The organism is Tolypothrix tenuis PCC 7101, from assembly GCF_963874875.1.
In the GTDB taxonomy this organism is placed as follows: domain Bacteria; phylum Cyanobacteriota; class Cyanobacteriia; order Cyanobacteriales; family Nostocaceae; genus Aulosira; species Aulosira tenue.
Genome location: NZ_CAWNJS010000001.1, coordinates 8367890 through 8425560 on the forward strand (window position 1 = coordinate 8367890; position 57671 = coordinate 8425560).

At 39.0% G+C, this 57671-nt stretch carries 52 protein-coding genes (1 of these 52 cut by a window edge); 21 read left to right on the forward strand and 31 right to left on the reverse strand.

The window, feature by feature from the left end; genetic code table 11:
- On the forward strand, nucleotides 1–1575 hold the 3' portion of the coding sequence (locus AACU25_RS32925) for a ShlB/FhaC/HecB family hemolysin secretion/activation protein (RefSeq protein ID WP_096582915.1). 468 nt of this gene lie to the left of the window's left edge; 1575 of the gene's 2043 nt are visible here — the last part of the coding sequence; the start codon falls outside the window, past its left edge; the stop codon is at nucleotides 1573–1575.
- A gap of 145 nt (nucleotides 1576–1720) precedes the next feature.
- On the opposite strand, the gene AACU25_RS32930 is transcribed toward AACU25_RS32925, so the two are convergent.
- From AACU25_RS32930 to AACU25_RS32945, 4 genes are all read right to left on the reverse strand, one after another.
- A complete protein-coding gene (locus AACU25_RS32930) occupies nucleotides 1721–2086 on the reverse strand; it encodes a type II toxin-antitoxin system RelE family toxin (RefSeq protein WP_096582917.1) in 366 nt (121 codons plus the stop codon).
- The gene (locus tag AACU25_RS32935; RefSeq protein WP_096582919.1) at nucleotides 2079–2318 is read right to left on the reverse strand and encodes a type II toxin-antitoxin system RelN family antitoxin; all 240 of its coding nucleotides are present in this window, start codon (nucleotides 2316–2318) and stop codon (nucleotides 2079–2081) included. The genes AACU25_RS32930 and AACU25_RS32935 overlap by 8 nt, the downstream gene beginning before the upstream one ends.
- Before the next feature lie 104 nt (nucleotides 2319–2422).
- Nucleotides 2423–3073 carry a bifunctional phosphoribosyl-AMP cyclohydrolase/phosphoribosyl-ATP diphosphatase HisIE gene (gene hisIE / locus AACU25_RS32940; RefSeq protein WP_096582921.1) on the reverse strand — a complete coding sequence of 217 codons (651 nt, stop codon included), beginning with the start codon at nucleotides 3071–3073 and terminating at the stop codon, nucleotides 2423–2425.
- 102 nt (nucleotides 3074–3175) lie between these two features.
- Nucleotides 3176–3364 (reverse strand): ChaB family protein, encoded by a 189-nt coding sequence (locus AACU25_RS32945; protein ID WP_096582923.1) that lies wholly within the window; start codon nucleotides 3362–3364, stop codon nucleotides 3176–3178.
- Nucleotides 3365–3472: 108 nt separating this feature from the next.
- Between AACU25_RS32945 and hemL the strand changes: the two genes are divergently transcribed.
- Nucleotides 3473–4771 (forward strand): glutamate-1-semialdehyde 2,1-aminomutase, encoded by a 1299-nt coding sequence (gene hemL, locus AACU25_RS32950; protein ID WP_096582925.1) that lies wholly within the window; start codon nucleotides 3473–3475, stop codon nucleotides 4769–4771.
- Nucleotides 4772–5470: 699 nt separating this feature from the next.
- Here hemL and recA read toward each other — a convergent pair.
- On the reverse strand, nucleotides 5471–6547 hold the full coding sequence (gene recA / locus AACU25_RS32955; RefSeq protein WP_045869991.1) for a recombinase RecA: 1077 nt from the start codon (nucleotides 6545–6547) through the stop codon (nucleotides 5471–5473).
- A 366-nt stretch (nucleotides 6548–6913) separates the two neighbouring features.
- Nucleotides 6914–7339, reverse strand: a complete 426-nt coding sequence (locus tag AACU25_RS32960) for a hypothetical protein (protein ID WP_096582927.1) — start codon at nucleotides 7337–7339, stop codon at nucleotides 6914–6916.
- A gap of 531 nt (nucleotides 7340–7870) precedes the next feature.
- Between AACU25_RS32960 and AACU25_RS32965 the strand changes: the two genes are divergently transcribed.
- Together AACU25_RS32965 and AACU25_RS32970 are read left to right on the forward strand one after the other, a co-directional pair.
- Nucleotides 7871–8569 carry a choice-of-anchor Y domain-containing protein gene (locus AACU25_RS32965; protein WP_096582929.1) on the forward strand — a complete coding sequence of 233 codons (699 nt, stop codon included), beginning with the start codon at nucleotides 7871–7873 and terminating at the stop codon, nucleotides 8567–8569.
- Nucleotides 8570–9371: 802 nt separating this feature from the next.
- Nucleotides 9372–9707 carry a TRADD-N-associated membrane domain-containing protein gene (locus tag AACU25_RS32970; RefSeq protein WP_321206616.1) on the forward strand — a complete coding sequence of 112 codons (336 nt, stop codon included), beginning with the start codon at nucleotides 9372–9374 and terminating at the stop codon, nucleotides 9705–9707.
- Nucleotides 9708–9820: 113 nt separating this feature from the next.
- Here AACU25_RS32970 and AACU25_RS32975 read toward each other — a convergent pair whose 3' ends face one another.
- The 7 genes from AACU25_RS32975 to AACU25_RS33005 all read right to left on the reverse strand — a co-directional run bounded on the left by AACU25_RS32975 (nucleotide 9821) and on the right by AACU25_RS33005 (nucleotide 19092).
- Nucleotides 9821–10504, reverse strand: a complete 684-nt coding sequence (locus AACU25_RS32975; RefSeq protein WP_096582931.1) for a uracil-DNA glycosylase — start codon at nucleotides 10502–10504, stop codon at nucleotides 9821–9823.
- A 272-nt stretch (nucleotides 10505–10776) separates the two neighbouring features.
- The gene (locus AACU25_RS32980) at nucleotides 10777–11865 is read right to left on the reverse strand and encodes a tetratricopeptide repeat protein (RefSeq protein WP_096582933.1); all 1089 of its coding nucleotides are present in this window, start codon (nucleotides 11863–11865) and stop codon (nucleotides 10777–10779) included.
- A gap of 101 nt (nucleotides 11866–11966) precedes the next feature.
- A complete protein-coding gene (locus tag AACU25_RS32985; protein ID WP_096582935.1) occupies nucleotides 11967–12269 on the reverse strand; it encodes a hypothetical protein in 303 nt (100 codons plus the stop codon).
- A 160-nt stretch (nucleotides 12270–12429) separates the two neighbouring features.
- The gene (locus tag AACU25_RS32990; RefSeq protein ID WP_096582937.1) at nucleotides 12430–12876 is read right to left on the reverse strand and encodes an NADAR family protein; all 447 of its coding nucleotides are present in this window, start codon (nucleotides 12874–12876) and stop codon (nucleotides 12430–12432) included.
- 360 nt (nucleotides 12877–13236) lie between these two features.
- Nucleotides 13237–13797 (reverse strand): chemotaxis protein CheB, encoded by a 561-nt coding sequence (locus AACU25_RS32995; RefSeq protein WP_096582939.1) that lies wholly within the window; start codon nucleotides 13795–13797, stop codon nucleotides 13237–13239.
- Complete coding sequence (locus AACU25_RS33000) at nucleotides 13797–14627, reverse strand: CheR family methyltransferase (protein WP_096582941.1); 831 nt, start codon at nucleotides 14625–14627, stop codon at nucleotides 13797–13799. The genes AACU25_RS32995 and AACU25_RS33000 overlap by 1 nt, the downstream gene beginning before the upstream one ends.
- An 847-nt stretch (nucleotides 14628–15474) precedes the next feature.
- Nucleotides 15475–19092: a response regulator gene (locus tag AACU25_RS33005; protein ID WP_096582943.1), complete on the reverse strand. Its 3618-nt coding sequence runs from the start codon at nucleotides 19090–19092 to the stop codon at nucleotides 15475–15477.
- 359 nt (nucleotides 19093–19451) lie between these two features.
- Between AACU25_RS33005 and AACU25_RS33010 the strand changes: the two genes are divergently transcribed.
- The 3 genes from AACU25_RS33010 (at nucleotide 19452) to psb35 (ending at nucleotide 20943) form a co-directional block, all read left to right on the forward strand.
- Nucleotides 19452–19658, forward strand: a complete 207-nt coding sequence (locus tag AACU25_RS33010) for a hypothetical protein (RefSeq protein WP_096584382.1) — start codon at nucleotides 19452–19454, stop codon at nucleotides 19656–19658.
- Between the two features lie 714 nt (nucleotides 19659–20372).
- The gene (locus AACU25_RS33015; RefSeq protein WP_045868005.1) at nucleotides 20373–20555 is read left to right on the forward strand and encodes a CsbD family protein; all 183 of its coding nucleotides are present in this window, start codon (nucleotides 20373–20375) and stop codon (nucleotides 20553–20555) included.
- Nucleotides 20556–20733: 178 nt separating this feature from the next.
- Nucleotides 20734–20943 carry a photosystem II assembly protein Psb35 gene (gene psb35, locus AACU25_RS33020; protein ID WP_096582945.1) on the forward strand — a complete coding sequence of 70 codons (210 nt, stop codon included), beginning with the start codon at nucleotides 20734–20736 and terminating at the stop codon, nucleotides 20941–20943.
- A gap of 170 nt (nucleotides 20944–21113) precedes the next feature.
- Here psb35 and AACU25_RS33025 read toward each other — a convergent pair whose 3' ends face one another.
- The 3 genes from AACU25_RS33025 to AACU25_RS33035 all read right to left on the reverse strand — a co-directional run bounded on the left by AACU25_RS33025 (nucleotide 21114) and on the right by AACU25_RS33035 (nucleotide 25997).
- On the reverse strand, nucleotides 21114–21932 hold the full coding sequence (locus AACU25_RS33025; protein ID WP_096582947.1) for an FHA domain-containing protein: 819 nt from the start codon (nucleotides 21930–21932) through the stop codon (nucleotides 21114–21116).
- A gap of 1135 nt (nucleotides 21933–23067) precedes the next feature.
- The gene (locus tag AACU25_RS33030; protein WP_096582949.1) at nucleotides 23068–24681 is read right to left on the reverse strand and encodes a serine/threonine-protein kinase; all 1614 of its coding nucleotides are present in this window, start codon (nucleotides 24679–24681) and stop codon (nucleotides 23068–23070) included.
- A gap of 287 nt (nucleotides 24682–24968) precedes the next feature.
- On the reverse strand, nucleotides 24969–25997 hold the full coding sequence (locus AACU25_RS33035; protein WP_096582951.1) for a 1-acyl-sn-glycerol-3-phosphate acyltransferase: 1029 nt from the start codon (nucleotides 25995–25997) through the stop codon (nucleotides 24969–24971).
- Between the two features lie 316 nt (nucleotides 25998–26313).
- On the opposite strand from AACU25_RS33035, the gene AACU25_RS33040 reads away from it, so the two are divergent.
- The 3 genes from AACU25_RS33040 (at nucleotide 26314) to AACU25_RS33050 (ending at nucleotide 28911) form a co-directional block, all read left to right on the forward strand.
- On the forward strand, nucleotides 26314–26733 hold the full coding sequence (locus AACU25_RS33040; protein WP_096582953.1) for a BlaI/MecI/CopY family transcriptional regulator: 420 nt from the start codon (nucleotides 26314–26316) through the stop codon (nucleotides 26731–26733).
- The gene (locus AACU25_RS33045; RefSeq protein ID WP_096584385.1) at nucleotides 26733–27575 is read left to right on the forward strand and encodes a M48 family metalloprotease; all 843 of its coding nucleotides are present in this window, start codon (nucleotides 26733–26735) and stop codon (nucleotides 27573–27575) included. The genes AACU25_RS33040 and AACU25_RS33045 overlap by 1 nt, the downstream gene beginning before the upstream one ends.
- Nucleotides 27576–27951: 376 nt before the next feature.
- Nucleotides 27952–28911, forward strand: a complete 960-nt coding sequence (locus AACU25_RS33050) for a ribonuclease Z (RefSeq protein ID WP_096582955.1) — start codon at nucleotides 27952–27954, stop codon at nucleotides 28909–28911.
- 192 nt (nucleotides 28912–29103) lie between these two features.
- Here the strand turns inward: AACU25_RS33050 and AACU25_RS33055 are convergent, their stop codons facing one another.
- The 5 genes from AACU25_RS33055 to AACU25_RS33075 all read right to left on the reverse strand — a co-directional run bounded on the left by AACU25_RS33055 (nucleotide 29104) and on the right by AACU25_RS33075 (nucleotide 34411).
- On the reverse strand, nucleotides 29104–30198 hold the full coding sequence (locus tag AACU25_RS33055; RefSeq protein ID WP_096582957.1) for a glycosyltransferase family 4 protein: 1095 nt from the start codon (nucleotides 30196–30198) through the stop codon (nucleotides 29104–29106).
- A 7-nt stretch (nucleotides 30199–30205) separates the two neighbouring features.
- Nucleotides 30206–31060, reverse strand: a complete 855-nt coding sequence (locus AACU25_RS33060) for a glycosyltransferase family 2 protein (RefSeq protein WP_321206614.1) — start codon at nucleotides 31058–31060, stop codon at nucleotides 30206–30208.
- Between the two features lie 9 nt (nucleotides 31061–31069).
- Nucleotides 31070–32242 carry a hypothetical protein gene (locus AACU25_RS33065; protein WP_096582959.1) on the reverse strand — a complete coding sequence of 391 codons (1173 nt, stop codon included), beginning with the start codon at nucleotides 32240–32242 and terminating at the stop codon, nucleotides 31070–31072.
- 88 nt (nucleotides 32243–32330) lie between these two features.
- Nucleotides 32331–33587: a glycosyltransferase family 4 protein gene (locus AACU25_RS33070; RefSeq protein ID WP_096582961.1), complete on the reverse strand. Its 1257-nt coding sequence runs from the start codon at nucleotides 33585–33587 to the stop codon at nucleotides 32331–32333.
- A gap of 59 nt (nucleotides 33588–33646) precedes the next feature.
- Nucleotides 33647–34411 carry a class I SAM-dependent methyltransferase gene (locus tag AACU25_RS33075; RefSeq protein WP_096582963.1) on the reverse strand — a complete coding sequence of 255 codons (765 nt, stop codon included), beginning with the start codon at nucleotides 34409–34411 and terminating at the stop codon, nucleotides 33647–33649.
- Nucleotides 34412–35259: 848 nt separating this feature from the next.
- Between AACU25_RS33075 and AACU25_RS33080 the strand changes: the two genes are divergently transcribed.
- The 5 genes from AACU25_RS33080 to AACU25_RS33100 all read left to right on the forward strand — a co-directional run bounded on the left by AACU25_RS33080 (nucleotide 35260) and on the right by AACU25_RS33100 (nucleotide 42887).
- Nucleotides 35260–36183: a glycosyltransferase gene (locus AACU25_RS33080; RefSeq protein WP_096582965.1), complete on the forward strand. Its 924-nt coding sequence runs from the start codon at nucleotides 35260–35262 to the stop codon at nucleotides 36181–36183.
- 80 nt (nucleotides 36184–36263) lie between these two features.
- Complete coding sequence (hepA, locus tag AACU25_RS33085; protein WP_096582967.1) at nucleotides 36264–38111, forward strand: heterocyst formation ABC transporter subunit HepA; 1848 nt, start codon at nucleotides 36264–36266, stop codon at nucleotides 38109–38111.
- Nucleotides 38112–38196: 85 nt separating this feature from the next.
- On the forward strand, nucleotides 38197–39108 hold the full coding sequence (locus AACU25_RS33090; protein ID WP_096582969.1) for a hemolytic protein HlpA-like protein: 912 nt from the start codon (nucleotides 38197–38199) through the stop codon (nucleotides 39106–39108).
- Between the two features lie 171 nt (nucleotides 39109–39279).
- A complete protein-coding gene (locus AACU25_RS33095; protein WP_096582971.1) occupies nucleotides 39280–40209 on the forward strand; it encodes a hemolytic protein HlpA-like protein in 930 nt (309 codons plus the stop codon).
- Nucleotides 40210–40667: 458 nt separating this feature from the next.
- Nucleotides 40668–42887 (forward strand): GumC family protein, encoded by a 2220-nt coding sequence (locus AACU25_RS33100; protein WP_190445667.1) that lies wholly within the window; start codon nucleotides 40668–40670, stop codon nucleotides 42885–42887.
- Between the two features lie 39 nt (nucleotides 42888–42926).
- Here AACU25_RS33100 and AACU25_RS33105 read toward each other — a convergent pair whose 3' ends face one another.
- The 5 genes from AACU25_RS33105 to AACU25_RS33125 all read right to left on the reverse strand — a co-directional run bounded on the left by AACU25_RS33105 (nucleotide 42927) and on the right by AACU25_RS33125 (nucleotide 48060).
- A complete protein-coding gene (locus AACU25_RS33105; protein ID WP_321206613.1) occupies nucleotides 42927–43487 on the reverse strand; it encodes a 5-formyltetrahydrofolate cyclo-ligase in 561 nt (186 codons plus the stop codon).
- Nucleotides 43488–43678: 191 nt separating this feature from the next.
- Nucleotides 43679–44623, reverse strand: a complete 945-nt coding sequence (locus tag AACU25_RS33110; RefSeq protein WP_096582975.1) for a GDP-L-fucose synthase family protein — start codon at nucleotides 44621–44623, stop codon at nucleotides 43679–43681.
- A gap of 26 nt (nucleotides 44624–44649) precedes the next feature.
- Nucleotides 44650–45729, reverse strand: coding sequence for a GDP-mannose 4,6-dehydratase (gmd, locus tag AACU25_RS33115; protein ID WP_096582977.1), 1080 nt, complete (start codon nucleotides 45727–45729; stop codon nucleotides 44650–44652).
- Between the two features lie 317 nt (nucleotides 45730–46046).
- Nucleotides 46047–46805 (reverse strand): undecaprenyl-phosphate galactose phosphotransferase family protein, encoded by a 759-nt coding sequence (locus AACU25_RS33120; RefSeq protein WP_096582979.1) that lies wholly within the window; start codon nucleotides 46803–46805, stop codon nucleotides 46047–46049.
- 112 nt (nucleotides 46806–46917) lie between these two features.
- Nucleotides 46918–48060: a glycosyltransferase gene (locus AACU25_RS33125; protein ID WP_096582980.1), complete on the reverse strand. Its 1143-nt coding sequence runs from the start codon at nucleotides 48058–48060 to the stop codon at nucleotides 46918–46920.
- Between the two features lie 330 nt (nucleotides 48061–48390).
- Here AACU25_RS33125 and AACU25_RS33130 point away from each other — a divergent pair, with 330 nt between their 5' ends.
- The 5 genes from AACU25_RS33130 to rfbD all read left to right on the forward strand — a co-directional run bounded on the left by AACU25_RS33130 (nucleotide 48391) and on the right by rfbD (nucleotide 53185).
- Entirely contained in the window at nucleotides 48391–49329 is a 939-nt protein-coding gene (locus tag AACU25_RS33130) for an NAD-dependent epimerase/dehydratase family protein (protein WP_096582982.1), read from the forward strand.
- Between the two features lie 184 nt (nucleotides 49330–49513).
- On the forward strand, nucleotides 49514–50584 hold the full coding sequence (gene rfbB, locus AACU25_RS33135) for a dTDP-glucose 4,6-dehydratase (RefSeq protein WP_096584394.1): 1071 nt from the start codon (nucleotides 49514–49516) through the stop codon (nucleotides 50582–50584).
- A gap of 164 nt (nucleotides 50585–50748) precedes the next feature.
- Nucleotides 50749–51723 carry a glucose-1-phosphate thymidylyltransferase RfbA gene (gene rfbA, locus AACU25_RS33140; RefSeq protein ID WP_096582984.1) on the forward strand — a complete coding sequence of 325 codons (975 nt, stop codon included), beginning with the start codon at nucleotides 50749–50751 and terminating at the stop codon, nucleotides 51721–51723.
- 14 nt (nucleotides 51724–51737) lie between these two features.
- Entirely contained in the window at nucleotides 51738–52283 is a 546-nt protein-coding gene (rfbC, locus tag AACU25_RS33145; protein WP_096582986.1) for a dTDP-4-dehydrorhamnose 3,5-epimerase, read from the forward strand.
- Nucleotides 52280–53185 carry a dTDP-4-dehydrorhamnose reductase gene (rfbD, locus tag AACU25_RS33150; RefSeq protein ID WP_096582988.1) on the forward strand — a complete coding sequence of 302 codons (906 nt, stop codon included), beginning with the start codon at nucleotides 52280–52282 and terminating at the stop codon, nucleotides 53183–53185. Before rfbC ends, rfbD begins: the two co-directional genes overlap by 4 nt.
- 20 nt (nucleotides 53186–53205) lie before the next feature.
- On the opposite strand, the gene AACU25_RS33155 is transcribed toward rfbD, so the two are convergent.
- Both AACU25_RS33155 and AACU25_RS33160 read right to left on the reverse strand, forming a co-directional pair.
- Entirely contained in the window at nucleotides 53206–53424 is a 219-nt protein-coding gene (locus AACU25_RS33155; RefSeq protein ID WP_045870016.1) for a type II toxin-antitoxin system HicB family antitoxin, read from the reverse strand.
- Nucleotides 53421–53645 (reverse strand): type II toxin-antitoxin system HicA family toxin, encoded by a 225-nt coding sequence (locus AACU25_RS33160; RefSeq protein WP_096582990.1) that lies wholly within the window; start codon nucleotides 53643–53645, stop codon nucleotides 53421–53423. The genes AACU25_RS33155 and AACU25_RS33160 overlap by 4 nt, the downstream gene beginning before the upstream one ends.
- Nucleotides 53646–53811: 166 nt before the next feature.
- On the opposite strand from AACU25_RS33160, the gene AACU25_RS33165 reads away from it, so the two are divergent.
- Nucleotides 53812–54390 (forward strand): YdcF family protein, encoded by a 579-nt coding sequence (locus AACU25_RS33165; RefSeq protein ID WP_096582992.1) that lies wholly within the window; start codon nucleotides 53812–53814, stop codon nucleotides 54388–54390.
- Nucleotides 54391–54490: 100 nt separating this feature from the next.
- Here AACU25_RS33165 and AACU25_RS33170 read toward each other — a convergent pair whose 3' ends face one another.
- The 3 genes from AACU25_RS33170 to hemF all read right to left on the reverse strand — a co-directional run bounded on the left by AACU25_RS33170 (nucleotide 54491) and on the right by hemF (nucleotide 57662).
- Nucleotides 54491–55342, reverse strand: coding sequence for an acyl-CoA desaturase (locus tag AACU25_RS33170; RefSeq protein ID WP_321206612.1), 852 nt, complete (start codon nucleotides 55340–55342; stop codon nucleotides 54491–54493).
- A gap of 158 nt (nucleotides 55343–55500) precedes the next feature.
- Nucleotides 55501–56262, reverse strand: a complete 762-nt coding sequence (locus AACU25_RS33175) for a biliverdin-producing heme oxygenase (RefSeq protein WP_096582996.1) — start codon at nucleotides 56260–56262, stop codon at nucleotides 55501–55503.
- 332 nt (nucleotides 56263–56594) lie between these two features.
- Entirely contained in the window at nucleotides 56595–57662 is a 1068-nt protein-coding gene (gene hemF, locus AACU25_RS33180) for an oxygen-dependent coproporphyrinogen oxidase (RefSeq protein WP_096582998.1), read from the reverse strand.
- Nucleotides 57663–57671 lie beyond the last annotated feature (9 nt).

A 57671-nucleotide genomic window follows, 5' to 3' on the forward strand; every position in this document is an offset into this window, starting at 1 on the left:
GAAACTACCCCACCAGAATTTAGCCCCCCAAACCCACCACCAGCAGTCACACCAACAACTCCTGAGCGATTTTTCGTCCGCAAAATTAATGTTGTAGATAGCACAGTATTTACGGAACAACAACTAAATCAGGTGGTTCAGCCATTTGAAGGGCGGGAATTGACAGTAGAGGATTTGCGGAAAGCTGCTGATGCTGTAACTCAGCTTTACCTGAACAATAACTATATAAATTCGCGGGCGATTCCCGTGACGCAACAGCCTGGAAATACAGATGGTGTGGCGGTAATTCGCATTATTGAAGGGCGAGTATCAGAAATTGAGGTGCAAGGAACCAAGCGCTTAAACCCTGCATATGTGCGCGATCGCATTCAATTAGGTGCCGGAATTCCCTTAAATACAATTAAGCTGGAAGAAAAACTCAAGTTACTGCGACTCGATCCGCTATTTAATAATGTGGAAGCTAGCCTTCGCCCTACAGGAAAAGTTGGTGAAAGTATTCTCATCGTCAGGGTTGATGAAGCCAATCCTTTTGTCAGTAGCTTGAGTATCGATAACTATTCACCGCCTAGTATTGGTTCGGAAAGATTAGGGATTCAATTACTCCACCGCAACCTAACTGGGATAGGAGATGAACTAGCAGGTGCTTATTATCACACCCTGACAGGTGGTTCTGATCGCTTTGATTTTAGCTATCAAATTCCCCTAAATGCGATGGATGGGAAGTTACGCTTGCGAGTTGCACCCAATCGCAACGAAATCACCCAGCCACCTTTTGACCAGTTTGGTATCAAAGGTGACCAAGATGTCTATGAAATTAGTTATCGTCAGCCATTAATGCGATCGCCTAGAGAAGAATTTGCCTTGTCTTTCGGCTTTACTTATGAAGATGGGCAAACTTTTCTCTTCGATCAACTTCCTACCCCCTTTGGTATTGGCCCTGATGCGAATGGCGTTAGCCGTACCAGTGTCTTTAAGTTTAGCCAAGATTATGTCCGACGCGACCCCCGAGGAGCTTGGCTGTTACAATCGCAATTTAGTTTAGGCACGGGTTTATTTGATGCCACAATTAATAGTGACCCCATTCCCGATAGTCGTTTTTTCAGTTGGCTAGGTCAAATCCAGCGCGTACAGCAGCTAAATAATGATCACCTGTTAATTGTCCAAGCAGACTTGCAACTCACACCAGATAGTTTGTTACCTTCCCAGCAATTCGTCATTGGTGGCGGACAGTCTGTGCGTGGATATCGGCAAAATGTTCGTTCTGGCGATAATGGATTCCGTTTCGCAATTGAAGACAGAATTACAGTGCAACGTAATAAAGCCGGATTATCTACCCTACAGGTGATACCGTTTGTTGATTTAGGCGCTGTTTGGAATCAATCAGACAATCCCAATAAGCTACCCAATCAAACTTTTTTAGCCAGTGCTGGTTTAGGGCTATTGTGGAATCAAGCCTTGGGCATTGATAAATTAACCATGCGCCTAGATTACGGCATCCCCTTTGTAGATTTAAGCGATCGCGGTAATAATGCTCAGGATGATGGGTTTTACTTTAGTATCCGCTATCAACCTTAGAAGTCTGGGATAAGCTTTCGGGCTGGCTAAGTAAAAAATACTAAGTTCAACGGATTTTGCGGAGGGGGTCAAAAGCTGAGAATCTCACCTATAATCTTCATTCCCCAAAATTCCGTTGCAATGATTTGTTATACAGTCGCGATTTTTATTCATCATTAGTTATTTGTTGCTCATATTCTGCAATGATGCTTTGAATATCCTTTGCTGCAATATCAACTTGTTCAGATTTGGCATAAATAGTCAGCAGAATGATTCCCGTTGCTGTTTTGACATAATAAATCAGACGATAGCCACCACTTTTACCCTTTTGAGTGTCGCTATTTTGGACTCTCAACTTGAATACTGCGTAACCAACACCAGGTATTTGATCTCCTGGTAACTCTCCCTGCTCAAGTTGTTCGATAATAGGTTGTATATCATTCCGAATACTGCGATATTTCTTAGCAAGAGTACGTAGATTTCGGTTGAACGTTGGCGAAACTTCAACTTGAATGCAAGGCTGATCAGCCATCTTCAAAGCCTTCCCAAAGTTGAGACAAGGGAATTGTTTGCCCAGTCATAGCTTCTTGCCAAGCTTGCCGGAAATCTGCTAAGACTTCTGCCTGAGATATCTGATCTGGGGCTTCATCATCTGGGATTAAAACAATGACTTCTACACGACTATTTTTATCTGTTGTGAGAGGATGATCTAAGGTTAATTGTCCTTCCTCATTGATTGTTGCCATAACTTTAAGTGCTTTCATTGCTACTTAGAGATGTGAAGTGGTCGTGGTTTGCTTGTTTCAAGTTGCTGATTATCCCAACTGTTGCGATCGCTTGTTGATCAGCCTTATCTAACTAGTACTATTCATCTCCGCCGTTCTTGCAACTTCCGATAAACGGCTTTGACATCAACTTTGTGGTGTGCTAAAGCGACCAAAGTATGATATAGCAAATCTGCAACTTCGCCTGCGATCGCATCGGCATCATCATCCTTAAATGCCATGACAACTTCCGCAGTTTCTTCACCTATCTTTTTCAAAATCTTGTTATCACCACCAGCGAATAACTTACAGGTGTAGGAACTCTCAGTAGGATTGTCACGGCGATCGCAGATTACTTGAAATAATTGTGACAATGTATCGCCTGGTGGAGCAACGATTTGCCCATCTATTTGATGAAAACAACTGCGCTCTCCTGTATGGCAAGCAATATCTCCTATCTGTTCTATGCCAATAAGAAGTGCATCACTATCGCAGTCATAACGGATACTTTGCACTTTTTGCAGATGACCAGAAGTCGCCCCTTTATGCCACAACTCTTGACGCGATCGACTCCAAAACCAAGTTTCTCCGGTATCTAAAGTTTTTTGTAAAGACTCCCGATTCATCCACGCCATCATTAAGACGGTGCCATCAAGATAATCTTGGACTATTGCCGGTACTAGACCTTGTTCGTCATAACGAATTTTTTCAACGGGGATGGCGTTGTGTAGTGAATGCGGTTCTTTAGAGAACATACCAGCTAATTTTTTGCGTGAGAACGATTCCTTGATTCACGATACCATTCTCAATAGGTCAACTCGCACGATTTTTTTATATAGTCAGCCAATTATATAATCTTAAACTAGAGCATTCTTATCCATAGCAGATTGCATCTTTACTGCACTCAATGCTACCTTATGCGCTTTTGCGGCTTCACCATACCAGTGAACTGCCGAGTTAAAAGCTGCCCGATAAAGATCCTGGTATGCCTCAGATAATCGCGAGCGAATTTCTAAAGGCAAATCTTGATTCGAGTTGTATAACATATTGTTATTTTTTTGGTTCTGGTAATTTTATAGGATAGAAATTCTGAACAGTTTTTAACCCTATCCTAAGATAGAGCTTTTAATTTGCCCCTCACGTAGGAGAAAACCTTGGTAAATACGTCGATTAAAACCACAAAATCACAAGAGATTTTCGCCGCTGCCCAAAATCTCATGCCCGGGGGAGTGAGTTCCCCAGTCCGTGCCTTCAAATCTGTCGGTGGACAGCCAATTGTGTTTGATCGCGTCAAAGGCGCATACATTTGGGATGTTGATGGTAATCAATACATCGACTATGTAGGTACTTGGGGCCCTGCTATTTGTGGTCATGCTCATCCAGAAGTAATTGCCGCACTACATGAAGCCTTAGAAAAAGGCACGAGTTTCGGTGCGCCTTCTGCACTGGAAAATGTCTTAGCAGAAATGGTCATTGATGCCGTTCCCAGCATCGAAATGGTCAGATTCGTGAATTCTGGAACTGAAGCTTGTATGGCTGTGTTGCGGCTCATGCGGGCGTTTACCAATCGGGAAAAAATCATCAAGTTTGAAGGCTGCTACCACGGACACGCTGATATGTTCTTGGTAAAAGCTGGCTCTGGTGTGGCGACACTCGGCTTACCCGACTCCCCAGGAGTACCAAAATCGGCAACTGCTAGTACTCTCACAGCACCTTTCAATGATTTGGAAGCTGTGAAGGCTTTGTTTGAAGAAAACCGCGATGAAATTGCTGGCGTAATTTTAGAGCCAGTCGTGGGTAATGCTGGGTTTATTACTCCCGATGCGGGATTCTTGGAAGGGTTACGCGAACTTACCCATGAGCATGGCGCATTATTAGTCTTTGACGAAGTCATGACAGGCTTCCGCATTGCTTATGGTGGCGCGCAGCAAAAATTTGGTGTTACCCCCGATTTGACAACATTGGGTAAAGTCATTGGTGGTGGCTTACCTGTGGGAGCTTATGGCGGTCGCCGCGATATTATGTCAATGGTTGCCCCTGCTGGCCCCGTATATCAAGCTGGGACACTTTCTGGTAATCCCCTAGCGATGACAGCAGGGATCAAGACTCTAGAATTGCTGCAAAAACCCGGTACTTATGATTACCTAGAGCGCATTACCAAAAAGCTAGCAGATGGCTTACTACAAATTGCTCAAGAAACTGGTCATGCAGCTTGTGGTGGTCATATCAGCGCTATGTTTGGCTTATTCTTCACCGCAGGCCCAGTGCATAACTATGAAGATGCGAAAAGTGCCGATACAGCTAAATTTGGGCGTTTCCATCGCGGTATGTTAGAGCGTGGTATTTACCTAGCACCATCTCAATTTGAGGCTGGATTTACTTCTTTTGCTCACACCGATGAAGATATTGACCAAACTTTAGCAGTAGCACGGGAAGTACTTTCTAGCCTGTAAAAAGTTCTGAGTGCTAAGTGCTGAGTATCTAATGGATTTCAAGCAAGTAGCGTTACTAAGTTAACTTATTTCTAGTTTTGTTGTGAATAATCACCAACCTCTACTACAAAATAGATGAGGTTGGTGATTTTTTTAACCAGGTAATACCGTTTCACTTTAAGATTGATACAAATAGGCAGCAGGGGGCAGGGGGCAGGGAGCAGGGGGAAAGAATTAGAGATTAATCATTTGTATCAGGCATTTCGTGAAATGGTATAATACAAAATTTGCAGCAGTCAGACTGAAACTGATACCAATTTGAAAAAAGAATGCGACAGATGGGTAGGGGCACGGCACCAATAAGATATTCGATATGCCAAAAGATTGCGGATGCCGTGCCCTTACAAAGAATTTATCTGTCGCAAATATTATTTGAAGTGGTATCAGATCCTGGGAATTTTCCGTAAGATTAGGTTTTTAATAAATTAATTACACAATTAAGGGCGCACATTTGTACGCCCTGACAATTTTTTTCAACAACAGCAGAGATGAAAAGTGCTGATTCTCAGGCTATCGCCAGCAATATCATCTTCTTGGCAGAATAGGTGGGGGAGCAGGGGAAGAGATTTTGAAAATACCTGGCAATTGGCTCCAAATCAACAATAACCTGGTAAGGGGTTCTGTTCTCTAGCCCTGCCCATTTCTGCCCTGTTGAGATGGTTATTCTTCGTCTGAATCGACTTCTTCCTCTTCCTCGTCGTCGCTGACTTTGGTTACAGAGTTAGCAGAAACAACAGCTCCTTTATCTAGCTTCTCACGCACCAACTGCTTAATTTGTGCAGCAAATTCTGGTTTTTCTTCTAAGTATTTGATGGCGTTGTCTCTACCTTGGGAAATATTTTCGCCATTGTAGCTATACCAAGCTCCTTTGCGGAGCAAGATGCCTGTTTCTTCAGCAAGGTCAACAAGACAACCTATAGTGGAAACTCCCTTACCAAAAATAATGTCAAATTCCGCAATTCTAAAGGGTGGTGCTACTTTATTTTTTGCTACCTTGACTTTAACGCGGTTACCAAATTCATCTGTACCTTTTTTCAAAGTTTGAATCCGGCGAATATCTAAGCGTACAGAGGCATAGAATTTTAAGGCGTTACCACCAGTGGTCGTTTCTGGGCTACCGTAGGTGACACCGATTTTTTGCCGTAGTTGGTTAATAAAAATTACTGTGCAACCAGATTTACCAATATTACCAGTAATTTTACGTAAAGCTTGGCTCATGAGTCGAGCTTGAAGACCAACGTGAGCATCACCCATATCGCCTTCTATTTCTGCCCGAGGAACTAATGCGGCGACAGAGTCAATGACTACAATGTCAACAGCAGCAGAGCGCACAAGCTGATCGACAATTTCTAATGCTGCTTCACCTGTGTCGGGTTGGGAAACCAGAAGATTTTCAATATCTACGCCTAAAGCTGCAGCATAGGTGGGATCAAGGGCGTGTTCAGCATCCACAAATGCAGCAATACCACCTTCTCGTTGCACTTCTGCGATCGCATGGAGCGCTACTGTTGTTTTACCGGAACTTTCCGGCCCGTAAATCTCAATTACCCGTCCCTTGGGTAAACCACCACCCAATGCCAGATCTAAGGTGAGTGCACCAGTGGAAATGGTCTCTACTCGCATCCGAGTAGCATCCCCGAGGCGCATGATTGCTCCCTTACCAAAGCTGCGCTCAATCTGGTTGAGTACAATATTCAGCGCTTTTTGCTTGCCAGAAGTATCGGTATTGATAGCCATTCCTGCCTCTAAAATATATGGATTTCAGGATTGTATAAGATTGGAGTTGAGTAGAACAGATATACTATTTTAGCCAGAAAATTCTGGATATGACTTTTTAAACAGGGAAGTGTGACAAGATCGTAACCTGATCTGATACATTCGCGGTGAACATTACCTTCATACTTTATTTTGGCTTTTAGAGGTAAAGTTGGGTGAACTAAGATCATTATCCCTTTCAAGCCGCTACAAATATAGCAGTTCTCAGTTGAATGTAATACAGCTTAGAGGTAGGGTATCGAAAATATTTGGGGTTCAGCAAGCTCTACAATAAAATAATTAACATTGGTTACATTTTATACGTAAATTCAACCAACTGTTTTTTAATCAATAGACGCTGACATGACCATCGTTCAGCAGATAGAGAGAGCGATCGCCTGGGTTACGCTTACCAGGGCGAAGTTCTAAGCGTAATGTCCCAAAGTTAGGTTTAGAAACTACTGCTTGGAGTGGCAATCCCATTTCATGCCAAAAAACGAGAGACATAATTGCTTGTCCATCTTCTTCCTGCATAAATTGCAGTTCTTGTCCTGGTCGTAGGGGAATTGGCTCAGTTCCTTGAATTCTTTCGAGTTTTACGAAACCTGATGTTCTATTTACAACCTCTAATCGGATACTTTGGCCGGGAGTAAATTGAATGGGATGCGGGCCACATTTAGAGGCGCAGGTTCCGGCCAGTGTTGTGCCAGGATGATTAGCGGATGTGATTAAAAAGGCAACGGCGGCTAAAGCGCATGGCAATAGTTTAGACATAAGACCCAGTATGAGTACTTAACTGAAATCCTACTCTAATCAAGTACTAACAAGCCTCAGCAGATTTTCCAGAATTTGTAATTCTCTTACATTAGCTGCTCATACTAACTCAAAAAACTCTCTAGAACATATCAATCATCTGTAAGCGTGAATATGACTTGACTTTAGGGAAATTTAATCTGGGACTTTTTCAAAAAGTCCGGGATCTAGTCAGCAACTTTTGCTTAAGTAAATACTAAAGCCACAACCAGTTAAATTTATACTTGTATAATTTAAACAAGGCTCTCAGGGACAGCACTCAATACTTGTCGCTTAAGAGGAAAAGGGGTAAGAAACAACCTTTAACCCTTACACTTTCACCTTTTCCCCAAACTAAATTCCGATTTGACAATCCTTAACCGAGCAGTATTGGGACAGCACTACAGTATTAATACCTTTATAAGCGTGATTCTAGCTTCTATATGTAGCTTGTATTGCTGAAAAGGTAAATCATCAGAATCTATATTTTCTTATCTCTAGCCTCTAGTCCCTATGATCAAAACTCCTTTAGTCGCTACTTTAAGTGCTGGTTTTGCTTTGCTGATAGGCGCGAATTCTGCCAGTGCTGCTGTTCTATACAACGGCTTATCCATTCCTAGCCAAACACCTGCTCAACAAGGATGGCTATATCTCAACAGTTTTGCCATCCCTGTTCCTTCTGCAATCGCCACTAACCAAGGTACGATTCTCGATAGCAGCGGCACTAACGCCAATTATGCTGGTTATTTCCGCTCATCACCAATTATTTTGGATCGTAGCAAAGGCTACACTCTGACGTTTAGGGTACAAATTAACTCTGAAAGCCACAGTTCTACGAATCGCGCTGGCTTCAGCATCATTGTCATTAGCAACAAGCTGGCTAGTGAATCACAACCCTATGGTTTAGAACTGGGCTTCTGGGAAGATAGTATTTGGGCGCAAAATGTTGGCTTTACCCGTGGGGAAAATGTGTTGTATGACACTAAACCTGCAGCGAAAACATATAAGCTATCCGTCAAAGATGGTAGTTATCAACTATTTGTTGACGGACGTACCACACCAATTCTCAAAGGTAATTTACGACAATATACAGGCTTTACACCACCTCCTGGCTATCCCAATCCTTACACCACACCTAATTTAATTTTTATGGGTGACGACACGACATCAGCTAAGGCAAAAGTCACCATAGTTAGTGTTGAGGTTAATTGAGATGAGCAGCTTAATTTAGATGAAGTACTTGCAATATTTATTAAAAATCACTTTTACAAGTGATTAACTAGAGTTAAAAAATTTTGCAAAATTGCGTAATTTCTCGTAAGTACAGAAATACTATCAGATGGTCGAATTACAGGCAATTTAGCCGAAAACCTTTGTATGAGAAGATTTTTTGGCTACAAGGCAAAGTTTTTATATATTTCATTTTAATTCCTAAACTAGATGATTTTACTGAATATATATTTCATTTTAATTTCTAAACTAGATGATTTTACTGAATAAGCGTGTAAAATGATGACAATATGAGGTTAAAGGAATTGTGAGACGTATGATGTTCTAATTAGAACCTTGGAACAAATGTACTTTTATGGAGGTCAAATCCTTAGCCAAAAATCAGTCCAATTAGCTTAAAAACACATCTACCCAACTCATCAGCAGCATCAGACATCATTTCTACCTAGTATTCAGGGTTTAAGCTATGTCCGTTAAGATATTACGAGTTCCATTTCAAGCCCCGACAAACTCGCCTCACAATGCAATGCATAGTTATTGCCAACAGGTAAAGATTGTACTGTTATCTTAGAAACCACGCTTCATCTAGTTTTTGGTCAATTGATAGCTAACAGTACTCCTCACTTTAAAAGTTGTTCCCTACTTAAAAGTGATATAAGAGTAACCCAGTACTGATTCACGGTCAGTACTGGGTAACACTTGGACTCACTCATATCCGCTTGTACTGATTCACGGTTAGTACTAGCAAATTTTGTCATGAATCTCATTTCAAGGAATTAACACCATGATATCGAACAACAACCAAAAACAATTGTTAAGCAGTACTCAAATTCAAGTTTCTTTGACTAATTCCAACTCCAGCCAGCAAATCAAAACTAAAATGAATGTGACTCAAGAGCGTTTGCGGCAGGCTAGGTGGAGCTTTAACTTAGCCTGGGTGATGAGTGCAATGTGCGGTATTGTGAGCTTAGTTGGTGTGGGATTGTCACTTTCAGGAAATTTGCCAGAGGGATCAATCACAATTATGGAAGGGATTGTCTCTAGTGTGCCTTGGTTACGATTAGCAAAGGATGCTAACGATCGCTTGGATCGTCTGATCAGCGAGGAAGAACAAATTTAAGAGATATCTGCAGAATATTTTCTCAGCTGATCGGCATTTAAGTTGCATCATCAAGGCGGACAAAATGCGATCGCATTCTTGCAAAACTCATGCGATCGCATTACCTCAACTGCCTATTTGTCGCTTACTTTGATTTCATCATATTTAGCACGCACTGCTTGTATATCCTGCCACATCAACCATTTCGGGCCGCCTACTTCCCTAGAAGGGTTTCGCAGTAGATAGGAAGGATGAAAAATCGGCATACACAAACGTCCCTGCCATTCTATCCACTGTCCGCGAATTTTCGTAATGCCTCGCTTATCGTTAGTTAAACCTTTAACCGCAGTTGCACCAGTTAATAAAATGATTTTTGGATCAACTAAACGAATTTGTTCCAATAAGTAAGGTAAGCAAGCTGCCATTTCTTCTGTAGTTGGCACTCGATTTTCCGGCGGGCGACATTTGTTGATATTACAAATGTAGACATCAGTCTCAGTACTCAGATTTACAGATGCCAAGATTTTCTCTAACAACTGCCCTGATTTACCTACAAATGGTAAACCTGTTTCGTCTTCGTTTTGACCTGGTGCTTCCCCCACAACCATAATTGGCGCTTTGAGGTTTCCGCGTCCTACCACAGCATGAGTGCGGTTATTTCCTAATCCACAACGATGGCACTGATTACAGTGTTGTGCCAACTCTGGCATATCAGAATAGGTATTGGCAGGTATGGGAATTTTAGCGTCTGTGGGAATCAGATCTCGCTGATTAAAAGTTGAATCGTCGAATAGGCTCAGTTGGGTTTCGCTGCTCATGACAATCTAGATTTTGGTGAAAATACCACCTGTCTCATCTGAGTGCAACACTAGTGGAATACTTGTGATGTCGAAGATTTTTAGTAAATCAGCTATTGCTGAAATTTTTTATTTACAGAATCTTTATTGTATCAGTTGTATCGGTATCATGAGCAAACCAAAACTATCGTCACGCAGAGAGCGTTGAGAGATGAGGGGGATAAGGGGAAATAACAAACACCAATTACCCAGTCCCCAATCACCAATCACCAATCCCCAGTCCCCAATCCCCTTCACCCCATTGTTTCATATTGCATGACTTTGGCATAATCGCCTAAAGCATAGCAGGCAACTTTCAGGCTGGCAAAAGCTTGTTCTTGACTGCGAATGTCGTTGAGACTAATGGCTAAGAGTAAACGCTGTTCGTGGTATTCAACGGCTTTGGCGTAATCACCCAAGGCTTCACAAGCAACGCCTAAACTCCCTAAAGACTGTTCTTCAGTTCGCTTGTCTTGGAGTTCTCTGGCTAATTGCAAACGCTCTTGATAGTAAATAATGGCTTGATTATAGTTACCTAAGGCATAGCAGGCGTTAGCGAGATTCTTCAGCACATGAATGGCGCTACGAAAGTTTTTCAGCCTGCGTGATATGAGTACACACTTTTCATAATATGCGATCGCTTTTGGGTAATCATCCAGTGCATACCAAGCATTACCCAAGTTCTTTAGTACTTGTTCTTCTCCCCAATGGTCTTTAAGTTCTTGTAAAATTGCTAAACTTTGTTCTTGATAATTAATTGCCTGTGTAAATTTACCCACAGCTTTATACACTAATCCTAAATTATTCAAAGCTGCTACTTCACTTCGCCTTTCTTGTTTTTGCTGGGTAATTGTTAAGGATTGCTCTAAAAACTCGATAGCTTTGTCATATTCGTTGAGGTGTCGGTAAGCATTACCTAAATGAGACAGTACTTGCATTCTCACTGACAAATCTGAACTATCCTCCATCAAGGAGAGACACTGTTGGCAGTAGGAGATAGTTTTTTGGTAATTACCGAGTGTATAAGCTATTAATGCTAGCAAAGAAAGTACTTTTTCTTGTTTAAGCCTATCTCCAATCGCTTGAAACAGTAACAGCGATTGCTCTAAAGAGTTGATTGCATTCGCTAAATCACCAGCTTGCTGCTGTTGTACTCCTTGACGCAATAGCTTGGATGCTTCTAATAGCTGGATGTTCGTTTCTGATGAAACAGGAATTTCTTCTAGGGTAGCTTGGTCAAATTTATGGACAATGGTTTTTTGCTTCCCTAAATTCCGATATGGTGTTGGAAGTTTTGCGGAATCTGCATTTGTGAAATCATTATTCCATCCGCCTGTAGACATCGACCAAGTCCTGGTAAGTTTGCTGATAGTCTTTAGTATTCCCAGAATACTTAAGATATATTCACATCAGCCAGTCCTTGATAAAAATTACATAACTTCAGTCAACGATTCATAGGCCTTTTTGTCTGCCATATTTGTTCAAATTCTGCTTTATTAATAGCAAAATCTTTGACATCCTCTTCATTAAGTTGTTTGTCGCACAATCTGCCATAATCATCTGCAATGTGGCTGGGATCGTAAAACAAGACATTGCCATTTTCGTAAATTTCTATTTGTCTAATTGCATACAAATCATGACCAAGTTCCAATAAGTAAGTGCTAGTACCCCAATTATCATAGTCTCCTCCCAGAGATTCATCCCAAAACCATTTGCAATAGCTTTTGTTGGTTAGTGATAGAGACATAATTGGTTAACTCCTATACAGAGATTGTTCACTTGCTGCTTTTAGATAACATATAGCAATCCGATTTAATTTGCATCAGTTATTTGCGTAGCTAGGTAAAAGTTAAGAAGAAATTAAAGTATACCTAGCTTCGCAAACATCAAATATGAGTCCTATATATTTAGCCGTTATGCTGAGAACGAAGTATTTCTCGTACTTCCATTAAAATTAATCCCAACATATTTTTACCACTACCATCAGATCCGCAACCCCAATAGAAATCAATGGGAGAGTTTTCTACTAGTTGTTCATCACCAGTAGCAAGGAGAATTTCTTTGATATCTGCATGGGTTTGAAATTTACGTAATACTGCTTTTCGCATAATATCGTCTTTAACTTGTTCCCAATCTTGGCGCAGCGGACGACTTCTTTCACGCCCCATTCTAGCAGCATCTTTAGGATTTTTGACTAACCGAATTTGTTCTAAATGTGAGGTACCAACAAATTTTTGGGCTTGAAAATAATGTTCGCTAGTAGACCAATACAAACCATCTAACTCAAAACCATGAGGTGAAAAGTTAGAAAAACAACCATATTGTTCGCGAACTGCATAAAAATAAATTGTCATATGTGTAGTTACTAAAATGAATATAAATATTGATAGGTATCCGTGCAGGAGTTGTGAAATTACTCGTTCAGGTAGGGACAGTAAAGCAGAACTTACAAATCACAAATTAAATAGGAATGCTATTTAAATGTAAGATTAACTATCTGAGATGCAATTTTTATTGTAGCAGCCTGAAGAGAGAGCAATTATCAATACTAGTGATAGTTTTTAGCACTGTCTACTGTAAAAATACGGTTATTAAGATTATTTAACAGCAGATGGCGAGCAAGAGCGATCGCATTCTCTAGGCATCTGTACAGGAATTGCGAAATCACTCGTTAAAATAGGCATAAAAACCTACAAATGTACTTATTTTCTGACTTAATTGCAAAGATAAACTATTTTTTGTGCTATTTCTTCTGGCGATAAAATCCAGTCTACAGCTACAGCATTAATTGCTGCTTTTGGCATTACTGAACATTCAGCAGTAGTAGGTTCTTGAACTATTGCGATTCCCAAACGTGACTTGATCGCTTTTAAACCTTGTACACCATCTTCATTGGCTCCTGTTAAGATTACACCAATCACTTGTTCGCCATAAATATCCGCAGCAGACTCAAACAAGACATCAATTGAAGGTCGAGCATAGGAAATTGGCTCATCAGTAGAAAGAGCAAAATAGCCAGATTCTACTAATAAATGATAATCGGCTGGTGCTAAATAAACATACCCTGGGAGAATTTCGTCTTTGTCTTCTGCTTCCCGCACTTGTAAAGCTGTATGCTTTTGTAGAAACTCGCTCAATGTATTGTAAGATTCTCGATGCCGATGCTGTGCAATTGCTATAGGAGATTTTAAGTTTTGAGGTAGGTTTCTTAATATCTTTTTTAAAGCAGCAAATCCCCCTAAAGATGCACCTATGACTACAATTTTAAACACCACTAATTCAACCTCCGATAGAGCTTTTCGCCTTTGACAAGCTCTTGGTATTGATTATCATGGGGAGTAAAACGAATTGACTCTTGTCGTCCTAATCCGAGAATACCAAAAGGACAAAGGCTATTATAAAAAAGTTCATGTACTTGCTTTTGTAGGGTTTGATTAAAATAAATTAAAACATTACGACAAATGATAATATGAAACTCATTAAAAGAGCTATCTGTTGCTAGGTTATGTTGAGCAAAAACAATATTTTCCCGCAAAGCAGCACGAAAAATTGCACTGTCGTAAGCGGCTGTATAGTATTGCGAAAAAGATTCTTTGCCTCCAGATTTCAGGTAAAGTTGGGTATAATCTTGCATGAGTTTTAACGAAAAAATGCCAGTTCGAGCTTTTTGTAGCACTTTTTCATTAAAGTCAGTAGCATAAATTCGGCAACGTTGATAAAGGTTTTCCTCCTGTAGTAAAATTGCCATTGAGTAAACTTCTTCTCCTGTGGAGCATCCCGCGTGCCAAATGCGAATAAAAGGATAGGTACGCAATAGCGGAATTACCTCTTTTCTTAAAGCTAGATAAAAGCTAGGGTCACGAAACATAGAAGTAACATTTACTGTTAGACTTAGCAAAAATCTTTCTAAACATTTGCTATCATGTAGCACTCGTGCTTGCAATTCTGAAACACTTGTACAGCCTTCTATTTTGATAAAACTGTGGATACGACGTTTGAGAGAAGAAACAGCATAATTCCGGAAGTCGTAACCCCAGTAACGGTAAACTCCTTCAAGTAGCAACTGAATTTCAATATCTTCTAATTTTGCTTTGGGTAAAGTCATAACAGAGGCGAAAGAAGATAAAAAAGTCTTCTTACTGTAAACATTTCAATATAAGCTATTTGCTGTGATTGCTGAAATTACTGGCGTAACAAGAGAACGGGGGAACAGTGACAGCAAAGAAGGAATAAAGTTATACCTAGCTTCGCAATAATCAAATATGCATCCCATATCGCTAATTGCTATTACTTAGTAAACCATGTTTTGGCAATATTATCTATTACCGCTAATCGGTAGGCAATGACAATTGTGACTGCCAGGACAATCATTATTTAAATGATGGATGAGATTTTGTCGTGAAAATTGAATCTGCTTTAGCTGTACTGCTGCAACTGTGTTTCTGACTATTGCTTTTGATGTATTCATTAGTCCGCAAGGTTTATATCAATGTTTTTATATATTCAAAATAATATTTTGTCACTTAATTTTCTACTCTCTAAAGTGAGACGAAGATATTACCCAAAGTTAGAATTGCATTTTTTAATATCACTAAATCTGGGATATAATCTTAAATAAATATGAAAAATATTTCACTAAAAAAGCAAAAACCGGGTCTATTTAAAAACTCGGTTTTCCTTGTTATTTTAATTTTTGAATTTACATTTACCCTATATTTTTAATCAAACTCGCTCGTATAAGAAAATAAAAATCAAAAAGTAACTGCGCTCAATTTATTTGGCGCAATAGCTTTCAGAGTATTAATTTGTATCTTACTAATGCAACTAAAAAAAGCACATCATACTGCAGAACCAAAAATAGGTTCGCTTCTTATACCTCAAGATTTATGGGGGTCATTCGCAAGATAGCAAGCAGCAAGATGCAGCAGTTTTGATTAATTCAAAATTAGACTTCAGTGATACAACCAAACCCGCAGCAGGGAAAGTAGTTGTTCCGTGTCTACGGGCTTGGTAATATAATCTGAGGCTCCTGCTTCGATGCATTTTTCGCGATCGCCTTGCATAGCTTTGGCGGTTAAAGCAATAATCGGTAATGTGCGGAATTCCTCTAGCTGACGGATGGCGCGAGTTGTTTGATAACCGTCCATTTCTGGCATCATGATATCCATTAAGACAATATCTATATTAGAGTTGGCTTGCAATGTAGCAATGCCATCTCTGCCATTCTCTGCAAATAATACTTGCATCTGATAGCCTTCTAACAAGCTAGTCAAAGCAAAAATATTCCTGACATCGTCATCGATAATTAAAATCTTTTTATTTGCCAGTATGGGATCGGAATTGCGGAGTTGTTCTAAGATATGCCGTTTTGACTGAGGTAAATTTGCCTGGATACGGTGTAAAAATAAGGCAGTTTCATCAAGTAACCGTTCAGGCGATCGCACATCTTTAATAATGATTGTCTCAGCCAAGCGTCGCAATTGCGTTTCTTCTTGACGCGAAAGTTCTTTCCCGGTGTAGACAATAATCGGAATTTTTAACCAGTTGGGTTGTTGTTTGATTTCCTCAATTAGTTCTAAGCCAGTCATGTCAGGCAAACCCAAATCCAGCACAATACAATCTATATGCTGGGATTGCAGTGTAGCTATGGCTGCGGCGGCTGTATGTACTGCTGTACTGTGAACATCGCCATTACCGATTAGCTCAATAATACTGCGGGCTTGGACTGGGTCATCTTCAATTACCAGCAGATTTTTTACCTTACGCTCAACAAAGCCTTTAATATCGGTTAAAGCACCAACCAGTTGTTCTTTAGTCACCGGTTTTTGTACATAAGCGATCGCGCCTAACTCTAAACCACGTTGTTGGCGATCATCAATGGAAAAGATATGTACGGGAATATGGCGCGTTTGGGAGTCATGTTTGAGCCGATCTAGCACCATCCAGCCATCGATATCTGGCATACAGATATCCAAAGTAATGGCATCGGGTTTAAACTGTTGTGCTAGAGCTAAACCTTGTTTGCTGTTTAAGGCTACCAACACCTTAAACCCTTGTTGGCGCGCCATATCTAGCAAGATGCGAACAAATTTTACATCATCTTCAATCACCAGCAAAACGCGATCGCCTGCTTGAATTGCGTCTCTATCGTCTGCAACTTCGGTTTGCGGAGTGATCGGAACTGCGGGAGGTGGGGATGCTTCAGCAGGTGCAGGAATTGGAGGAGGTAGAGAAATTTTCTGTTTATCTTGTAAAGTATCGCCTCTACTTTGTCCTTGGCTGCGAACTCCCTGGATTGGTAAATAAAGTGTAAAAGTGCTTCCTTGTCCTAGTTGGCTAACTAGTTCAATTCTCCCACCTAGCAAGTGAGCTAGTTCCCGACTAATTGATAAACCTAAGCCTGTACCGCCATATTTGCGGCTGGTTGTCCCATCTGCTTGTTGAAATGCTTCAAAAATTAATTGCTGTTTATCGTTAGGAATACCAATACCTGTATCGCTGACAGCAAAAGCCACCGTATCTGCGTTAACTAGGCTAATTTGTAAGGAAATTCCTCCTTTATCGGTAAACTTAAAAGAGTTTGCTAATAAATTATTTAAAATTTGTTGGAGACGTTTGGAGTCAGTATGAAATGTGAGTGGTAAATTGCCGTCAACTTGGATATTAAAACTCAATTTTTTCTCGAGTGCTAGCTGGTGGAAATTCCCTTGTAGATAACTTTGCAAAGTTATAAATCTGACTTCTTCTCTTTCAATCGCAAACTTACCAGATTCAATTTTTGCTAAATCTAAAATATCATTGATTAATCGCAGTAAATCATTGCCTGCACTATAAATTGTTTGACTATATTCAATTTGCTTCTCGGTTAAATTACCTTGGGAATTTTCTGCCATTAAGCGCGCCAATATTAATAAGCTATTCAGCGGTGTCCGTAATTCATGGGACATATTAGCTAAAAATTCTGACTTATATTTTGAGGTTAGCGTTAATTGTTTGGCTTTTTCTTCTAAAGACAGTCTTGCTTGTTCAATTTGTTGATTTTTAACTTCAACTTCTCGTTTTTGCGTCTCTAGCAATTCTGCTTTTTCTTCTAATTCCTCATTTAATTGTTGTAATTCTTCGTTGGATTGTTGTAACTCTTCTTGTTGTTGTTTCAGCAGTAATTGCGATTCTTCTAACTCCTGCGCTTGTTCTTGTAGCCTTTGATTACTCAGCTTCAATTCTGATTGTTGATGTTGTAATTCTTCGGTTAAATCCTGAGACTGCTGGAGTAGTTCCTGAGTGAGCATATCGGACTTAATCGCGTTTAAGACTACGCCGATAACTGTAGTAACTTGCTCTAAAAAAGTTAAATGTAATTGGTTAAAAGTTTGGAATGATGCGAGTTCAATAACAGCAACTACCTGGTCTTCAAACAATACAGGTAAGACAATAATATTTAACGGTGGCGCTTCACCTAAGCCAGAACTAATACGAATATAATCATTGGGAACTTGGGTAAGTAAGATTCTTTGCTTTTCTAAAGCACATTGTCCTACTAAGCCTTCCCCTAAGTGAAATTGATTGGCTAAATTTTTTCTTTCATTATAAGCATAGCTACTCAATAACTTCATCACAGGCTGATTTTCTACGGAATCCACCACGTAGAAAACGCCTTGTTGCGCTCCCACTAAAGTAGCTAACCGCGATAATATCAATTGTGTGACATTGGCTAAATTTCTCCTTCCTTGAAGACTGTTACTCAAATCAGCCAGATTCGATTTTAACCAGTTTTGCTCTTCATTTAATTGCTTAGTTTCTCGTAAATTAGCAATCATTTGATTGAAACTATGTGTGAGTATCCCGACTTCATCTTGGCGTTCTGTATCTGGTAAAGTTGTAGATAAATCACCATCCGCAATTTTGCCAGCGACACGAGCAATTTTCTCCAGAGGTTGAGAGATATTTCGAGATAGCATATAGCCAATTAAAGCTATCAAGATAAAAGATATAGGAATGCCATAAACGATAGTAGCAGTAGTTTGTTCAGCTGCTGTTTTTGCCTGAATTGAACGTTGTGTTAATAATTCACGCTCGTATTGTTTCATTTCCTCAGTCAGGCTGCGAATGTGATCCATCAACAGCTTTCCTTCATTCACCAGCACCAACTTCTGAGCAGCTTCAAAGCCTTGATTTTGTCGCGCCGTAATCACCTTTTTCAGGACATTTATCCTTTCGTTGACTAATGGCTCTAAAATATTCAGCCGACTTTGTTGACTGGGGTTATCAGCAGTTAACTTGCGGAGTTTTTGGAGAGGTTGCTCTAAAGATGCGATCGCAGCCTGATATGGTTCTAGATATGGCTCTTTTCCAGTAATAATGTAACCACGTTGTCCCGTTTCCGCATCTTTAACTTTGGAACTTATTTCATCCAGCAGTCCTAGCACCTGATATGTATGGTTTTCCCAGTACGAAGTTGTAATCAGTGCTTGGGTTGTGCGATAGGAAACATAACCAATGGCGCTTAAAATTGCCAAACCTAAAGCGAAACTAGCCCCTATTTTACTTCCAATCTTCAAATGGTTGAACATTTCTCTTGTCAATTGCAACTATATCGGCTTGCGAGCATGAATTTTTATCTCCTCTTCCCCAAAATAAAGCTATGGAAGACATTGCATATTTGCTAGCTACTCAATAGCTTTTAAAGTATACTCTAAATTTTTTTAATACTTTTTAGTTTATTTTAACATAGAGTAATATTAATTAAAATCTTATGTTATTCAGGATACCAAATAATTTAATAAAAGCTGATATTCATTCTAGAGATTATTCAACTTGATTCGGAAGAATTAAATAAATAATGCCTAAATTTAAACTTGCGATAGAGCAGGAAATAACAATAGTGCATTATAAATTGAACTAAATAGATGAAATAAAAACGGTGATTGCAATGAGTGCAAATAGTTTGACAATACCTAAATTTTCGCCTGGGGAAACAGTAGAATTTATCGGTGGTATGGGAATGATAGTCAAGTGTAGCCCTAATTCAGAGACTTGGGCATATTATGTAGAAATGGAAATGGGAGACGAGCCAGAAATGGGTAGAATTGGTTATGAAACCACAATCTTGTTGTTAGAAACAGATATTGATCGTTAAAAACTCAGATGATTGCAGCCTAAATCCCAAGCTGATATCGAGTTCAGGATGGTCAATTACCAACTAGCTCAAAGTCAATTAACTATACAAAAACATAACTCTTACATTTTGCCATCTAACAGCCTGCAAATAAGCTGTTGTTAGAGAAAATTTAAATATAGCAATCCTAAATTAGTTCCGAAACGACAAATTAAGGTAGGGAACAGGAAGAGAAACATAGAACTGTAGATTGGCTTGCACATATAGGAATGCTATACATCATATTTCAGGCGATCGCGCACAGTAGGGGCACAATATATTGTGCCCCTAAAATTATATATATCTCATCAACCCGCTACTGTAGGATGTGTTAGACCCAAGCCGTAACATATCCAAATCTTTAGGAAAGGTGAGTGAGGGGAATATAACTGTAAATTCCTGAAATGCTTTACTCCTCAGGAATCCGCTATTTAATTCTTCCAATTACCCTATCACCAGACAGAGAACTTATTATCTAGAGATAGAACTGACAAAGAGCCTACCTCTATCGAGAAATTATTCCTAGAAATCTTCAAGATGAGTTGAGCTAGCCCAAAATTATATATAGGGAATTATCAAAAAACTGATCAATTATCTTCTCAAGATAGAATCGCCGCAAAAAATAACAAGCTAATCTATAAACATTGAATGACTTGAACCACATTAAACAAATAACTAAAACTTAGGAGCAAATGTATGAGTTTAGAAAATAGAGCCAAAGCTGTTGCCAAAAATATCGAAGGTAAAATCCAAGAAGTTGTTGGTGACATCACTGGTAACCCCAATGATAAGGCTGAAGGACAAGCAAAGCAAGTAGAATCTCAAGTGCGCCATACAGCCGAAAACGTCAAGGATGAAATTAAGAAAGCTGTAGATTAATTAACAGATATTTGCATAAGAAGGTAGAAAATAATGACAATAAAAATATTATTTACTCTACCTTCTTGCTTTACCAAATCATATTCGGACTGATGTAAATTTGATTTTGAATGCAGGAATCAGGAAATCCAATTATCAATTCAGGTTTAACTAATTAATAATTTAAGGTTACAAATTTATGTTCAATGTTGCCTTTGCTTATTTTCTTACAGAAGCTTCATTAGCTACAGAAAGCAGTTTTAATTACTCACTAGTACTCACAGTAGTTTTGCTTGTAGGTTTTATTGCATCTGCTGTGATTGGTTCTATTGCTTGGTATAACTCTAAACGTCCTCTAGGTTGGGAAGATAAACAACGCCCCGATTTCGTTCCAGATGTAGATAAGTAGTTGAATAAGTGTTTCCTTGTTTGCCATAAGTTTATGATAGTGTTTGCTCATTTCAACAGCAGACACTATTTTTTTGTTGATTCTTTAACTCATACCAAATCAAAAAGGGTTTTTTCTTTTCATCTTTTTATTTAGAATACCCGGAAAATGACACAAGAGGGGTATCTATGCTATCCCTCCATAAGGTGAGAATTTTGAATTTTTGAGATTTGATGATGAGCCAATTGTTGGCTGAAAAAACGCTCTAAGATTTCAGACTTATCTTCTAGAGTGACGTGAGTATGCTGATATTTAAAATTATTCATTAAGCTTGAATCGTCACTTAGATGGAAAGCATGATTCAATTTTTGCATAGGAAATTCTGGTGGCTCACTGCCCGGGGTAAAGATTTTTTGGGGATTGTCATCTACACCTTGAACAAGGTGCATCAATAATTCCACAGCGACTGTTGGTAGAGTACGGCAAGAATGATTAATAAAAAAATCAAAAGTAATCAGCCCTAAGCGAATGCGATCGCCATCATGAAGTTTCGTAGGCTGAAAAACTTGTTCTCCATTTACAAATGAGCCATTGCTGCTTTTAAAATCAATTAAGTAGAAGCCTTTATCGTTAATATATTGAATTGCAGCATGGCGTTCAGATAGATATTGGTCATCAATCGCGATACCATTACTAATATCCCGACCTATAGTCCAAATTTGCTGTGACTGGTGTAAATTTTGTGTTTTATTATCACAAAGATTAGTAATGATATAAACAACTGCATCATTCACTACGCCTTGTATATAAATAGGTTGCATTGCTAGAAACGATTCCTGAGCAATGTTCTCGAGTTGGAAAATTTCCTCTAAAAGACTACTATTTTGTTCATATAGCTTGACGAATACCTGAAACAAATTTAATCGTCTTTCTAATTCTTTATCTTGTAACTCAACTCTCATAGATGAGCCTTTTGCCTTCAAGAAATGTAAATTGCTAATTTCGGTCATTAATTTGATTTTTTAGCCTAATATCAGGAATAATGCTTAAATTATAGCAAAAACTGAATTTAGCCTATTCTATTCGACAAACACACAACATTTCATCTGTTTTTATCTGATATATGCCGATAAAACAGAATTTTGCTATTAATCTGCTGCAGTTTTATTGCAGATATCTGCTAAAACGCTTAAGCAGTAACAAATATCAAATTTTTCATTTCGATGTAAAAATTTCCTTCATCCAAGCATTCATAAATTTTAGTAAAAGTGTTGAGTACAAATATTGTAACTGTTTATTTTTTATTGTAAATTATTTTTCTTTGTTTGTCATATATAGGAATAAAATTGGCTTCATTAGATTACCCGTTAAGGTTATAAATTGTTAATAGGCTGTAGGGAATATAAAAAGCAAGGAGGTGTGTTAAGCATTTTCAAAAAATCAATGCTAATCTACTATCAGGCATATACATATATTGTTATAAAAATCTTAACTAACAAAATAATGCTATTGACATAATGCGTTAGAACGCATATGTAATGCTTTAGCATATTACTTTTAGCTAGCATACCTACGTAATTCAAAAATAAATTGGATAATATAGAGTAGTTATTGCTATTAGTTTTATCCCTAATTGTTGAACTATATAGGCATAGAGCTACTTTAATTGTGGAAATACTTTTTGTATGATGCTTGATAGCTGTGGCATAACATAGTAATTCCAGATTTTATCTCTATATTTTCAGGAATAATACCAATTTTTATCATAAATTCCGCAAGAATTGCGAATTAAAATTTTGAAGCTATTGCTATATTTTAGATCCTTAGTATGGCATACCTTAAATATACTTAAATGTTTTCACTTACCGACTTAGATATAGCCTGGCAATTAAATTTGTGAAAGTTAAATTATATTTGCAATTTCATCTGTAAGTCAGTTAATCAATCATTATGCCTGCTATATATTCGCATATTTGTAGCGCTACGGACAACTCAAAATAAGTAAATTTACTAATACTAGTATTCCCACTAGACTAATAGATAGTTAGCTACTAACATCTAAAAATTTTAAACTTTATATATACCAATAATTCCAAGAAGTGTTTTTAAGTAGTTAACAATCAAAAACACTTGCCATAGCTAACATTACAGCAAACCTCTTTTACCATTGGGACGTACAGTCATCCAGTTTGTCTTGGCTAGTACCAACTGCTCATCAGTAATTTTGGCACCAGTGAGAATAGCTCCACAAAGGTTAGCGCCTCTAAGATTAGCATTACTGAGATAAGCATGGCTGAGATCAGCACCTCGCAGATCTGCTCCTTCTAAATCAGCATTACTAAAGTAAGCTTTAGTCAGGTTAGCATCCCTAAGATTGGCATCAGTCAGACTAGCTCTACCAAAGTCACTGTTATTGAGGTTAGCGCCTTGAAGGTTAGTTTTCTGCAATTTAGCCGAATTGAAATTTGTCCCCGATAAATCAGCGCCTTGCAGGTTGAGCATACTCAAATTGTGGAGAGCAAAATCCCGCCTTCCTTTCAGATAGGCGGTGAGTAAATTCTGGGTACTTAACTTACGTACCACATTGGGATTGTGGTTTTGCGAACCATGACTGTTGTGGTTTTCAAAGTTGGTAGACTTAGCCATCATCGCTTTTGGACGCATTACCCCATTGGCTCCATTTTCGGCTGTTTTAGCGCGTCTAGCTCGGATTGCTGCGGCTACCTGTGCTACTCCTGCACTACTAGCACTACCAGGTGGACTACTACATAAAATAGCAGAATTTGCTATTTGGTTATGTATATGCTCTTTCGCTCCTACATCAGATTTAGCCAGCATTCCTTTCGCTAAACTTTCAATGTAGGGTTCCATTTGCAACCCTCTGAGGACTTCTTGCGCTGTTTTGTAGCGGTTGCGTACTGATACCTCTAACATTTTCCGCAAAACGCTTGTTAAATGGTCACTTACCTGTACAATTGGCTCCCAGATCATTTCTCCAGTAGTGGGATTGTATTCTAAATCTTTAGGAGTTTTACTACTCAGTAGATAAATACAAGTGACTCCTAATGCGTAGATATCACTGGCGTAGACGGGACGCATTGCCATTTGCTCTGGTGGCGCAAAACCAGGAGTACCAATTGCATAAGCAGTTAAGGCTGTTTGTTCTGATTGGCCGTTTACGCCTTGGGTAACTTGGTTTTTAACTGCACCAAAGTCGATCAGTACCATTCGAGCATCTTCAGTGCGGCGAATCAAATTTGCGGGTTTAATATCACGGTGTATTACCTTTTGCTCGTGAATATATTGCAGCAATGGCAAAATTTCACTTAAGAACTGCTTGACTCCAGCTTCGCTAAAATTGCCGTTACGCTGAACCTCTTGTTGTAAAGTAGCGCCGCTAATGTATTCCTGAACTAAGTAAAATTGCTGATTATCTTCAAAATAGTCTAATAGCCTTGGCAACTGAGGATGATTGCCAATCTTACCTAAGGTTTTGGCCTCTCGCTCAAACAGTTCTCGCGCCATCTGCAAAACATGTGGTGCGGTGGCTGTGGGACGCAGCTGCTTGATTACACAACTCGGTTCTCCTGGTAAGCCTTCATCGTAGGCTAAGAAAGTTGCACCAAAGCCACCCTGACCTAATGGTTTGAGTACTCGATAGCGATCGCATAAAAGTAACTTTGAGCCACAAGACTGACACCTTTGGCTATAGGCCAGGTTTTCTGGATGGGGACAGGTAGGATTTAAGCAGTAGCTCATGCATTCTTAACTCGCTGCACGAATAATTATAAATAGCGTTACACTCTGACCCCATTATGGTGATGGAAATTTCACTTATGCCAGGTAATTTTTGCGGGAAATGCTTTGAAGACTTCCTAAAGTTTAGAGAAAGCAGAATGCATCCTATCGTAAATACACTGTCATGGATTTTACTGAAAGTTAAATGCAGTGGATGAGCTATCTTTTTAGCTAATTTACAAATAAAAATCTGCTTTTTGTTCAATTTGCTATAAAATTCCAGATTTTTTGGCAATTAGCAAAGATTCCTATACCGTACCTCGCAGTTGATTGATGTGCATTTGCATTTTTTCGCGTAATGTTTGCGCTTGTTGATAAACTATTGCTCGTTCTTTGTTTTCACCATCAATAATATTTTGCTCTACAGGTTGAATAAAGTAACGCAGACGCGTTTTCATTGCCCAAACACCCATTGAAGGAAATAGTAGCAATAGCAGCATTAAAGGTGATAAAGGCAAAAAGGGTAATTTGAATAGGCTTTGTAATTTTTTGAGATTCCTTGTCCAAGGATGCAAAGATTCGTTGCCGATGCAAATAACTGGGACAATGGGAACTTGATAGCGATCGCTCAACTGCATAAAACTCACATCAAATTTTTCCAGTTGATAGCGTCTGTGCCAACCTTTCTGCGGCCCGCGTAAACCTTCAGGTGCGTACAAAACAATTTTACGCTGCTGTATAGCCCCTTCAAAATCATTTAACTTGGCGCGCACACCACCTAAAACTCTTGACCATCCAGGCGGTAACCACCAAATTACCCAAGGATGTTCAAATAATGATAGTCCTGCTAAAGGTTGTACTGTCCATCCTTTTTCCTGGCTTAATAAATAAGCCAAAGTGATAAAATCCCAAGGAAAAGACATACCTGCATGATTCATTGCCACAATTAACGGCTCTGTTGCTGGCAAATTCTCTATTTGTTGTAATTCCCCTTGAAAATAATATTTAACAATGGGAGCTAGAATTTCGTCACGAAAAGCTTGTTGATATTTTGGTTCAAATTCACCAATTTCTTTACGGGGTGCCCGAAAACCAAGACGCAGCCAACGACTCAGCATTGCTAAATAAAATCCACCAGGCAGTAAAAATAATAAATATTCCCACCAATTCCAACCATCTGGATCGGCATGATAGTGCTGCCAGTGGCGATTAAATAAAATCAACCAACCTGGGGGATACCATAAACAAAACCAGTCAAACCAACTAAATTTATAGCTCTCTAATGATGGTGTTTGTGCATCAATATTGAGGATGTTTTCAAAGCCTTGATTGCTCACAGCTTTTATGTAGATGATTTAAATAAATGTCTAACTTAACATATATATAATTTTAGCTATTTATATTTTTGATTTGCATCCCGCCCGAGGGGGATGAGGGAGATGAGGAAAAAATAACTAATGACAAACACCAATTACCAATTACCAATGCCCCATGCCCAATTCCCGACAATTACTTGTAATCTGAGAAAAGATATATATATCTGAAGCTAGATTGCGCGGTTACAATCACGCGCACTCAGGCTCAATCTAGGAAATGAGAGGGGAATTTTCACGTCGAATCCACTCATCCACTAATCTAAAAATCAAAATTGATATGGCTCCTTTACCAGACTACCGTCCTAAACAATTGTCCGTAGGCCCTTTAGAAGCAGAAATCTTGCAGATCATCTGGGAACTGGGTTCAGCTACAGTGAAGGATGTACACGATCGCATTCTCTCTGACCCCAACCGGGAGTTAGCTTATACCTCTGTAACTACCGTTCTCCGTCGCCTGACTGATAAAGGTTGGCTAGCTTGCGACAAAAAAGGAAAGGCATTTTATTGGCGACCGTTGCTGACAAAGCAGCAAGCTGAGATGATTAAAGCCCATGAACAATTACAGCGATTTTTGGCAGTGGGTAATCCTGATGTTATTGCTGCTTTTGCCGATAGTCTCGATGAAGCCAGCAGCAATCAAATAGAAGCGATCGCAAAACGCATTCAAGCCGCACGTCAAGCCAGGGAGGGGAAATGATACATTTAATCATGATTTTGACTGCTTTGGCAGTTGCTTGGTGGTTAAGATGCTCATGGAATCAACCCCAAGGTAATTGGAGTTTACGGTGGAGGCGATCGCTATTTTTATTCCTCTTCCCGCCTTTACTACTATTTATGACTGCGATCGCTGTGCTATGCATGGGGCCACAAGGCAAAATGGGCGGAATGTATACAGGTTGGGGCAGTTATATCTTAGCGTTTAGCTATCTTGCAATTTTTAGCGTTTTATGCATTAAACACGCTTACCAAGGATGGCAGTCTGTAAAATCTGCCCGTAATTATCCTTTAGTACCTTTCGGTGACAGAAACCTCCGACTGCTCAACACAGGGGCACTCTTCGCAGGTCAAATTGGTTTTTGGCACCCCGAATTAGTTGTGAGCGAAGGATTACTGCAAACACTCTCACCAGAGCATTTAGAAACAGTCTTGGCACATGAACAAGGGCATTACCATTACCGAGACACCTTCTGGTTTTTCTGGCTGGGTTGGATACGTTCCTGCACCGCTTGGTTGCCTAATACAGAAGCATTGTGGGAAGAACTGTTAGTTTTGCGTGAACTCCGGGCTGATGGTTACGCTGCATCCCAGGTTGACCCCTTGCTGCTAGCAGAATCACTGTTGTTAGTAGTGAGTACCACCCCCGTATTATCGGAAGTATGCTGTGCAGCTTTAGGTTCACCAGGAACAGGCGATCGCTTAGAACAAAGAATTGAAGCACTATTAGCACCACCGGAGCCAATCCCAACAGCGCAATTGTGGGTCTGCCCTAGCTTACTCCTAGCATTTCTACCATTAGTTACTGTAATATTTCATACTTAATACAGATAATGGGTCAAGAGTACCCGAAAACGATATTCGGGTACTTAAAATACAAAGGTGCGGAGAATAACATAACTAACGCAGCCGACAAACTCGCTAAATACCAGCAACTTGAAAAAACCTCAGTAAACTTTTAGCGACTTCCAGAAACTAAATTACCCAATTTTGAGAGCGAAGATAATTATCATAGTTTTCCTCTCTGTTTCTCTGCTTACACAGCTATAAAATATTTATTGATTTGGAAGCCCTTATTCTTCTTCCTAGTCCCCAGTCCCCAACCCCCAATCCTGATACCAAAACTACGAAATCTCAAACCATGCCACTATAGATAAAAGAGCGTCAAATTGAGTAAGCAAGAGGAAGACTAAAGAACGCTGTGCAGATCACATTTTTAGGGACAAGTTCCGGTGTACCCACAAGAGCGCGTAATGTTTCCAGTGTTGCCCTCAGATTACCCCAAAGGGCAGAACTGTGGTTATTCGATTGTGGTGAAGGTACTCAGCATCAGCTTTTGCGGAGTGAACTGAAAATTAGCCAACTATCCCGAATTTTTATTACCCACATGCACGGCGACCACATCTTTGGTTTGATGGGACTGCTTGCTAGTTGTGGTTTGGCTGGAAACGTGCAACGAGTTGATATCTATGGCCCGCCGGGGTTAAATGAATATATCCAAGCATCCTTACGTTACTCCTACACGCACTTTTCTTACCCTGTAAAAGTTCATGCCATCCGTCCAGGGGTAATTTATGAAGATGATGAGTTTACAGTTACCTGTGGGCCTTTGCATCATCGCATTACAAGTTTTGGCTACCGAGTTGCAGAAAAAGACCGCGCTGGACGCTTTGATATTGACAAAGCCAAGGAATTGCAAATTCCTCCAGGACGAGTTTATGGTCAACTCAAGCGCGGTGAAATAGTAACTCTCAACGATGGAAGAGTCATAGATGGTAAAGACCTGTGCGGCCCTACAGAAATCGGACGCAAAATAGCTTATTGTACAGACACAGTTTTTTGTGAAGGTGCAGTGGAATTAGCGCAGGATGCAGATGTGTTAATTCACGAAGCAACTTTTGCTCATCAAGATGCAGACATGGCTTTTCAAAGGTTGCATTCCACCACCACAATGGCAGCACAAACCGCTTTAGCTGCTCAAGCACATCGCCTGATCATGACTCATTTTAGCCCTCGTTATGCACCGGGTAATGTTATAGAGTTGAAAGATTTACTTAAAGAAGCTAGAGCTATTTTCCCCAATACAGATATGGCTCATGATTTCATGATTTATGATGTACCTAGACGACGCGAGTTAGAGTTAACCGAAGCTAACGTATAAGCCTTTATCTAATATTAGAAGTAGGGTGTGTTACGCCGCAGGCTAACGCACCATCAAGATTTACTGCACATTATAACTAAATCCTAACTCAATACTTGTCAGTTAAGGGGAAAAAGGGAAAGAAAAAAACTTTAACCTTTTACTCAAAACTAATTTTGAGTTCAAAACGCTTAACCAAGTAGTATTGAATCCTCAGTAAAACTTTTTCACCTCGCAGAACTGATGAATTAATTTCACCCAATCATCAAAATTATCATTTACCATTAAATTCTTATTGGCATAATCCACCCCTTCAGCACCTATAGTAGTAGCAATTACAGGTAAACCAGCCGCCAGCATTTCCAGTGTCTTCAACTTAATCCCGGCACCCTCAAGTAAAGGCACAATACCTATTTGTACTTGCTCAAAATATGGTGTAGGATCTTCTACAAATCCAGTCACAATAATTTGCTCAGTTGCTAAGGTTAAAACTTTTGCTGAAGGTTTAGCACCAACAATATAAAGTTTAAAATTTGGGTCTTTTTCTAGCAAATAGCGAAAACAACTATCCACAAAATTGAGGATTGCTTGTTCATTTTCTGGTCTATCCATTGCTGCCCAAAAAAGCAGACTTTTATGCTCAATGTTTGCAGGATGACGCTTAATTTGGGAGAAAAATTTATTAATTTTTGGCGGATTAACAAGAATTTTTGTTTCAGCAATAGCAAATAAGGAAGTTAAAATATCACGGTCTTTTTGAGATAAAACCCAGATTTCCTTAGCGGCGGAATATAGATTTTTCTCATATTGGAATAATTTGGCAGCTTCTATACCTAAAATATGGTTCTTTTCAGCTTTGCGTAAAAATGATTGAAAAATTAAATCATGTACACTAATGATAATTTTTGTAGCTGGTGAATTAATCAAAGGCTGCACATATTGCAGATAAACTGCTGCATGAGGATATTCAAAATGCACTACATCATAAGTGTAAGTTTGCAACAATTGCAGCAGTTGTTTTGCTACTATATTTTGCCACCGCGTAGCAAATTTTAAAGGGATATGCAAATGAGTTAAACAACTAATCACTTTATCCCATCTTTTTAAAGGATAAGTATAAAGATGATTACCAACAAGCGAAATTAAGTCAGTAGCAGCAGTAATTTCAGCTTGATTAGCAATCACTACAACATCTACAATTGCGCCAGTATGAATATAGTTTTCTAAATGTCTCAAAGCTATTTTTTGCCCAGCTTGAGGATAGTAATTTGTAGGCGCGTGTGCAGAAATAAATAAAATTCTAGTCATAAATTAACTACCATTTACCATATTCATCGGAAATAGAATTTTTAATAAATCTATTGAGTATTTTTTTGAGCTTTCTAGCCAAAGGTGGTTTTAAAAAATATCGAGCCGGAATTGCAAAAATCTCATTAAAAATCCATGCTAGATAAGCTTGTAAACGTTGCTTGTTGAGAGTACTATCTAAATTAACAGATGCTTTTTGACTAATTATCCAAGACTCTTTAATTAATTTCGCTCTATCCCAAGGTTTAGTTGAAGAACTCATCCCATTCAGTGAATAAGCAGCTAAGGGAATATTGACAAAATGAAACTTGAGTTTGGCTAAATATAAACGTAAAACTAAATCATAATCTGCTGTAATTTTGTATTGCAAATCATATAAACCTACTAAATCGTAGGCTGTCTTTTTAATAAAACAGCTAGGATGGTTTAAAGTAAATCTAATGGGTAATTTATCTAAACTGCCAGGCATAAAGGTAGCAATAAAATTACCAGAGAAATAATTATCTACAGGCGCGTAAATTATATCAATATCTGGATTTTGTAAAAATGCAGACTCTACTATCTTCATAGCCTTGTCGTGATACCAATCATCGGAGTTAATAATGCCAATAATATCGCCTGTCGCTAGACTTACTCCCTTATTCATAGCATCATAAGGGCCATTGTCAGGTTCAGAGACAAATACATCTATAGAATCTGCATATTTTTGCATAAATTCGCAGGTTTTATCTGTAGAACCACCATCAATAATGATATATTCGATTGCTGAGTCACGTTTTTGAGAAATTACGCTTAAAATTGTTTTTTCGATAGTTTTTTCGGAATTAAAACTGGGCGTGATAATAGAAAATTTCAGCGACATTGTGATATATCAATACTCAAGATTGTTGAATAAGATAATTTTATTAGATTTTTGAGTTTCTACTGACATCGCCAAGATACTGATAAATAGTAATGGTGCGACTCCTTGCAGTCCAGTATGCAGAAATAAGCAGAAGAATAGGTAAGAGAAAATATATTTTAAATTTTCTTGAGTACAGTAGCCACTAATAACTTTTAACAAAATGAAGAAATAAAGTACTCCCAAGGGAATACCAGTATATGCAATTACTTCTAAAAATGAGTTATGGATAATCGCGCCTATCGGTCTAAATACAGATTCGTAGTTTTCTCCATAGCCTTTTAAGGCTAAACTTAAATCATTGGTATAAGAATTAATTAAAAACCGATTCGCCTCAAATCTCACTAAATTAGATTTGTCATTAAAAGACAAGAGACGACTGGCACCTGTGTCATAAACAAAGCCAACTTCTACTTGGTTTAAAAAGAACTCTCCTACCAATAAACCAAATAAATTAGCTAAGAGAAAAATCAGAGAAAAATGAATTTTACTAAATATCTTAAATAAAGGCTTTTCTAAAAGAGCTAGTAGAAAAAATATACATAATGTGAGAAAATAATTACGGCTTAGAAAAAAGACTGTAGAGATCAAAGCTAAAATTATTCCTGGTTTAAATTTAATTTTGACACATAGATAGAAAAACAAGAGCATGAATAAGCCAGAAACATTAGGGTCGCCATTGCTTAAAGCAACTCTTTGGCTATTATCAAACTCTAAACGCCTATAGCTTAACATTTGGTAAATCATCGATGCTAGAGAAACCCAAGATAAACCTACTAAATAGCTTCTTTTGATAGGAATATAAGGGCTACCACTAAAGCAAATTGCAGTGAGGCAGATAGGTAAACTATATCGAAATAGCTGATAGCTAGAAAAATTGAAGATAGTTACTACTAAAACCAAACAGACAACGATAATATCACCAATGAGTAACTTACTTTTGTAATAACCTAGTTGTAAAATTAGAATAATTGTGAGTAGAGGTAAACAAAACCTAGCGTATGGCAGTTTTAGGTCATAGGGAATGAGATATAACACTGCTATGCTGTAAAGAATCAAGATGTAGAAAAAATAATTTGTTTCTCCTTTGGAGATGTTGGTGTTGATATTCAAGGTTTCCTCTTCAGTATTTGAGTTCAACATAGCGGTTCCTAATCTGCTGAGTTAGAAATTTATCTGTGTTTATCCTCCTAGACTTCACGAATTTAGAAATTGCTAATAGCAGTCAGCCCTAAATTCCTGACTCCGAATTTATGAGTATTTCTCTAAACAAATTAGAATAGCGTTGTGCTTGCAAATCTTGGGAAAATTCTTGTTCAGCTTTTTCACGGGCGCGTTGTCTGAGTTTTTGTAAGCGATCGCAATCTGACAATACCCAAACAATACCACGTGCCAAGCTCTCTATCTCCAAGGGTTGCGCTAAGTAGCCATTTTGTTGATGTTCTATCATATCGGACATCCCGCCGATATTAAAAGCGACGCAAGGAGTACCGCAACTAAGAGACTCCATCACCGTATTTGGTAAGTTATCTTGCACAGATGGGGCGATAAATACATCTGCGGCGGCGTAAACTAAGGCTAAGGTAATATCATCGTTGAAACTGCCTAAATCATGGCATTTAAAGCCGATATTTTTGGTGGTATCGGGTGAAGAGGAACCAAAAATTACCAGTTCCATATTGTCTTGATATCCAGCTTGTGCCAAATTTTCTAAGGCTGACAACAACAAATTAAATCCTTTTCTGGGATGATTAGTTGCGGCTGCACCAAATAGCACTAATTGCTTATCTTGGGGTAGATTGAGCCATTCTCGGGCTATATCTCGGTTTAACGGTTTATATCTTTGAATATCTAAACCATTGGGAATCACTTCTACACGAAAGTCCTGCAATAGAGAACTTTTTTTAGCACAATCAGCTAGCCAAATACTTGGTGTGACAATTGTACAATTTTGCGGCTGCCAGGTTTTAGCTTTGCGTTGCCATACCCACCGCGATAAATCCTGCTGTTTGTGACTTTGCAATTGTACACAAGCACCACAAGAGTTGAGGTAGCGATCGCAATCCAAACTATAATAACAGCCACCTGTAAATACAGACATATCATGCAAAGTCCAAACCACAGGTTGAGTAAATCTCGCCACGCTTTCAATTTGCAGATAACCACAAGCCCAATGGATATTAATAATATCAGGAGATAGAGATTTGAGCTTAGGCTGAATTAAGTCAGGAAACCATTGCGGAGAAAAGCTTTCATCATGATTACCTGCATAAAACTTCAGCGGTAAGTTATCTAAAGTCGGCCGCATTTGGTTGAGCCATTTTTCTAGCTTATTTTGATAACTAATCACTGTGCGATCGCTGCTAGTTTTATACTGTACTAGCATTTGCGAATCTATATTAATTTTTCTTAGCCCTTGATGCAAACGATACGCCGCGCGCGCCGCACCACCATTAATATCAAAAGTGCTAAGAATTAAAGATTTCATTGGTATTTTAAAGAAACATATCTAGAGTATTCAAATGAAGAGTTAATATTACAGTTACGTTAGAGTTTTTGAGAGCAGAAAATGTAACTGTCGAAGATGCCATTCTTTTGGTCTAGATAATTAGAAAAATCTACTTTCGTGGTAAATCCAATATTTTCTAATAACTCATAAATATCAATACCAAAAGTTCTATAAGCCAAAATCTTGCCGCGAATTCTGTCCCCGTGATACTCTGGCGGCAGTAAATGAATATCTTCTTTACCAGAAGTATCGACTCTCACAATAGTTGCACAATCAAAGTTACAGGGCACTGTAAAAATATGGTAGCCACCTACTTTTAAAATCCGGTGTATTTCTCGCAAACCTCGTTCATGATTTCTGACGTGCTCAAATACATCTTCGGTAATCACAACATCAAAACTTTCATTATCAAAAGTCAAATTTTCTAAATCTTGACAAAATACCCCTGGACGGATTTCAGTTCCCGGTTTAACTTCGGGAGAGAAAGTAGAACAAATATATGAATTTTGATGATGTAATATTTGATAGAATGCATCATCAACATCAGTATTATAAATAGTTAATGACTGGTTTTTAGCAACATCAGCTATTGCCTTGCTTGTTGGCAATACTTCATTAATCAATATTTTAGCAACGTGCCTTTTTCGTGAAGAACTACGGCAAAAAGGGCAGTACATATTATTACGAACACTGAAAACATCAATGCAGAGAAAAACTGTTGGACTACCACATATATTACATTTCCCAAATCTGTGGTTGCCTAAGTTTTGCATCACTTTTGCAACTGCATTGATAAATTTCATGTTGCTACCCCTAGTTATTGGGCTACGGTAGAAAGCATATTTTACGCTATTGGCCTGATGACGATTTTCACGTTGAGGGCATTACCCAACTTTAGATGCTTCTCCATTTATTGAGAATGTTAGCACAGAGACTGTTCAGCAAATTCCTCATCTTTTAATTAGTAGATAAACTGCATTGCCTAATAATTATTCAGTAACATTTTTTACATTTTAATTATTTTACTCTAGAGATAGACTAACTTATTTATACAATTAAATCCATGAAAATACGGTATTAGTCAAGCATGATTTCGGGAGTATCGATATTGATGCTTCTAATAGCAATTCAACATTTTGCTACAACAATATTGATGTAAAATACAATACATAAAATATTATAATTTCAGAAGTTTTGCCATTTTTTTCTCGTATAATTACGACAGAAATAGTATAAAATCATCATGCAATCTACTTTGATAAGTACTAAATTAGTGAGAGAACGATCAAAATTACCAGGAATAGTTTACTGTAGAAATACTATAATTCTCGTATCAATATTCCCAGTTGGTTGAAATTATACTCTCCATGAGTAAAATTATCTGTATGTTGCATAACTGCTTGACAAAATTGAATACATATAATTTTTTATAAAATTTCAATTAGCTATATAACCATTTAGTGATAAATAAGTAACCAAATCTAGTTTCGCAATTAGATGCTAATTTATCTGTAAAAACTTTTCCAATTTAGCTTGAGGAGGAATGAAAAAAGATAACCAATTTTGGATAGGAATTGTCAATTTATTTAGGTGTTGATGGCGATGTAATCGTCTTCACACACATAAAGGTGTTTATGGGAGTGTGTAGCTCATGACAGTTATCAACGAGCTTTCTTTTATCATTGTTTCTTGGAACTCGTCTCAGACATTAAGAGGTTCAATAGAGTCATGCCTGTCCACTATTAAAAAGTATTATGCAAATACAGGCAAAATAGTAGTTTATGACAATGCTTCTGTTGATAATTGTCCGCAAATCCTCGATGAATTTAGTAGTAAATATCCCAACACTTTTATTGGCATCAAAGGCCAGCAAAACTTAGGTTTCGCCAAAGGTAATAATAGAGCAGTTGAAGCTTCCCCCAGTAAAATCTATGTCTTGGTGAATCCAGATGTGACATTTAAGCCAGAGGTAATTACCCAATTAGCTGGAACTTTAAACGCAGCCAAAGATATTGCGATCGTTTGTCCACAGCTAGTGTATTTAGACCGTTCTGTGCAACCATCAATTCGCAGATTTCCTACCTTTACCTATTTATTTCTCAAGCAATTATTGGGCGAAACTCTGCAAAGTATCTTACATCCGTTTGATTATTATTATTCTCAGATGCCTCATCCACAAAAACCAGTTGAAATTAACTGGGCAATAGGGGCATTTATGATGGTATCGGGAGAGTATATTGCCAAATATGGTTTATTCGATGAACGTTTTTTCTTATATTTTGAAGATGTCAGTTTATGTTTAGATGCTTGGCAAAACGGGTATCGAGTTTTATTCCAACCTGAAGCATCTGCATTACATCTTTATCAACGTTCTAGTACTAGTTCTCTATTTAACTATCTGAGGGTTGTACATATAATTTCAGCCCTCAAATTTTTTGCCAAATATAACCATTATCAAAAAAGATGGAAATTGGTTATTTGGTTATTAAATATCAATGCCAAAATCAAGAATTATTTCAGGTTATTCATTGCAGTATTGACTCAAAGGTTGCAAAAAAAAGATTTTATATGTTAGGTAAACTAAGGTCAACAGGGGTGATTGTTGAGTTGTCAACAATAAATTCTAGTCCCTAGCCCCGCAACCAACAATAATTTATGCATGAGCTATCGAAATTATTTCAGAAAATGCTCGTAAAAACAAAATTTTGGCAGGAACATTATCTGATTCTCCAGTTATTTCAGCCTTTGCGGTTAACTGCTGCGATCGCAGTTCTATTCACTTTACTAGGAGCAGTACTTGAGGCTACTGGAATCGGTTTAGTAGCAGTTTTATTACAAGGTTTAACTAATGCTAACCAGCCACCTTTACAATCGGGAATTGGATGGTTTGATGTCTGGTTTTTGGGAACCCAGGCTAGTGCATCGGAGCGTATCTATCGAATATCTGGCTTAATTTTAGTTAATGTTTGGTTGCGGGGTGGATTCAGCTACGTGGGGCGTTATTACGCAAAATTTTGTGAAGTAAATTTAATAGATAGTTTACGAAAAAAAATATTTGAGCAGTTTCAAAGTCTGAGCTTAAGTTACTATACAGAAAAGCGATCGGGAGAACTTTTTCAGACATTTTCTACTGAAGTTAGTGAAATTAGCTATGCCTTTAATGAAGTAATTAATTTTGTTAGCAAAAGCTGCATAATTTTGGCATATACTCTCGCCATGTTTATGATTTCATGGCAACTAACCTTAGCTACAGTCTTGTTATTTAGTTTACTAGCAGCAGGAGCCGCAAATTTAATTAAGCGAGTGCGTGCAGCTAGCGTAGAAATGACTGCGGCTGGTAGTGAGTTAGCATCCACAGCAGTGGAATTTGTTAGTGGGGTGCGAACTGTACAAGCATTTTGGACTCAAGATTTTGAACGCAGACGCTTTGATCGAGTAGCGGGAAAAGTTACGAAAGCCTGGATGAAAACAACCTCAATTAGTGCGATGGTACAACCATTAGTTGAGGCATTGGCGACCACAATTTTAATCGCCATGATTTTAGTAGCAGTCACGACACTTGTAGCTACTGGGAAACTCCATGTTGTATTGTTACTAGCTTTTTTATTTGCCCTGTTTCGACTGTTACCAATTATTGCTCACATGAACAGTTCTTGGGGGATAATTGCTACTTATTATGGGTCATTGCGAAGTGTCAACGAGCTGTTAAGAACTGATAACAAGACTTATCAGGAAGATGGCGAACTAGAGTTTGCTGGTTTAAAGCAAGCGATCGCATTTAACGGCGTAGATTTTAGCTATGACGATCGCAAGTTAGTTTTAGAAGATATCACGCTGACCATTAAACGCAATCAGATGTTGGCATTGGTGGGAGCTTCTGGTTCTGGAAAAACCACCCTAGCCGACTTACTGATGCGCTTTTACGACCCTACTAGAGGCAAGATTTTAATAGATGGCATCGACTTGCGGCAATTTCGCCTACAATCACTGCGATCGCGCATGGCGGTAGTCAGCCAAGATACTTTTATTTTCAATACCACCGTCAAAAATAATATCGCCTATGGCTTAGAAGCGGTAGACGAGGCAGAAATTGAAGAAGTAGCTAGACAAGCCAATGCCCTAGAATTTATTTTAGATTTACCCCAAGGCTTTCAAACTAAACTAGGCGATCGCGGAGTTCGCTTATCAGGGGGACAACGTCAACGAATTGCGATCGCCCGCGCCCTCCTACGCAACCCCGAAATTTTGATTCTTGATGAAGCTACCAGTTCCCTAGACTCTGTTTCGGAACGCTTAATCCAGGATTCTTTAGAAAAGCTAGCAGTGGGTAGAACAGTGATTGCGATCGCTCATCGATTATCTACTATTTTTCGAGCCGACAAAATAGTTGTCCTCGAACAAGGTCATATTATCGAACAGGGTGGATACCAAGAACTTTTGCAACAGCGTGGCAAATTCTGGCAATACCATCAAATGCAATATGAATTAGGTGTAAGAGATTAGGTACTAAAAATTAGGAATAGTATTTTCATTTGACAAATGACAAATGTCAAATGACCAATAACCAACACCAAATGCCAGTAAACTTATGAATACTGCTGTTGCCTTAATTATCTTTAATAAACCAGATACTACCGCCCAAGTTTTTGAGGTAATTCGGCAGATTAAACCTCTCAAGCTATTAGTAATTGCGGATGGCCCTCGTCAGCACCATCCTGAAGATATAGAAAATTGTGCTGCTGCTAGAAAAATTATTGAACGCATTGATTGGGATTGTGAATTACTTCAGAAAATATCTGATATTAATTTGGGATGTAAAGAATCTATCTCCACAGGTTTAGACTGGGTTTTTCAGCAAGTAGAAACAGCAATTATTCTGGAGGATGATTGTTTACCTCATCCTACTTTTTTTCCATATTGTGAAGAGTTATTAGATAAATATCGTCATGACCAACGCATTATGACGATTTCTGGAAACAATTTTCAGTTTGGTCGCCGACGTACTGAAAATAGCTATTACTTTTCTCGCTATCCACTAATTTGGGGTTGGGCAACTTGGCGACGTGCATGGCAAAAATACGACCGAGGAATGCAACATTGGGTAGAAGTTAGAGATAATAATTGGCTGCAAGATATACTCAATGATGCCACTGCAGTAAAATACTGGAATCGACTTTTTGAAAAGTGTTACAAAGGCAATATTGATTCCTGGGCTTTTCGTTGGACTCTCACTTCTTGGCTACAAAATGCTTTAACTATTTTGCCAAATGTCAACTTAGTTTCTAATATTGGATTTAGTCGCACAGCCGCAAACACAAGAGATATTTATAGTCCATTTGCTAATCATCCTACTCAAGCAATAGATTTGCCGCTCAAGCATCCAGAATTTATGATTCGTGATGTACAAGCCGATCAATTTACACAGCAAACTCAGTTTCGGACTAGTTTAATATCTAGCCTGAAAAGCCGAATTAAAAAAAAACTCTCAAATTTACTTTAATCTATTAGTCACAATCCCTTACCAAATTTCATCTAATAATTTGCAATTTTAAATTAATAAATAAAAATCATATTATTTTCTTGCTCAGTAATCAATCTAAATGAGGAGGTCAGTTATTTCACAAATCAAATAGCATTGCGATGACAACAGAATTATCAGCATAAGTTATTTATGAATACTGCTGTTGCTTTAACCATCTTTAATCAACCAGAAATTACAGCAAAAGTTTTTGAAGTAATTCGTCAGGTTAAACCGCCAATTTTATTAGTGATTGCTGATGCACCTCGTCCCCAACATCCCGATGATTTCCATAAATGTGCCGCTTGTAAAAAACTGATTGAGCAAGTTGATTGGGATTGTAGAGTACTCACAAATTACTCCGAAGAAAATTTAGGCCCTAAAATACGTATCGCCACTGGCCTGAATTGGGTTTTTCAGCAAGTAGAAGCTGCAATTATTCTAGAACATGATTGTTTACCCCACCCCACATTCTTCAGATTTTGTGAGGAACTATTAGATAAGTATCGTCACGACCAACGCATTATGACGATTTCCGGTAATAATTTTCAGTTTGGTGAACAACGTACTGAATATAGCTATTACTTTTCTCGCTATCCCTTAATTTGGGGTTGGGCTACTTGGCAACGTGCATGGCAAAAGTATGATTTAGAAATGCAGCACTGGGTAGAAGCCAGAGATAGTAACTTACTAGAAAATATACTTGATGATTCTACAGCAGTGAAATATTGGACGAGAATTTTTCAAAGTTATTACCAAGGCAATATAGATACTTGGGATTATCCTTGGACATTTACATCTTGGCTACAAAATGGGTTAACTATTCTGCCAAATGTCAATTTAGTTTCTAATATTGGCTTTAGTCATGAAGCTGCTAACACAAAAGATATTTCCAGCCCTTTTGCAAACTATCCCACACAAGCGATGGAATTTCCGCTCAAACATCCACATTTTATAGTTCGTCATACCAAAGCTGACCAATTTACTCAGCGAACTCAGTTTCATACTAGTCTTTTATTTAGACTGAAAAACAAACTTAAAAAACTGTTTGAAAGAAACTTCCATATATTCGCAAAAGATTAATAAATAGCTCAACATTGAAAAATAAAAAATAGAATATTTGCGATTACGTCGCTTCTCTCCTTGAGAGACGCTGCGCGAACACTGCATTCCTTTCCCTACGGGAAAGCTTTCCGCCTACATAATGACATTTTATGTTTAAAAGTGCTGAGTGCTAAGTAAAAATTATCTTGATACATTTAAGCTGGTTAATTGCTGGCTATTTGTCCACTGAAAATAATTATACTTTGAAATATCAATGTATCAAATTTAGCCTTAAAAATATAGCAATAATTTTAATTTTTATGAGATAGAAATTATTAATTACAATCTTAATACGTACAATTATGGAAAATAATTTCTTTTGTCAATCAGGAATCATTTATCATAAGATTGCGTCTATACTGTCATAAAAATTCCCTTCCAAGAAATTTTCTGGTAATCTTCCTGATTTATTATTTCGAGATTAGAGGACTTTTATAGTGGCTAACACTAGTCTGAATCAAGGACAAATGCTCATTAACTCTCCACAAAACGCGGTTGACATTAAACAACTTACTACAATTCTGTTTCACCGACGTTATCTGATATTGGGTATTTCCTGTGCAGTGATGTCAGTTGCGAGTATCCTTGCTCTCATTGCCAAACCAACTTACCAAAGCTCTATGCAAATACTGGTAAGTTCCAACTTATATGAAGGAGTACGCTCAAGTAATGTTCAGGGAAATCCAGAAAGCGAGTTTACAGATCCCAATTTTCAAGTAGTTGACTATACAGCCCAACTGAAACTAATGATGAGTACTAAGCTCATCCAAAAAGCTGTAGCTTTGCTGCGTCCTACTTATCCAGATATTACCTTAGAAGATATTAAAGGCAAAAAAGAAAAAGGGGAAAAATCTCCTTTAGAAGTAGCGCAAATTGAGGGTGGTTCTGGTATTAATAAAATCCCTAGTCAAGTATTTGAAGTAACTTTCAAAGATAAAGATCCAGTTAAAGCCCAAAAAGTTTTACAAGCACTACAAAATGTTTATCAAGATTACAACATAGAACAACAAAACGAGCGATTACACAAAGGACTTTCTTTTGTGAATGCGCGTCTACCAGAAATTAAAAAAGAAGTCAGCCAAGCAGAAAAAAATTTAGAAGCATTTCGTCGGCAGCATAATTTATTAGATCCAGAAGTCCAAAGCAAAATTCTTTTGGAATCTCTAGCTGATATTCAAAAACAGTTAGAAACTACTCGCGCCCAACTTCAAGATAATAGAGCGCGTCAAGCTAACCTAGAGCGAAAAATGGCTGCTTCCTCTCAAAATGCCATTATTTCCTCGCGATTAAGCCAATCTACACGCTACCAAGGGCTACTAAATGAGATTCAAAAGACTGAATTGGCTTTAGCGCAGCAGCGACTACGCTATACAGAGAATTCTCCCGTCATCCAAAATCTGACACAGCAACGTCAAAGTCTACTAGCACTCTTACGCCAAGAGGCGGGAAGATCGGTAGGAGAAAAAGGGCGAAATGTGGCAAATACCCGCCAACCGCTATTAACTCAAGGGCAAATGGTAGGCGTTGATTTGAAGCTAGTAGAAGAGGTGATTCAGGTACAAACTACTTCATTAGGGCTAATTGCCAATGAAAAAAGTTTAGTTGAATCCGAACAAAGGCTACGTTCTGAACTGAGTAAATACCCTGCCCTTATAGCCCAGTACAATCGTCTCTTACCAGAGGTAGAAACAAATCGCAAAACACTTGAGCAACTACTACAAGCACAACAATCTTTAGGGTTGAAAATTGCTCAAGGTGGATTTGATTGGCAAGTTTTAGAAGCACCTGATAAAGGTATGTATATGGGTAGCGGCAGAGTATTTCTCTTAGGTGGAGGAATAATCATTGGGCCGATTTTAGGGATAGTAGCAGCCCTAGTTTGGGAAATGTTTCATGATGTTATCTATTCCGCCAGAGAACTACAAAGGCTGACGAATTTAAGACTATTAGGAACAGTGCCAAGGCTAGGCGGACGTGCAAGAAAACGGTTAGCAAAACTACCTGGAAATAAGCAAGATAGAGCAATTCCCTTAGTATTAGAAAGTAATCCCAAATTGCCATATCATGAGAATTTAGATATGGTTTATCAAAACATTCAAATAGCAAGATATCCTCAGCTTTTTCAATCGCTGATGTTAACTTCAACACTAGCAGGTGAAGGGAAAACAACTTTGTCTTTAGGGCTGGCTGTGAGTGCTGCTCATATGCATCGTCGGGTATTATTAATTGATGCTAACTTGCATCATCCTAGCTTGCACAATATTTTAGAACTGCCTAATGATTGGGGTTTATCTCTGTTGTTAGAGGAAGAAGCGAATACCCCAGTTGCAGATTATATTCAACCAATTCATCCTGATATTGATGTTTTGACTGCTGGCCCCACACCAGAAGATACAGTTAAGCTACTCAGTTCAGACCGGATGAAAGAGTTAATAGAATTGTTTGAGCAAACTTACGATTTAGTTTTAATAGATGCTCCAGCTATTTTAGACAATGTCGATGCCAGAATTGTTGCATCTGTATGCAGTGGAATTGTTTTAGTAGGACGTATTGGTCAAATTACCCAAAGCGAACTCATTCAAGCTAGAGAAATTTTGAGTAGGTTGAATTTGATTGGCATTATTGCTAATGATGTGAAGGATTCGCCAAGGGTTTAGGGATTGGGTAATGGGTAATGGGGAAAAACAGCAAACACTCTATGTTGCGGTAAACCTAGTTTCTGTACACACAGCTTTTAAAGGTTTATCCCAATGTTCAATTGGTATTTGGGGTAAATAGGCGAAATCAAATAAGATGCCGATAGTTGGCTTGTTTTGCCATTCTGGTGAACTGAGGAGGCGATCGTAATATCCGCCGCCATAGCCTAAACGGTATCCTTGATAATCGCAAGCAACGCTGGGGACAAGTATTAAATCTACCTCATCTGGATTTATTGTGGGTGCATCCGGGCGGGGTTCAATAATGCCATAGGTGCCAATTGCTACAGCGTCCTTGGGAGTCCAACTATGCCAAAACATGGATTTACCAACGCAGCGCGGAAATCCCCAACGGTATTGAGGATGAGCAAATAGCAAACTAATATCGGGTTCTTGGCGAAAACTAAAATATGCCAGTATAGTTTTTGCTTGTGTAAAGAGGACAGAGGTTTGGAGTTGCTGACAGATGCGATCGCTTTTTTCTCTCCATTCTGTCATTGACATTGATTGACGTTTTTTTAAGAGAGTCCGACGTAGTTCTGCTTTTGCTGAAATGTCCACACTTTGAAGCTGTTACTGGATTTGGGAAAATTGGGATTATGCCACAAAACAAACACGTAGGGCATATGCCCTACGTCATTGATAGTTTTGGATATTGGGTTTTAAACCCTTACCCACAATAAATTGCTGGTATATTTTGGGGTATTGTGGGTAATTATAAATTCATTATTTACTAAGTGCTGCTGATTAAGTTATGCAGCGTGTTGGCGATACCATGCAATGGTATTCTTTAGCCCTTGCTCAAAGCTAACTTGGGCTGTGAAATTAAAGGCTTGCTTTGCCCTTTCGGTATCTAAACAACGACGAGGTTGCCCGTTGGGTTTGTCTGTTTCCCAAACAATTTCCCCGTCAAACTCCATCAATTCGCAAATCAGATTAATTAAATCCCGAATGGAGATTTCATAACCTGTGCCCAGATTAACTGGTTCTGAGTCATTGTAGAATTGAGTACCCATAACAATGCCCCGTGCGGCATCTTCAGAATAGAGAAACTCACGGGTAGGACTACCATCACCCCAAACAGGTAGTTGCTTGTCGCCTTTGATTTGGGCCTCGTGGACTTTGCGAATTAAGGCTGGAATCACATGAGAACTTCCGGGGTCAAAGTTATCTTCTGGCCCGTATAAATTTACAGGTAAAAGATAAACACCATTAAAGTTGTACTGCTGGCGATAAGATTGCAGTTGAACTAAAAGGGCTTTCTTAGCTACTCCGTAGGGAGCATTGGTTTCTTCAGGATAGCCATTCCAAAGATCATCTTCTTTGAAAGGCACTGGGGTAAATTTGGGATAAGCGCAGATAGTGCCAACACAGACGAATTTTTCTACTCCAGCTTGATAGGCTGCATGAATTAACTGGGTTCCCATAATCAAGTTGTCGTAGAACAACTCGGCTGGTTTTTCGCGGTTGAGGCCGATACCACCGACGTGCGCCGCTAAGTGGATGACGATATCTTGCTGATCGACTACACGTTGGTTGTTTTCCCAGATCCGCAGATCGCAATCACGCGATCGCGGTACTGTAATTTTCTTTTGATCTGCTCCTGCTTTACACAGCTGATCTATTACCTGACGACCTAGGAAACCCGACCCACCAGTGACGAGAATCCGTTTATTGTTTAATTCTAAGGCAGCCATATTTTTATCCTCAGCGACAGTTGAAATCAAAAGTGGAGCGCACCCAGTTGTTGACGAACAGTCGCAATATCATGCGGTACTGACGAACTATTGCCATTGGGAGAAGTGATACCTAATGCTTGGAGGTCTGCTTCTACCATTAATGCTACAAGTCCCTCAAAGGTAACTGATGGTGTCCAACCCAACTTTTGCCGTGCCTTGGTAGCATCACCAATTAATAACTCTACTTCCGCAGGGCGAAGATAGCGCTCATCAAACTCTACATAATCTTCCCAGCGGAGATTCACATAATTAAATGCTAGTTCTAAAAATTCACGTACTGAGTGGGTTTCACCAGTAGCAATTACATAATCATCTGGTTGCTCTTGCTGCAACATTAGCCACATAGCTTTTACATAATCCTTGGCATAGCCCCAATCCCGTTTGGCATCAAGGTTACCCATATAAAGTTTTTTCTGTTTACCTGCAACAATTTGAGCAACGGCTCTGGTAATCTTACGGGTTACAAAAGTTTCGCCCCGTCGAGGTGATTCGTGGTTAAAAAGTATGCCATTACAAGCAAACAAAGAGTAAGATTCACGATAATTTACTGTTTGCCAGTGGGCATAAACTTTAGCGCAAGCATAAGGACTACGGGGATAAAAAGGTGTGGTCTCGCTCTGGGGTACAGCTTGTACTAAACCATACATCTCCGAAGAACCAGCTTGGTAAAAGCGCACCTCAATTCCAGTACGCTGTTGGTAATCCCGAATGGCTTCCAACAAACGTAATGTTCCCATACCCACTGCATCTACTGTGTATTCTGGTGAATCAAAGCTGACTCTGACATGGGATTGAGCGCCAAGGTTAAAGATTTCTACTGGCTGTACTTCTTCTAAAATGCGGCGTAGGGTCGTCCCATCTGTCAAATCACCATAGTGAAGAAACAACCGCACCCCTTCTTTGTGAGGGTCTTCGTAAATGTGATCAATGCGGTCTGTGTTAAAGGTAGAAGTCCGGCGAATAATACCATGTACCTCGTAACCTTGCTCTAGCAAAAACTCACTCAGATATGAACCATCTTGACCAGTAATACCGGTAATTAATGCTCTTTTCTGCTGCGTCATGCTTAGGGATTCCTTTGTATATTTTGAGTAAAATAGTTACAGCCTAACTGATACAAGCTAGCAGTTAATTGCTAAATTGCCTAATGGGAAACTACTAAATTCTGATTTAGTACGTAAATTTCTCTGTAAATGTATGTACTTAATTTATGATAATTATTAAGTAATTTTACTAATCAAAGCTGAAAATTTTTACTTTTGTGTCTAAAGTTGCCAAAAATCTTTACCAAAACTTTATATAAACGAGAATTTTATTAAATCTAAGTAAATTTCCTCTGGGGGCAGAAGGTGCCCCACAGAATAAACTCTTAAGTATCGTTTCAGTAAGCCCCGTTATTTTTGGGCATAATAACGACATCAACTGTTTTCAAAATTATCCAGAGGTCGAGCCAAAAATTTCTAAATTTCACATAGTGTAAGTCTATTTGAACTCGCCTTGGATAAGGAATGTCATTGCGCCCAGAGACTTGCCATAACCCAGTGATTCCCGGTCGGATAGTTAAAATCTGATCGATATGACAACCGTATTTAGGAAGTTCTTCCGCTACTAAGGGTCGCGGCCCGACAACACTCATATCCCCTTTTAAGACATTCCAGAATTGGGGAAATTCATCTAAGCTAGTAATTCGCAAAAACCGCCCAATTTTTGTAATGCGGGGGTCGTGTTTTAACTTAAAACTACTCTCAAATTCTTGCCGCATCTGGGGGGAAGTCTCCATCATTTGTACGAGCATTTCATCGGCATTGCTCACCATCGTGCGGAACTTAATACAATTAAAGGGTTTGTAGTTTTTACCAACCCTTTCCTGGACATAAAAAATCGGGCCTTCTGAACTCAAAGCGATCAGTAAGGCCAAGATTAAGTACACCGGGAAAAATAAAATCAACACCAACAACGAAAACACAATATCAAACAGTCGCTTGGCAAACTCTCCGTTTAAACCTTGAAAAGACAAACCTTTAGGTTTTAACCTAGGAGCCTTTTTCTGTTGACCACGTTTTGAGAAAGTACGACCAGACGCATTAGCATCTTGCCGTAGGCCTCGCTTGCCGGAGAGGAGTGAGCTCTGGGCAGTCATCATACTCCTTAACAATCCACACCACACATAGTCCCAATCTTAAAGCTAAAAGTAGGTGCTTCTGGGTTTAAATTTCCAAAAGCCTACAAAACAATTCAAAAAATCCTGACCATCACTCCCATGAAGGCGTTTTTTTGCTGCATCGATCTACAAAATCTAGATAGCGATCGCCAAAAACCCGCCGAGAAAATTTACTAGCATGTGTTCGCAAATACTCAGGATTAAATTTGTCTTGATACATTTCAAACTTTTCTACTGCTGTTATTAAAGCAGTTTCTGTTTGTTCGTTAAAGAAGATACCTGTGCCTGTATCGTTCCAGGAACCTATATCTCTGACAGTTTCTAGCGCTCCTCCAGCACCGTAGGCAATAACTGGAGTGCCACAAGCTTGTGCTTCAACTAAGGCAATACCAAAATCTTCACAAGCGGCATACACAAATGCCTTGGCTTTTGCCATATATTTTGTTACTACATCATTCGGTTGCCATCCTAGTATTTGAATATTAGAATTTGCTATCTGGCGAAGATATTTCATTTGCGGGCCTGTACCAATTACTACCAATGGTTTTTTGAGATGATTAAAAGCTTTGACAATTAAGGATACTTGCTTGTAACTCACTAAACGGGAAACTATTAGATAAAAATCTTCTTTGTCAGCCACAAATGGTAATTCTTCTACATTAACTGGTGGATAAATCACAGTTGATGTTCGCCGATAGCAGCGCCAAATTCGCCGAGCTGTGTGCTGCGAATTGGCAATAAAATAATCAACACGATTAGCTGTCAATACATCCCACTGACGCAAACGATGTAGTAAATATCTCGTTACCCATCCAGCTAGACCGTTTCCCAATTTGCTTTGTTGCAGATAATCAAAAGTTAAGTCCCAAGCATAACGCATAGGGCTGTGGCAATAACAAATATGTAATTGGTCAGGAGCAGTAATTACTCCTTTGGCTACAGCGTGGGATGAAGATAGAATTACGTCATACTGCCGCAAATCTAATTGTTCAATAGCCAGTGGTAACAAAGGTAAGTATTTTTGTACACCATTGCGGGCATAGGGAAAGTTTTGCAGGAAAGTTGTGCCAATTTGACGTTGGTATAAATAACTTTCAGGATTTGTGGATTCAAAATTGATTAGCGCATATAAATCAGCATCTATATGCTCCAGAATTGCTTTTACAACTAATTCTGAACCTCCAGTGGCTTTAGGTGTCAGCCATTCATGAATCAGAGCATATTTTAAGGGCACAGCTAACGTGAATAAGTGGAAAATACTGAGATAAATTAATCAGATTAACCAAAAGGTTTTTCCTTGGGATGAAGGAAGAGAAAGCGATCCAGATGAACTCGAAGACGCGATTCTCCAAAAACAGGTTCCAGAGCGATACTGTAACCTGATAACCTCAAATAGGGACTGGGGATTGGGGACTAGAGATTGGGGACTAGGGATTGGGGACTGGGACAACAGATTAAAAATGAGTTTTATACTAGCCTCTAGCCCCTAAGCTTTAGCTCCTAAGTTCTAGCCTCTAATCCTTAGCTAGCCCCTGCATTATTAAAAGAGCTAAGAGGGGAATTCATGCGGATTTTGATTATAGGTGGTACTCGGTTCATTGGTGTTTATCTCACCCAACTGCTAGTAGAACAAGGACATGAGGTGGTGCTGTTCAATCGTGGTAATCGTCCTGCACCGTCTTTACAGGGAGTAGGACAAATTATAGGCGATCGCACTGACGCTACGCAGTTAAAGGCGAAGTTATCACAGGAAAATTTTGATGTCATTTTTGACAATAATGGGCGGGAACTTGCTGATACTCAACCATTGGCAGAAATTTTTCAAGGCCGTGTACAACATTTTGTGTATATGAGTTCTGCTGGAGTATATCTCAAATCTGACCAAATGCCTCATGTGGAAGGTGATGCTGTAGATCCCAAAAGCCGTCATCGGGGTAAGCATGAAACAGAGGCTTACTTAGCTGAATTGGGAATACCCTTTACCTCGATTCGCCCTACCTATATTTATGGGCCGCGTAACTATAACGATTTGGAAAGTTGGTTTTTTGATAGAATTGTCCGCGATCGCCCTATTCCCATTCCGGGAAATGGCTTGTATATTACCCAGCTAGGTCACGTAAAGGATTTAGCAATGGCAATGACTCAAGTTGTGGGTAATCAACAGGCCATAGGGCAAATTTACAATGTCTCAGGCGATCGCTTTGTTACTTTTGATGGTTTAGCCCGTGCTTGTGCACAAGCGGCTGGTAAATCACCTGATGCAGTCAAAATTGTCCATTACGATCCAAAAAAGTTTGATTTTGGTAAGCGCAAAGCTTTTCCCATGCGAGGACAACATTTTTTTGCTTCGGTCAATAAGGCTCAGAGTGAATTAGGTTGGAAACCTGAATATGATTTAATTTCTGGGCTAAATGATTCATTGGAAAATGATTATTTAGCATCTGGGCGAGACAAAACTGAAATTGATTTTTCTGTGGATGAGGAAATTTTACAAGCTTTGTGATCTAGAGATAAACTGCAAATCACATCAATAGTGCTGGGTGAAAAGTTCTGAGTTATCAGTTAAAAGATTGTGCAATGTAAGCTTTTTCTCACTTTTAACTCAGGACTCAGCACTTAGTACTCAACCTAAGCGTCTTCTGATGCGAATTATTACAATATTGATGACACAAATATTTTCTACAATTATGCCTACTTTATTAGTTACCGGAGGAGCCGGATTTATTGGAGCGAATTTTATTCTCCAAGCAATCAAGTCACAATGGGCTAATGTAGTTAATTTAGATAAATTAACTTACGCTAGTAATCTCCAAACCTTAGCAGAAATAGCAAGCAATCCTAACTATCATTTTATTCAAGGTGATATTGGCAATGTCGAGTTAGTCAGTTACCTTTTAGAACAATATCAACCAGATGCAATTATTAATTTTGCAGCCGAAAGTCATGTTGATCGCTCAATACTTAGTCCTCATGACTTTATCCAAACTAATGTAGTTGGGACATTTCAATTATTAGAAGCAAGTAGGCTGTACTGGCAAAAACTCTCATCCACCAAACAACAGCAATTTCGCTTTTTACACGTCTCTACAGATGAGGTATACGGCTCTCTCCAACCTCAAGATCCAGCTTTTCGGGAAGATACTCCCTATGCGCCTAATAGCCCCTATGCTGCATCAAAAGCTGCATCTGACCATTTTGTGCGGGCTTATTATCACACCTATGGACTACCAACTTTAACCACTAATTGCTCAAATAACTACGGCCCGCGTCAGTTCCCAGAAAAACTGATTCCTTTAACTATTCTGAATGCTTTAGATAGTAAACCACTCCCTATATATGGAGATGGTCAAAATGTTCGTGATTGGCTTTATGTGATCGACCACTGTGAGGCTATTTATCTTGTGTTACAACAAGGTAAAGTTGGTGAAACTTATAATATTGGTGGTTTAAATGAACAGGCCAATTTAACAGTTGTAGAAAGAATTTGTGCAATTTTAGATGAGTTAGCGCCCAAATCTAACTCTCATTATTCTTCTTTAATCACTTTTGTTAAAGACCGTCCTGGTCACGACCGGAGATATGCAATTGATTGTAGTAAAATCAGCCGTGATTTAGGTTGGCAACCTCAAGAAAATTTTGACAGTGGTTTATTAAAAACAGTTCAATGGTATCTCAATAACTCGGATTGGGTAAATCAAGTTCGTTCTGGTGACTACCAAAACTGGCTGAAACAAAACTATGAAAATAGAAAATTATAAGTAGATCGGCAAAATTAAAGATAATTAGCTGAGGCTGTCATTAGTTATTTGTCATTTGTCATTAGTAACGTCGGTTTGGGTTGGATAAAACTACAATCCAAAATCCAAAATCCAAAATCCAAAATCTAAAATCTAAAATCTAAAATCTAAAATCTAAAATTCTTATGAAAGGTATTATCTTAGCAGGTGGCTCTGGTACACGTCTTTATCCTCTAACTTATGCTGTTAGTAAACAACTGATGCCGGTGTACGATAAGCCCATGATTTACTATCCCTTATCTGTATTAATGCTGGCAGGGATTCGGGAGATTTTAATTATTTCGACACCTAATGATTTACCATTATTTGAGAAAATCTTAAAAGACGGTAGCCAGTGGGGTTTGCAGTTTAGTTATGTTGCACAACCTCACCCCGAAGGATTAGCCCAAGCGTTTATTTTAGGCAGAGATTTTATTGCTAACGAGCCAGTATGTTTAATTTTAGGTGATAACATTTTTTATGGGCATGGGTTAACAGAAGTTTTAGCTAGGGCTGCTAACCTGCAAGCAGGCGGATTAGTATTTGGGTATCAAGTAAAAGACCCTAGTCAATATGGAGTAATTGAATTTGATAGCAATGGACGGGCAATTAGTATAGAAGAAAAACCTCTACTACCTAAGTCTAAATATGCTGTTCCTGGTATCTACTTTTATGATTCGCAAGTAGTAGAAATTGCTGCTAATCTCAAACCTTCTGCTCGTAACGAATTAGAAATTACTGATTTGAATACAGTTTATTTGCAACAAGGTCAACTACAAGTAGAACTTTTGGGGCGTGGATATGCTTGGCTAGATACGGGAACTCATGAATCACTACATCAGGCTGGTAATTTTATCCAAACACTAGAAGAAAGACAAGGGCTAAAAATAGCTTGTATTGAAGAAATTGCCTATCTTAAAGGATATATTGACTCAAAGCAACTGCGCCATTTAGCTGAACCGATGGCGAAGAGTAGTTATGGCCGTTACTTGATGTCAATTTTAGAAAATGACCAAATTTATCTCACTATGGAGCAGCAAAATAAATTAGACCAATTAGATGATACTATACCTGTTGCTTCATACTATCCATCTTTATCTTTCAATAAATTTTCTGGTTAACTGAGGTAACGATAATGCAAATTACCAAGACGGAAATTCCTGATTTACTAGTCATAGAGCCGCAAATATTTGGAGATGAACGCGGTTTTTTTTATGAAAGCTATAACGAGAAAGTTTGGCAAGAAAAAGTAGGAATTAATCAGCATTTTGTCCAAGACAATCATTCTCGTTCTGGCAAAAATATCTTGCGTGGTTTGCATTATCAAATTCAGCAGCCTCAAGGTAAATTGGTGCGAGTAGTTGTAGGTGCGGTATTTGATGTAGCAGTAGATTTAAGAAACAGCTCCAAAACTTTTGGTCAATGGGTTGGTACAGATTTAACAGCCGAAAATAAACGTCTGCTTTGGATACCACCAGGTTTTGCTCACGGCTTTTTAGTACTTTCTGAATATGCAGAATTTTTGTACAAAACTACAGAATATTATGCTCCGCAGCATGAACGCACTATTGTGTGGAATGACCCTGATTTAGCGATCGCCTGGCCAATTGCAGCAGAACCAATCTTATCGGCTAAAGATAAAGCTGGTAAGCTGTTTCGAGACGCAGAGGTATATCCATGAGAATCTTATTAACAGGGGTAACTGGACAAGTCGGTTGGGAATTACAACGCACCCTCATGACTTTCGGTGAAGTAATAACTGTAGAACGTAGCGCCAGTCATCCCAGTTTACAAATAGATTTAGCCCAACCTGAGACTATTCGCCGCATCATTAGAGAGATAAAACCTGATTTAATTATCAATCCAGCGGCTTACACAGCAGTAGATAAAGCAGAATCAGAACCAGATTTAGCAATGGCGATTAATGGAATTGCACCAGGTATCATCGCTGAAGAAGCAAAGCGAATAGGTGCAGCTGTAATTCACTATTCCACAGATTATGTATTTGATGGCAATAAAACTACTGCATATACTGAGCAAGACCAACCAAATCCCCAAAATATCTACGGTAAAACAAAACTAGCAGGCGAACAGGCGATCGCATCTGTTGACGTACCGCATTTAATTTTACGCACAAGTTGGGTTTATAGCCTACGCGGAAAGAATTTTTTACTGACGATGTTAAGGCTAGCTCAAGAACGGGAAGAAATTCGAGTTGTAGATGACCAAATTGGCGCGCCTACTTGGAGTCGCATGATTGCTGAAGCTACAGCCCAAATTATTTCCCAAGCTTCACAAAATATATCTGAATTTTTAGCAGCTAAAGGTGGAATATATCATTTAACTGCAAGTGGTAAGACTAGCTGGTATGGATTTGCCAAAGCAATTTTTGAACTTGAGGACAAAAAAAGCGATCGCAAACTGCAAAGGTTGATTGCAATTCCCTCTCAAGAATATCCCACACCAGCCACTAGACCAGCTTATTCTCTATTAGGTAGTCAAAAATTATCTGATAATTTTGGATTGGTATTACCAGATTGGCAAAGAAGTTTAGAGTTAGTACTGGTTAAAAATAACAGCTAAATAGAGTTTGAGAATAATAATCAAGCAATTTGAAGCGTGCTAGGTTCAGGGATAGACTCACCTTCAGCTTGCCAACCTTCCAAGTACATTTCTATTACTTCCTCGCCGTTACGAATTGCTTCCTCACGAGTTTTGCCGTGAGTACAAGGCATGATCACGCGATCAGCAAACTCTGGGATTGTTACTAGAAAAAGCTGATCTTCATCAGACCATTGAATAATCATGCTGTATCGACTCATAAATCCTCATCCTCTCTTAACTCTTCCAGTTCAGCTAATAATCGTGCTAACTGCTTCTCTAAATAAAGCGGTACATCATCTCCATCTTTACCTGGAATTGTCAGTGTCTTTCTGAGCAAAGGATGTCGCCAGCGTTCATGGCTTCCTTTTCCGCGCTTGGGCAGATAAACAAATCCTTCACGTGCAATTTGAGCTTTTAACTCCCGAATCTTTCTGGGCATGGATTTTGTTTACTTATCCATCCTATTTTCTCATTTATTGATTTTATCAGGCAAATTTCTGTAAATTTGCTGATTCCAAAGAGGAGGAATTTACGTAAATACTGGCTGAAATGCGATCGCAACTTACAGAATAGTACAAGAACAGGCGATCGCTCTCACTTTAGTTATGCAACGCAAGCATTTTAAACGCTACCTACTGATATTCTGGGCGACAGTTTTAGCTGTCTGGGTAACTATCATTCCTGCTAGGATAGCGATCGCTTCTTACCAAGCTCCCATACCACAGGCAATTTTTGTCCTGGGAGGTAATCCAGAACGCATGGAATTTGCAGCTAAATTTTGGCAGGTTCACCAGAATTTAGATATTTGGGTTTCTGATTTTGAATCTGGTCTAGATTTTAACCGCAGCATTTTTGCACAATTTGGGATTCCTGATGAACGCTTGCGGTTGGATGGTCGCGCCACAGATACAGTAACTAATTTCACGACACTAGCAGCAGATTTTGCTCGCCAGAAGTTACAGCATCTTTATCTGATTACATCGGATTATCACATGAGGCGAGCCAGAGCGATCGCAACTATTGTTTTAGGTAGCCAGGGAATTACAGTCACCCCAATCGCAGTACCTTCAAAATTATACCGAGCAGAATCACTGCAGCGAGTCTTGCGAGATTGTGGGCGATCGCTCTTGTGGATTTTTACTGGCAAAAGTGGGTCAAGTTTAAATCCTCACCTTGATAGGTAAAGTTTGGTAATTGGTAATGGGTAATTGGTAATTGGTAATGGGAATTTATTTCCTTGTCCCCAGTCCCTAATCCCCAGTCCCCAATCCCCAATCCCCAACCTCACGATTTCACAGCCTGAACAGGTGGCATATTCAAATCTTTAGCTAAACCTACTGTTTTTAAGCACCAAATCGCCCACCAAGTAATGTCAATCTCCCACCAGCGCCAGCCACACTTAACGACATGGGGATATGCATGGTGATTGTTGTGCCATCCCTCGCCATAGGTGAGAATAGCAGCCCACCAAAGATTACGGGAGTTATCGTTAATTTCAAAGGTGCGGTATCCCCACATATGGGTGACTGAGTTAATCAGCCAGGTTGTATGCCAGAGAACAACGGCTCTAACGAATACGCCATACACGACAAAAGACCAACCACCCAGTGCATACAGCAACAATGCTACTGGTAGTTGTAGTATTAAAAAGTTGCGATTTAGCCAGCGATAAAAGGGATCTCGTACTAAATCGGGTGCAAATCGCTGGTAGTAGTCATAATTGAAGAACTCTGCACGGGGATAAAAAATCCACATCATGTGACTCCACCAGAAACCTTTGCGGGCGGAGTATGGGTCTTTTTCCTCGTCTTCAGTATGAGCATGGTGCAAACGGTGTCCAGCCGCCCAAAAGATAGGGCCGCCTTGTAATGATAGGGCACCCAAAATTGCGATCGCATACTCTAAAAATCTCGGCACTTTAAAGCTACGATGGCTTAAAAGTCGGTGATAGCCTAAGCAAACTCCAATACTACCAAATAGCCAGTGTAGGAAAAGAGCAACGCCTACAGCAGACCAAGAAAAAAACCAGGGAGCCAAAAAAGCCAATGCATGAATAACTCCAAAAAATAACACACTCAGCCAATCAAGACGCAAAGGTTGGTCTTTTTCAGGCAAATTTTGTAAATTTAATCTCACGAATACTTTCCTCAAGCACAAAATATAGGGGACTGGGGATTGGGGGATGGGGGAGATGAGGGTGATGAGGGGGATGAGGGAGAAATTCCCATTACTCATTACTCATTACTCATTACTCATTACCAATTACCAATTACCAATTACCAATTACCAAATTTCTAAATACTGTAATCCAGCACTACCTCTGGTACTGCATTACTACGATGAGTATGTTCTGTGCTACCAACTTTATATTGGCGAGTAATTAAATCGAAAATATGCTCACCAACTACTGCTTTCACATCTGCTTCTAACTCATGAACGAGATTTGCATTTAAAGTAAAAGCATGGTTGGCTTCGTCTACAATTTTGAGAATCATTGACTCATCTACAGGCAAGGAATTTAACGCTTGACGGTATTGTTCTTTAAATATCCGCTTATTTTCAGGGGTAGGAATTTGGTCAAATTCATAAATGGCAGTACCCTGAACCGTAGGTAAATCCATTGCTGAACGAGCAATTTTTCTTAATGCTTGTCCACCTGATAAATCTCCTAAATAGCGGGTATAGGCATGAGCAATCAACAACTCTGGTTGCGTATTTGCTACTTCATGAATGCAATCAACATATTCTTGAGCTGCCTTAGAAGGAGCTATCAACTTCCACCAGTTTTCACCGTAATAGAAAGCTAAATCTTTCTCTAAATTTGCTTGACGATTCAGTTCTGCAAAGTACATTAAACCGACAACTGAATGATACTGATGGCGTTTTAATTCTGCTTCTAAAGCGCTGTAAATGAAGTAGAGATTCGCTAGGAATTTACGAAAAAAGCTCTTTTCGACAATTCCTTGGAGAAAGCATTTCATAAACGCGGTATTTTCTGCACTTGTGTGAGAATGTTTAGTACCTTCTCGCAAGCGCATATCTAAATGGCTGCTCATAATGAATGCCCATGAAGAGAAAATAAGGACTTATATAAATTCGTAATTCGTAATTCGTAATTCGTAATTCGTAATTCGTAATTCGCAATTCGTAATTTAAAAAGTCCGATTTGATTGAGGTTTTACAGTTTAAATTCGTTGATCCAGCGTATTTCAGGTAAATAAGGTACGCAGGTAGGGGCATGGCATTGCCATGCCCTTACAATTATCTATGCTCACCTACTTGCAATCTGTTGATATATTGCAGAGGATTGATATTACGCAACTGGCATTTTGCTTTTTTGGGGAAATATTTTTCTTTCTCCCCTGGCCTCTGCCTTTTCAGTTACACTTTACCTAACAGTTTTACTCGCCCAATCTTGAGGTTGTAGAAAGATTTCGGTGAGTTGTGCTTCTGGTGAACCGGGTTCTGGCTGATAGCAATATTCCCAGCGTGTGAGTGGTGGTAGGGACATTAATATAGATTCGGCTCTACCATCGGTTTGTAGTCCGAAAACTGTTCCTCTGTCGTATACCAAGTTAAATTCTACGTAACGACCGCGACGGTATAGTTGGAATTGGCGTTGGCGATCGCTATATTCAGTGTTTTGGCGGCGGTTTACAATTGGCAAATAAGCAGGTAAAAATGCTTTACCGCAGCTTTGCACAAAGGCAAATAAATCTTCCCAATTACGTGTAACTTTTCCTACTTGCTGACTGTACAATGCGGCTGGAGTGTCCGTTTGGGAAGTCACATATAGGTTACTATTACCATCTTGATAGTCAAAGAATATACCGCCAATCCCTCTTTGTTCTTGGCGATGGCGCAAGTGAAAGTATTCATCACACCAGAGTTTGAAGGCTGGATAATACTCTGGATGGTGTGGATCGCAAGCAGCTTTTAAGGTTTGATGGAAATGAATCGCATCTTCGGCGAAGGGATAGTAAGGTGTTAAATCTGCGCCGCCACCAAACCACCAAATTGGGCCTGCTTCAAAGTAGCGATAGTTAAGGTGTACCGTTGGTACGTAAGGATTGCGAGGATGCAGCACCATCGAGGTTCCAGTGGCAAAAAACTGATGTCCGGCTGCTTCTGGGCGTTGAGTCAAAATTGAAGGAGGTAAGTTATCACCCCAAACTTCCGAAAAGTTGACACCACCTTGTTCAAACACTCGCCCTTCCCGAATCACACGGGTACGTCCTTCACCACCAGCTTTGCGTTCCCACCTGTCTTCACGAAATGTGGCTTCGCCATCGAGTTGTTCTAAGCCGCTGCAAATTTCATCCTGGATGTTTTGCATAAACTGCTTCACCCGTTCGCGTGAATCTGCGGGTGGTACGTTTGCTGCATTGACAGCAGGTGTTAGCACTACTGTGTGATTTTTGGTTTCCTGAGAACGATTGTCTGAATGACGACCCATACTGAATCT

Coding starts and splice junctions, on each gene's coding strand:
- AACU25_RS33165 (WP_096582992.1), top strand. CDS start 53,812: ATGCAACGCAAGCATTTTAAACGCTACCTACTGATATTCTGGGCGACA.
- AACU25_RS33040 (WP_096582953.1), top strand. CDS start 26,314: ATGGCTCCTTTACCAGACTACCGTCCTAAACAATTGTCCGTAGGCCCT.
- rfbB (WP_096584394.1), top strand. CDS start 49,514: ATGCCTACTTTATTAGTTACCGGAGGAGCCGGATTTATTGGAGCGAAT.
- AACU25_RS33010 (WP_096584382.1), top strand. CDS start 19,452: ATGAGTGCAAATAGTTTGACAATACCTAAATTTTCGCCTGGGGAAACA.
- recA (WP_045869991.1), bottom strand. CDS start 6,547: ATGGCTATCAATACCGATACTTCTGGCAAGCAAAAAGCGCTGAATATT.
- AACU25_RS33130 (WP_096582982.1), top strand. CDS start 48,391: ATGCGGATTTTGATTATAGGTGGTACTCGGTTCATTGGTGTTTATCTC.
- AACU25_RS33090 (WP_096582969.1), top strand. CDS start 38,197: ATGAATACTGCTGTTGCCTTAATTATCTTTAATAAACCAGATACTACC.
- AACU25_RS32970 (WP_321206616.1), top strand. CDS start 9,372: ATGATATCGAACAACAACCAAAAACAATTGTTAAGCAGTACTCAAATT.
- AACU25_RS33025 (WP_096582947.1), bottom strand. CDS start 21,932: ATGACCGAAATTAGCAATTTACATTTCTTGAAGGCAAAAGGCTCATCT.
- AACU25_RS32985 (WP_096582935.1), bottom strand. CDS start 12,269: ATGTCTCTATCACTAACCAACAAAAGCTATTGCAAATGGTTTTGGGAT.
- AACU25_RS33055 (WP_096582957.1), bottom strand. CDS start 30,198: ATGACTAGAATTTTATTTATTTCTGCACACGCGCCTACAAATTACTAT.
- AACU25_RS33000 (WP_096582941.1), bottom strand. CDS start 14,627: ATGACTTTACCCAAAGCAAAATTAGAAGATATTGAAATTCAGTTGCTA.
- AACU25_RS33155 (WP_045870016.1), bottom strand. CDS start 53,424: ATGAGTCGATACAGCATGATTATTCAATGGTCTGATGAAGATCAGCTT.
- AACU25_RS33030 (WP_096582949.1), bottom strand. CDS start 24,681: ATGAGCTACTGCTTAAATCCTACCTGTCCCCATCCAGAAAACCTGGCC.
- hisIE (WP_096582921.1), bottom strand. CDS start 3,073: ATGTTCTCTAAAGAACCGCATTCACTACACAACGCCATCCCCGTTGAA.
- AACU25_RS32935 (WP_096582919.1), bottom strand. CDS start 2,318: ATGAAAGCACTTAAAGTTATGGCAACAATCAATGAGGAAGGACAATTA.
- AACU25_RS33095 (WP_096582971.1), top strand. CDS start 39,280: ATGAATACTGCTGTTGCTTTAACCATCTTTAATCAACCAGAAATTACA.
- AACU25_RS33080 (WP_096582965.1), top strand. CDS start 35,260: ATGACAGTTATCAACGAGCTTTCTTTTATCATTGTTTCTTGGAACTCG.
- AACU25_RS33175 (WP_096582996.1), bottom strand. CDS start 56,262: ATGAGCAGCCATTTAGATATGCGCTTGCGAGAAGGTACTAAACATTCT.
- AACU25_RS33160 (WP_096582990.1), bottom strand. CDS start 53,645: ATGCCCAGAAAGATTCGGGAGTTAAAAGCTCAAATTGCACGTGAAGGA.
- AACU25_RS33015 (WP_045868005.1), top strand. CDS start 20,373: ATGAGTTTAGAAAATAGAGCCAAAGCTGTTGCCAAAAATATCGAAGGT.
- AACU25_RS32975 (WP_096582931.1), bottom strand. CDS start 10,504: ATGAGCAGCGAAACCCAACTGAGCCTATTCGACGATTCAACTTTTAAT.
- hepA (WP_096582967.1), top strand. CDS start 36,264: ATGCATGAGCTATCGAAATTATTTCAGAAAATGCTCGTAAAAACAAAA.
- AACU25_RS33075 (WP_096582963.1), bottom strand. CDS start 34,411: ATGAAATTTATCAATGCAGTTGCAAAAGTGATGCAAAACTTAGGCAAC.
- rfbD (WP_096582988.1), top strand. CDS start 52,280: ATGAGAATCTTATTAACAGGGGTAACTGGACAAGTCGGTTGGGAATTA.
- rfbA (WP_096582984.1), top strand. CDS start 50,749: ATGAAAGGTATTATCTTAGCAGGTGGCTCTGGTACACGTCTTTATCCT.
- AACU25_RS32930 (WP_096582917.1), bottom strand. CDS start 2,086: ATGGCTGATCAGCCTTGCATTCAAGTTGAAGTTTCGCCAACGTTCAAC.
- rfbC (WP_096582986.1), top strand. CDS start 51,738: ATGCAAATTACCAAGACGGAAATTCCTGATTTACTAGTCATAGAGCCG.
- AACU25_RS33070 (WP_096582961.1), bottom strand. CDS start 33,587: ATGAAATCTTTAATTCTTAGCACTTTTGATATTAATGGTGGTGCGGCG.
- AACU25_RS32945 (WP_096582923.1), bottom strand. CDS start 3,364: ATGTTATACAACTCGAATCAAGATTTGCCTTTAGAAATTCGCTCGCGA.
- AACU25_RS32990 (WP_096582937.1), bottom strand. CDS start 12,876: ATGACAATTTATTTTTATGCAGTTCGCGAACAATATGGTTGTTTTTCT.
- gmd (WP_096582977.1), bottom strand. CDS start 45,729: ATGACGCAGCAGAAAAGAGCATTAATTACCGGTATTACTGGTCAAGAT.
- AACU25_RS33120 (WP_096582979.1), bottom strand. CDS start 46,805: ATGACTGCCCAGAGCTCACTCCTCTCCGGCAAGCGAGGCCTACGGCAA.
- AACU25_RS33060 (WP_321206614.1), bottom strand. CDS start 31,060: ATGTCGCTGAAATTTTCTATTATCACGCCCAGTTTTAATTCCGAAAAA.
- AACU25_RS33005 (WP_096582943.1), bottom strand. CDS start 19,092: ATGTTCAACCATTTGAAGATTGGAAGTAAAATAGGGGCTAGTTTCGCT.
- AACU25_RS32965 (WP_096582929.1), top strand. CDS start 7,871: ATGATCAAAACTCCTTTAGTCGCTACTTTAAGTGCTGGTTTTGCTTTG.
- AACU25_RS33065 (WP_096582959.1), bottom strand. CDS start 32,242: ATGTTGAACTCAAATACTGAAGAGGAAACCTTGAATATCAACACCAAC.
- psb35 (WP_096582945.1), top strand. CDS start 20,734: ATGTTCAATGTTGCCTTTGCTTATTTTCTTACAGAAGCTTCATTAGCT.
- hemF (WP_096582998.1), bottom strand. CDS start 57,662: ATGGGTCGTCATTCAGACAATCGTTCTCAGGAAACCAAAAATCACACA.
- AACU25_RS32960 (WP_096582927.1), bottom strand. CDS start 7,339: ATGTCTAAACTATTGCCATGCGCTTTAGCCGCCGTTGCCTTTTTAATC.
- AACU25_RS33110 (WP_096582975.1), bottom strand. CDS start 44,623: ATGGCTGCCTTAGAATTAAACAATAAACGGATTCTCGTCACTGGTGGG.
- AACU25_RS32980 (WP_096582933.1), bottom strand. CDS start 11,865: ATGTCTACAGGCGGATGGAATAATGATTTCACAAATGCAGATTCCGCA.